At 60.0% G+C, this 54,834-nt stretch carries 55 protein-coding genes, 1 tRNA gene and 2 pseudogenes; 29 read left to right on the top strand and 29 right to left on the bottom strand.

Annotation, left to right across the window (positions count from 1 at the left end; all coding sequences use genetic code 11):
* Positions 1–252: 252 nt before the first annotated feature.
* From BLU75_RS16385 to pcaC, 4 genes are read left to right on the top strand one after another with little or no spacing between them, the layout of a single operon-like run.
* Complete coding sequence (locus BLU75_RS16385) at positions 253–1,548, top strand: MFS family transporter (RefSeq protein WP_084377034.1); 1,296 nt, start codon at positions 253–255, stop codon at positions 1,546–1,548.
* Positions 1,549–1,591: 43 nt separating this feature from the next.
* Positions 1,592–2,956 (top strand): 3-carboxy-cis,cis-muconate cycloisomerase, encoded by a 1,365-nt coding sequence (locus BLU75_RS16380; RefSeq protein WP_084377032.1) that lies wholly within the window; start codon positions 1,592–1,594, stop codon positions 2,954–2,956.
* Positions 2,957–2,966: 10 nt separating this feature from the next.
* A complete protein-coding gene (gene pcaD / locus BLU75_RS16375; RefSeq protein ID WP_084377030.1) occupies positions 2,967–3,758 on the top strand; it encodes a 3-oxoadipate enol-lactonase in 792 nt (263 codons plus the stop codon).
* 10 nt (positions 3,759–3,768) lie between these two features.
* Positions 3,769–4,167, top strand: coding sequence for a 4-carboxymuconolactone decarboxylase (pcaC, locus tag BLU75_RS16370; protein WP_084377028.1), 399 nt, complete (start codon positions 3,769–3,771; stop codon positions 4,165–4,167).
* Positions 4,168–4,181: 14 nt separating this feature from the next.
* Here pcaC and BLU75_RS16365 read toward each other — a convergent pair whose 3' ends face one another.
* From BLU75_RS16365 to BLU75_RS16350, 4 genes are all read right to left on the bottom strand, one after another.
* Positions 4,182–5,081, bottom strand: coding sequence for a polysaccharide deacetylase family protein (locus tag BLU75_RS16365; RefSeq protein ID WP_084377027.1), 900 nt, complete (start codon positions 5,079–5,081; stop codon positions 4,182–4,184).
* A 386-nt stretch (positions 5,082–5,467) separates the two neighbouring features.
* Positions 5,468–6,928 carry an AdeC/AdeK/OprM family multidrug efflux complex outer membrane factor gene (gene adeC / locus BLU75_RS16360; RefSeq protein ID WP_084377026.1) on the bottom strand — a complete coding sequence of 487 codons (1,461 nt, stop codon included), beginning with the start codon at positions 6,926–6,928 and terminating at the stop codon, positions 5,468–5,470.
* Positions 6,928–10,095: an efflux RND transporter permease subunit gene (locus BLU75_RS16355; protein WP_084377024.1), complete on the bottom strand. Its 3,168-nt coding sequence runs from the start codon at positions 10,093–10,095 to the stop codon at positions 6,928–6,930. The genes adeC and BLU75_RS16355 overlap by 1 nt, the downstream gene beginning before the upstream one ends.
* Before the next feature lie 3 nt (positions 10,096–10,098).
* The gene (locus BLU75_RS16350) at positions 10,099–11,238 is read right to left on the bottom strand and encodes an efflux RND transporter periplasmic adaptor subunit (RefSeq protein WP_084377022.1); all 1,140 of its coding nucleotides are present in this window, start codon (positions 11,236–11,238) and stop codon (positions 10,099–10,101) included.
* Positions 11,239–11,503: 265 nt separating this feature from the next.
* Between BLU75_RS16350 and emhR the strand changes: the two genes are divergently transcribed.
* Positions 11,504–12,136 carry an efflux system transcriptional repressor EmhR gene (emhR, locus tag BLU75_RS16345; RefSeq protein ID WP_084377020.1) on the top strand — a complete coding sequence of 211 codons (633 nt, stop codon included), beginning with the start codon at positions 11,504–11,506 and terminating at the stop codon, positions 12,134–12,136.
* 345 nt (positions 12,137–12,481) lie between these two features.
* On the opposite strand, the gene BLU75_RS16340 is transcribed toward emhR, so the two are convergent.
* Genes BLU75_RS16340 through BLU75_RS16330 form a run of 3 tightly spaced genes read right to left on the bottom strand, consistent with a single transcriptional unit; the run spans position 12,482 to position 15,055 of the window.
* Positions 12,482–13,537 (bottom strand): alkene reductase, encoded by a 1,056-nt coding sequence (locus BLU75_RS16340; RefSeq protein ID WP_084377018.1) that lies wholly within the window; start codon positions 13,535–13,537, stop codon positions 12,482–12,484.
* 25 nt (positions 13,538–13,562) lie between these two features.
* Positions 13,563–14,729 (bottom strand): MFS transporter, encoded by a 1,167-nt coding sequence (locus BLU75_RS16335; protein WP_084377016.1) that lies wholly within the window; start codon positions 14,727–14,729, stop codon positions 13,563–13,565.
* Positions 14,730–14,740: 11 nt separating this feature from the next.
* Complete coding sequence (locus BLU75_RS16330; RefSeq protein ID WP_090221508.1) at positions 14,741–15,055, bottom strand: ArsR/SmtB family transcription factor; 315 nt, start codon at positions 15,053–15,055, stop codon at positions 14,741–14,743.
* Positions 15,056–15,209: 154 nt separating this feature from the next.
* Between BLU75_RS16330 and BLU75_RS16325 the strand changes: the two genes are divergently transcribed.
* On the top strand, positions 15,210–15,794 hold the full coding sequence (locus BLU75_RS16325) for an acyl carrier protein phosphodiesterase (RefSeq protein WP_084377012.1): 585 nt from the start codon (positions 15,210–15,212) through the stop codon (positions 15,792–15,794).
* A gap of 49 nt (positions 15,795–15,843) precedes the next feature.
* Here the strand turns inward: BLU75_RS16325 and BLU75_RS16320 are convergent, their stop codons facing one another.
* Complete coding sequence (locus tag BLU75_RS16320) at positions 15,844–16,635, bottom strand: lysophospholipid acyltransferase family protein (RefSeq protein WP_084377010.1); 792 nt, start codon at positions 16,633–16,635, stop codon at positions 15,844–15,846.
* Positions 16,635–17,390, bottom strand: a complete 756-nt coding sequence (olsB, locus tag BLU75_RS16315) for an L-ornithine N(alpha)-acyltransferase (protein WP_084377008.1) — start codon at positions 17,388–17,390, stop codon at positions 16,635–16,637. The genes BLU75_RS16320 and olsB overlap by 1 nt, the downstream gene beginning before the upstream one ends.
* Positions 17,391–17,521: 131 nt before the next feature.
* Between olsB and BLU75_RS16310 the strand changes: the two genes are divergently transcribed.
* From BLU75_RS16310 to BLU75_RS16290, 5 genes are all read left to right on the top strand, one after another.
* Positions 17,522–18,400, top strand: coding sequence for an acyl-CoA dehydrogenase middle domain-containing protein (locus BLU75_RS16310; protein ID WP_084377006.1), 879 nt, complete (start codon positions 17,522–17,524; stop codon positions 18,398–18,400).
* Between the two features lie 67 nt (positions 18,401–18,467).
* Entirely contained in the window at positions 18,468–19,562 is a 1,095-nt protein-coding gene (locus tag BLU75_RS16305) for a serine hydrolase domain-containing protein (RefSeq protein WP_084377004.1), read from the top strand.
* Positions 19,559–19,873, top strand: coding sequence for an amidase (locus tag BLU75_RS16300; protein ID WP_084377002.1), 315 nt, complete (start codon positions 19,559–19,561; stop codon positions 19,871–19,873). Before BLU75_RS16305 ends, BLU75_RS16300 begins: the two co-directional genes overlap by 4 nt.
* A 562-nt stretch (positions 19,874–20,435) precedes the next feature.
* Entirely contained in the window at positions 20,436–21,026 is a 591-nt protein-coding gene (locus tag BLU75_RS16295; RefSeq protein WP_084377000.1) for a YceI family protein, read from the top strand.
* Between the two features lies 1 nt (position 21,027).
* Complete coding sequence (locus BLU75_RS16290) at positions 21,028–22,185, top strand: phospholipase D-like domain-containing protein (RefSeq protein WP_084376997.1); 1,158 nt, start codon at positions 21,028–21,030, stop codon at positions 22,183–22,185.
* Between the two features lie 115 nt (positions 22,186–22,300).
* On the opposite strand, the gene bglX is transcribed toward BLU75_RS16290, so the two are convergent.
* Positions 22,301–24,592, bottom strand: coding sequence for a beta-glucosidase BglX (gene bglX, locus BLU75_RS16285; protein ID WP_084376995.1), 2,292 nt, complete (start codon positions 24,590–24,592; stop codon positions 22,301–22,303).
* A gap of 245 nt (positions 24,593–24,837) precedes the next feature.
* On the opposite strand from bglX, the gene BLU75_RS16280 reads away from it, so the two are divergent.
* From BLU75_RS16280 to BLU75_RS16265, 4 genes and pseudogenes are all read left to right on the top strand, one after another.
* On the top strand, positions 24,838–25,446 hold the full coding sequence (locus BLU75_RS16280) for a LemA family protein (protein ID WP_084376993.1): 609 nt from the start codon (positions 24,838–24,840) through the stop codon (positions 25,444–25,446).
* A complete protein-coding gene (locus BLU75_RS16275) occupies positions 25,446–26,183 on the top strand; it encodes a TPM domain-containing protein (protein WP_084376991.1) in 738 nt (245 codons plus the stop codon). Before BLU75_RS16280 ends, BLU75_RS16275 begins: the two co-directional genes overlap by 1 nt.
* A gap of 28 nt (positions 26,184–26,211) precedes the next feature.
* A pseudogene (locus BLU75_RS16270) lies at positions 26,212–26,829 on the top strand (TPM domain-containing protein).
* A 221-nt stretch (positions 26,830–27,050) separates the two neighbouring features.
* The gene (locus tag BLU75_RS16265) at positions 27,051–28,271 is read left to right on the top strand and encodes a class I SAM-dependent methyltransferase (RefSeq protein WP_084376989.1); all 1,221 of its coding nucleotides are present in this window, start codon (positions 27,051–27,053) and stop codon (positions 28,269–28,271) included.
* A 111-nt stretch (positions 28,272–28,382) separates the two neighbouring features.
* Here the strand turns inward: BLU75_RS16265 and BLU75_RS27310 are convergent.
* Positions 28,383–28,544, bottom strand: a pseudogene (locus tag BLU75_RS27310) (hypothetical protein); the annotation flags it as partial.
* A gap of 204 nt (positions 28,545–28,748) precedes the next feature.
* Here BLU75_RS27310 and BLU75_RS16260 point away from each other — a divergent pair.
* Positions 28,749–29,081, top strand: a complete 333-nt coding sequence (locus tag BLU75_RS16260) for a YegP family protein (RefSeq protein WP_084376988.1) — start codon at positions 28,749–28,751, stop codon at positions 29,079–29,081.
* A gap of 213 nt (positions 29,082–29,294) precedes the next feature.
* Here BLU75_RS16260 and BLU75_RS16255 read toward each other — a convergent pair whose 3' ends face one another.
* The gene (locus BLU75_RS16255) at positions 29,295–30,311 is read right to left on the bottom strand and encodes a DUF4917 family protein (RefSeq protein ID WP_084376987.1); all 1,017 of its coding nucleotides are present in this window, start codon (positions 30,309–30,311) and stop codon (positions 29,295–29,297) included.
* Positions 30,312–30,437: 126 nt separating this feature from the next.
* On the opposite strand from BLU75_RS16255, the gene yiaY reads away from it, so the two are divergent.
* Together yiaY and BLU75_RS16245 are read left to right on the top strand one after the other, a co-directional pair.
* Positions 30,438–31,586 carry an L-threonine dehydrogenase gene (gene yiaY, locus BLU75_RS16250; RefSeq protein ID WP_084376986.1) on the top strand — a complete coding sequence of 383 codons (1,149 nt, stop codon included), beginning with the start codon at positions 30,438–30,440 and terminating at the stop codon, positions 31,584–31,586.
* 105 nt (positions 31,587–31,691) lie between these two features.
* A complete protein-coding gene (locus BLU75_RS16245) occupies positions 31,692–32,372 on the top strand; it encodes an NAD(P)H-binding protein (protein WP_090221507.1) in 681 nt (226 codons plus the stop codon).
* Positions 32,373–32,379: 7 nt separating this feature from the next.
* On the opposite strand, the gene BLU75_RS16240 is transcribed toward BLU75_RS16245, so the two are convergent.
* Positions 32,380–32,865, bottom strand: a complete 486-nt coding sequence (locus BLU75_RS16240) for a DMT family transporter (protein WP_084376984.1) — start codon at positions 32,863–32,865, stop codon at positions 32,380–32,382.
* Between the two features lie 77 nt (positions 32,866–32,942).
* On the opposite strand from BLU75_RS16240, the gene BLU75_RS16235 reads away from it, so the two are divergent.
* From BLU75_RS16235 to BLU75_RS16225, 3 genes are all read left to right on the top strand, one after another.
* Entirely contained in the window at positions 32,943–33,860 is a 918-nt protein-coding gene (locus BLU75_RS16235) for a LysR family transcriptional regulator (RefSeq protein ID WP_231982680.1), read from the top strand.
* 59 nt (positions 33,861–33,919) lie between these two features.
* Positions 33,920–34,561 carry a LysE family translocator gene (locus BLU75_RS16230; RefSeq protein ID WP_084377339.1) on the top strand — a complete coding sequence of 214 codons (642 nt, stop codon included), beginning with the start codon at positions 33,920–33,922 and terminating at the stop codon, positions 34,559–34,561.
* Positions 34,562–34,677: 116 nt separating this feature from the next.
* Positions 34,678–35,205, top strand: a complete 528-nt coding sequence (locus BLU75_RS16225; protein ID WP_084376982.1) for a DUF4142 domain-containing protein — start codon at positions 34,678–34,680, stop codon at positions 35,203–35,205.
* 54 nt (positions 35,206–35,259) lie between these two features.
* On the opposite strand, the gene BLU75_RS16220 is transcribed toward BLU75_RS16225, so the two are convergent.
* A complete protein-coding gene (locus BLU75_RS16220) occupies positions 35,260–35,682 on the bottom strand; it encodes a low affinity iron permease family protein (protein WP_084376981.1) in 423 nt (140 codons plus the stop codon).
* A gap of 192 nt (positions 35,683–35,874) precedes the next feature.
* Here BLU75_RS16220 and BLU75_RS16215 point away from each other — a divergent pair, with 192 nt between their 5' ends.
* Entirely contained in the window at positions 35,875–36,642 is a 768-nt protein-coding gene (locus BLU75_RS16215) for a GNAT family N-acetyltransferase (RefSeq protein ID WP_084376980.1), read from the top strand.
* A 4-nt stretch (positions 36,643–36,646) separates the two neighbouring features.
* Here BLU75_RS16215 and BLU75_RS16210 read toward each other — a convergent pair whose 3' ends face one another.
* From BLU75_RS16210 to BLU75_RS16185, 6 genes are all read right to left on the bottom strand, one after another.
* Positions 36,647–37,147 (bottom strand): methylated-DNA--[protein]-cysteine S-methyltransferase, encoded by a 501-nt coding sequence (locus BLU75_RS16210; protein WP_084376979.1) that lies wholly within the window; start codon positions 37,145–37,147, stop codon positions 36,647–36,649.
* A 142-nt stretch (positions 37,148–37,289) separates the two neighbouring features.
* A complete protein-coding gene (locus BLU75_RS27520) occupies positions 37,290–37,484 on the bottom strand; it encodes a hypothetical protein (protein ID WP_084376978.1) in 195 nt (64 codons plus the stop codon).
* Between the two features lie 5 nt (positions 37,485–37,489).
* Positions 37,490–37,563, bottom strand: a tRNA-Gly gene (locus tag BLU75_RS16200).
* 111 nt (positions 37,564–37,674) lie between these two features.
* Positions 37,675–38,559: an alpha/beta fold hydrolase gene (locus BLU75_RS16195; protein ID WP_084376976.1), complete on the bottom strand. Its 885-nt coding sequence runs from the start codon at positions 38,557–38,559 to the stop codon at positions 37,675–37,677.
* 292 nt (positions 38,560–38,851) lie between these two features.
* Positions 38,852–39,544 carry a 16S rRNA pseudouridine(516) synthase gene (locus tag BLU75_RS16190; RefSeq protein ID WP_084376975.1) on the bottom strand — a complete coding sequence of 231 codons (693 nt, stop codon included), beginning with the start codon at positions 39,542–39,544 and terminating at the stop codon, positions 38,852–38,854.
* Positions 39,544–39,756: a cysteine-rich CWC family protein gene (locus BLU75_RS16185; protein WP_084376974.1), complete on the bottom strand. Its 213-nt coding sequence runs from the start codon at positions 39,754–39,756 to the stop codon at positions 39,544–39,546. Before BLU75_RS16185 ends, BLU75_RS16190 begins: the two co-directional genes overlap by 1 nt.
* Before the next feature lie 215 nt (positions 39,757–39,971).
* Between BLU75_RS16185 and BLU75_RS16180 the strand changes: the two genes are divergently transcribed.
* Both BLU75_RS16180 and BLU75_RS16175 read left to right on the top strand, forming a co-directional pair.
* Positions 39,972–40,367 (top strand): hypothetical protein, encoded by a 396-nt coding sequence (locus tag BLU75_RS16180; RefSeq protein WP_084376972.1) that lies wholly within the window; start codon positions 39,972–39,974, stop codon positions 40,365–40,367.
* A 158-nt stretch (positions 40,368–40,525) separates the two neighbouring features.
* On the top strand, positions 40,526–40,963 hold the full coding sequence (locus BLU75_RS16175) for a DUF3757 domain-containing protein (protein ID WP_084376971.1): 438 nt from the start codon (positions 40,526–40,528) through the stop codon (positions 40,961–40,963).
* A gap of 8 nt (positions 40,964–40,971) precedes the next feature.
* On the opposite strand, the gene BLU75_RS16170 is transcribed toward BLU75_RS16175, so the two are convergent.
* Positions 40,972–42,084, bottom strand: coding sequence for an enoyl-CoA hydratase/isomerase family protein (locus BLU75_RS16170; RefSeq protein WP_084376970.1), 1,113 nt, complete (start codon positions 42,082–42,084; stop codon positions 40,972–40,974).
* 135 nt (positions 42,085–42,219) lie between these two features.
* Between BLU75_RS16170 and ung the strand changes: the two genes are divergently transcribed.
* Positions 42,220–42,912, top strand: coding sequence for a uracil-DNA glycosylase (gene ung, locus BLU75_RS16165; protein ID WP_084376969.1), 693 nt, complete (start codon positions 42,220–42,222; stop codon positions 42,910–42,912).
* Between the two features lie 39 nt (positions 42,913–42,951).
* Here the strand turns inward: ung and BLU75_RS16160 are convergent, their stop codons facing one another.
* Genes BLU75_RS16160 through BLU75_RS16140 form a run of 5 tightly spaced genes read right to left on the bottom strand, consistent with a single transcriptional unit; the run spans position 42,952 to position 48,337 of the window.
* The gene (locus BLU75_RS16160; RefSeq protein ID WP_084376968.1) at positions 42,952–43,989 is read right to left on the bottom strand and encodes an AbrB family transcriptional regulator; all 1,038 of its coding nucleotides are present in this window, start codon (positions 43,987–43,989) and stop codon (positions 42,952–42,954) included.
* Positions 43,982–45,496 carry a tripartite tricarboxylate transporter permease gene (locus tag BLU75_RS16155; protein WP_084376966.1) on the bottom strand — a complete coding sequence of 505 codons (1,515 nt, stop codon included), beginning with the start codon at positions 45,494–45,496 and terminating at the stop codon, positions 43,982–43,984. The genes BLU75_RS16160 and BLU75_RS16155 overlap by 8 nt, the downstream gene beginning before the upstream one ends.
* A gap of 1 nt (position 45,497) precedes the next feature.
* Entirely contained in the window at positions 45,498–45,956 is a 459-nt protein-coding gene (locus tag BLU75_RS16150) for a tripartite tricarboxylate transporter TctB family protein (protein WP_084376964.1), read from the bottom strand.
* 60 nt (positions 45,957–46,016) lie between these two features.
* Positions 46,017–47,000, bottom strand: a complete 984-nt coding sequence (locus BLU75_RS16145) for a Bug family tripartite tricarboxylate transporter substrate binding protein (protein ID WP_084376963.1) — start codon at positions 46,998–47,000, stop codon at positions 46,017–46,019.
* A gap of 44 nt (positions 47,001–47,044) precedes the next feature.
* Entirely contained in the window at positions 47,045–48,337 is a 1,293-nt protein-coding gene (locus BLU75_RS16140) for an OprD family porin (RefSeq protein WP_084376962.1), read from the bottom strand.
* A 234-nt stretch (positions 48,338–48,571) separates the two neighbouring features.
* Here BLU75_RS16140 and BLU75_RS16135 point away from each other — a divergent pair, with 234 nt between their 5' ends.
* A complete protein-coding gene (locus BLU75_RS16135; protein ID WP_084376960.1) occupies positions 48,572–49,243 on the top strand; it encodes a response regulator in 672 nt (223 codons plus the stop codon).
* The gene (locus BLU75_RS16130; protein ID WP_084376958.1) at positions 49,236–50,627 is read left to right on the top strand and encodes a sensor histidine kinase; all 1,392 of its coding nucleotides are present in this window, start codon (positions 49,236–49,238) and stop codon (positions 50,625–50,627) included. Before BLU75_RS16135 ends, BLU75_RS16130 begins: the two co-directional genes overlap by 8 nt.
* On the opposite strand, the gene BLU75_RS16125 is transcribed toward BLU75_RS16130, so the two are convergent.
* Both BLU75_RS16125 and ygfZ read right to left on the bottom strand, forming a co-directional pair.
* Positions 50,621–51,442, bottom strand: coding sequence for an HDOD domain-containing protein (locus BLU75_RS16125; RefSeq protein WP_084376957.1), 822 nt, complete (start codon positions 51,440–51,442; stop codon positions 50,621–50,623). The genes BLU75_RS16130 and BLU75_RS16125 overlap by 7 nt on opposite strands.
* A gap of 35 nt (positions 51,443–51,477) precedes the next feature.
* Positions 51,478–52,419, bottom strand: a complete 942-nt coding sequence (gene ygfZ, locus BLU75_RS16120) for a CAF17-like 4Fe-4S cluster assembly/insertion protein YgfZ (RefSeq protein ID WP_084376955.1) — start codon at positions 52,417–52,419, stop codon at positions 51,478–51,480.
* 137 nt (positions 52,420–52,556) lie between these two features.
* On the opposite strand from ygfZ, the gene BLU75_RS16115 reads away from it, so the two are divergent.
* Both BLU75_RS16115 and BLU75_RS16110 read left to right on the top strand, forming a co-directional pair.
* Positions 52,557–52,811 carry an FAD assembly factor SdhE gene (locus tag BLU75_RS16115; protein WP_084376954.1) on the top strand — a complete coding sequence of 85 codons (255 nt, stop codon included), beginning with the start codon at positions 52,557–52,559 and terminating at the stop codon, positions 52,809–52,811.
* On the top strand, positions 52,795–53,247 hold the full coding sequence (locus tag BLU75_RS16110; protein WP_084376952.1) for a protein YgfX: 453 nt from the start codon (positions 52,795–52,797) through the stop codon (positions 53,245–53,247). The genes BLU75_RS16115 and BLU75_RS16110 overlap by 17 nt, the downstream gene beginning before the upstream one ends.
* Here BLU75_RS16110 and nadB read toward each other — a convergent pair.
* The gene (gene nadB / locus BLU75_RS16105) at positions 53,216–54,832 is read right to left on the bottom strand and encodes an L-aspartate oxidase (protein WP_084376950.1); all 1,617 of its coding nucleotides are present in this window, start codon (positions 54,830–54,832) and stop codon (positions 53,216–53,218) included. The two genes, BLU75_RS16110 and nadB, sit on opposite strands and share 32 nt — an antisense overlap.
* Positions 54,833–54,834: the final 2 nt, after the last annotated feature.

Here is a 54,834-nt window from a genome sequence, read left to right as displayed (position 1 = left end):
TCGGTTTCTGAACGTTGTGTAGATATCCATGCCCAGGGAGGAGAGGGGGTTGAGCAGGGGAAATTTCAGTGTTGCATCGACCTGAACGCTTATCGGTGAATCCATAATCGGCTCGGTCATGCAGATCGCCAATTTTCTCGGCACGCTTCGGCCAGTCTCTTCTCTTCCTCACCACCCCAAAAGTCTACTTGCGGAACGAGACTGTTACAAAGTATGTCTAGGGTTAAGTCCGTTCCCTACGAGTGAAAAAATATGACAACCCATACCGGTCACTACACCGGAGAAGAACGCAGCAAAAGGATTTTTGCAATTGTCGGGGCTTCGTCCGGCAACCTGGTGGAGTGGTTTGACTTCTACGTCTACGCCTTCTGTGCGATTTATTTCGCTCCGGCGTTTTTCCCTTCCGATGACCCCACGGTTCAACTGCTGAACACCGCAGGCGTATTCGCCGCCGGCTTCCTGATGCGTCCCATCGGTGGTTGGTTGTTTGGCCGGGTGGCCGACAAGCATGGGCGCAAAAACTCGATGATGATCTCGGTGCTGATGATGTGCGCCGGCTCTCTGGTCATCGCCTTTTTGCCCACCTACAAAGACATCGGCGCCTGGGCTCCGGCCTTGCTGCTGGCGGCGCGCCTGTTCCAAGGGCTGTCGGTGGGTGGCGAATACGGCACCACGGCAACGTACATGAGCGAAGTGGCGCTCAAAGGCCAGCGCGGGTTCTTCGCCTCGTTCCAGTACGTGACCTTGATCGGCGGGCAATTGCTGGCTGTGTCGGTGGTCGTGATCCTGCAACAACTGCTGACTGAAGAAGAACTGCGCGCCTGGGGTTGGCGGATTCCGTTTGTGATCGGCGCGATTGCAGCGGTGATTTCGCTGCTACTGCGTCGCTCCCTGAAAGAGACCAGCAGCAAGGAGATGCGCGACAACAAGGACGCCGGCAGCATTGCCGCGCTGTTTCGTGATCACAAAGCGGCGTTTATCACCGTGCTCGGCTATACCGCCGGCGGCTCGCTGATTTTCTACACGTTTACCACCTACATGCAGAAGTACCTGGTGAACACCGCCGGGATGCACGCCAAGACTGCCAGCTACATCATGACTGGCGCGCTGTTTCTGTATATGTGCATGCAGCCGCTGTTTGGCATGCTATCGGACAAGATCGGCCGGCGTAATTCGATGCTCTGGTTCGGTGCCCTCGGTACGCTGTGCACCGTGCCGATCCTGCTGACCCTTAAAACCGTGAGCAGTCCGTTCCTGGCCTTTGTACTGATTACCCTGGCGTTGGCGATTGTCAGCTTCTACACCTCCATCAGCGGCCTGGTAAAAGCCGAGATGTTCCCGCCACAAGTGCGTGCACTCGGTGTGGGCCTGGCATACGCGGTGGCGAATGCACTTTTCGGTGGTTCAGCTGAGTACGTGGCCCTTGGTCTGAAGTCCATCGGGATGGAAAACACCTTCTACTGGTATGTCACCGGCATGATGGCGATCGCATTCCTGTTCAGCTTGCGCCTGCCGAAGCAGGCAGCGTACTTGCACCACGATCTGTAACCGGTTGCGCGCCCTTGAGGGCGTGTATGCCTAAGGATGGTTTATGACGACGCGCACGAGCAATCAGTTGTTCGACACCTATTTCACGGCCGCCAGCATGGCCGAGGTGTTCTGCGACCAAGGCCGGCTGCAAGGCATGCTGGACTTCGAAGCCGCGCTGGCCCGGGCCGAAGCCCAGGTTGGGGTGATTCCGCAAGCGGCGGTGGCACCGATAGCGCAGGCCTGTCTGGCGTCGCTTTACGATACGAGCGCGCTGGGCGAGGCGATTGCCACGGCGGGTAATTCGGCGATCCCGCTGATCAAGGCACTGGGTAAACAGATCGCCAGTGCCGATGCGGGCGCAGAGCGCTATGTACACTTGGGCGCCACCAGCCAGGATGTGATGGACACCGGCCTGGTGCTGCAATTACGCAGCGCCGTGACGTTGATCGAAAACGATCTGGCGCGGCTGGGAGACATCCTTGCCGCTCAGGCCCAACGCTATATTGCAACGCCGATGGCCGGACGCACCTGGCTGCAGCACGCGACGCCTGTGACGCTGGGGATGAAAATCGCCGGCTGGCTGGGCGCTGTGACGCGCAGTCGAGAGCGCCTGGCGCAGCTCAAGCCACGCTTGTTGGTGCTGCAGTTTGGCGGCGCCTCCGGAACCCTCGCGGCGCTTGGCGAACAGGCGATGCCGGTGGCCGAGGCCCTGGCGGCGCACCTGCAATTGAGTTTGCCGGAGCAACCCTGGCATACCCAGCGTGACCGGCTGGTGGAGTTTGCTGCGGTCCTCGGTCTGATCGCCGGCAACCTCGGCAAGCTCGGCCGCGATATCAGCTTGTTGATGCAGACGGAAGCGGCAGAGGTGTTCGAGCCGTCGGCGCCGGGCAAGGGCGGTTCTTCGACCATGCCCCACAAACGCAATCCAGTCGGGGCCGCGGTTTTGATCAGCTGCGCGACACGGGTTCCGGGCCTGGTGGCGACGATGTTCAGCGCGATGCCTCAGGAGCACGAACGCAGCCTGGGCCTGTGGCACGCCGAATGGGAAACCCTGCCCGAGATTTGCCGGCTGGTCTCCGGCGCCTTGCATCAAGCACTGCTGGTAAGCGAAGGACTGGAAGTCGATCCGCAACGCATGGGCCGCAACCTTGATTTGACCCAAGGCCTGGTGCTGGCCGAGGCCGTCAGCATCGTGCTGGCTCAACGCCTGGGGCGCGAAACCGCACACCATTTGCTGGAGCAGTGCTGCAAACGCGCCGTTGCCGAACAACGGCACCTGCGCGCGGTGTTGGCCGATGAACCGCAAGTGACCGCCGAGCTCTCGGCGGTCGAACTGGATCGCTTGTTGGACCCGGCGCGCTATCTGGGCCAGGCGCACACCTGGGTCAGCCGCGCGGTCGCGGGACACTTTGGATTTTCTGCCTGAGGAGGCTGCTATGGCACGTGTACAACTCGCTGATGGCGAACTGAACTATCAACTTGAAGGCCCACAAGGCGCGCCGGTATTGGTGCTCTCCAACTCATTGGGTACCGACTTGCACATGTGGGACACCCAGATGCCGGCGTTCACCGAGCATTTTCAGGTGTTGCGCCTCGACACCCGTGGCCATGGCAAGTCCCTGGTCACCGAAGGTCCTTACAGCATCGAGCAATTGGGTCGTGACGTGCTGGCGCTGCTGGATGCGCTGCACATCCAGCGCGCACATTTTTGCGGTCTGTCCATGGGCGGGTTGATCGGCCAATGGCTGGGTATTAATGCTGGCGAACGCTTGCTGCGACTTGTAGTGTGCAATACGGCGGCGAAGATCGGCACTCCCGAGATATGGAACCCGCGGATCGAAATGGTCTTGCGCGATGGCCAGGCCGCGATGGTGGCGTTGCGTGATGCGTCGATTGCGCGTTGGTTCACCGCTGATTTTTCCGAGGCCAACCCTGGCCAGGCCAAACGCATTACCGACATGCTGGCGGCCACCTCACCCCAAGGTTATGCCGCCAACTGTGCGGCGGTGCGGGATGCGGATTTTCGTCAGCAATTGTCGTCGATCACGCGGCCGACGCTGGTGATTGCCGGCACCGAAGATGCGGTCACGCCGCCGTCGGGCAGCCAGTTCATTCAGGCGCAGGTGAAGGGCGCCGAGTACGCCGAGTTCCCTGCGGCGCACTTGTCCAACGTGCAGGCCGGTGCTGCGTTCAGCGACCTGGTGCTGTCATTCCTGCTGGCCCGCTGAGGAATCTTTCGTGGACGAAAAACAACGTTATGCCGACGGCCTCAAGGTGCGTCGTGAAGTCCTGGGCGATGCGCATGTCGATCGCAGCCTGAACGCGCTGACCGAGTTCAACAGCGAGTTTCAGGAAATGATCACCCGCCACGCCTGGGGTGACATCTGGACCCGTCCGGGCTTGCCCCGGCACACCCGCAGCCTGATTACCATCGCGATGCTGATCGGCATGAACCGCAACGAGGAGCTGAAGCTGCACCTGCGCGCCGCCGCCAGCAATGGCGTGACGCGCGCCGAGATCAAGGAAGTGTTGATGCAGAGCGCGATCTACTGCGGGATTCCGGCGGCCAATGCGACCTTTCACCTGGCCGAGTCCGTCTGGGATGAGTTGGGCGTCGAATCGCGGGAGCAGAGTTGACCACGCGGGTATAGTCAGTGGGAATCATCTTCCCACAGCCAATGCCAAATCCCCGGCAGATGCACCACTTCATCGATGTCTTTCACCGTGCGCGCCAGAGCGGCGCGTTCCAGGCTGGCAGAGTCGGTGTAGAACGGTTCGGCAGCGGTTTTCAGGCCATTGGCTTGAGCGCTGTCGATCAGAATCTGCAGGTATTCCTTCATGTGCCGCGCGGTATAGCGGTTGATGTCGTGAAAGGTCACCACCACCGGGATTACGCCGTCCACTGTTGGCAGTTCGCCGAGGGCGATGCGTTCTCGCACTTGCGACAGTTGCAGCAGCAGGTTGGCTCGGCGCCTGGGGCTGGCATTGAAACCCCATATCTTGCCGTCATTGGCGCTCAAGTCCGTCAACAGGATGTGCATGCCCTGTTGCCGATACGCGGTGAAGGTGCGTTTGTCGTAATTCCAGAAGGGTGGACGAATCAGCCGGGGCGCCCTGCCGGTGATTGAAGCGATGCTCGCCGCGCCCTGGCGTAGGGTCTGCGCCAGTTCTTCGTCATCCAGCAAGCGATGGTTGGTATGCCAGCGCGTCGCGGTGTGAAAGGCCAGGATATGGCCGGCCGCGTGCTCGCGCTGCATGGTTTTACGACCACGCTCGCTGCCGCCGCCACGTGCCGACTCGGTCTGTAAAAAGAAGATTGCCTTGATGCCCGGTTGTACGGGATTGTCGGCCAGGTCGGCGATCACCGAGCGGCTGGGGTTGGCATAGCCGGAGGCGCTGGGGCTGTCATCGAAGGTCAGCAAAAAGCGCATCGGCGCCTGGGCTTCCAGGCGTTCTGCAGTCTGTGATGTCAGGACGATGGGCGCGCCAATGCAGCCGCTGAGGCTTAGCGCCAGGGCGAGTAGTACGGAGGCAATGGCGAAGGATTTCATGCTGTGCGCAGGCTCAAGTAGAGGCCGCTGTCGAGCGGAAGCGGCAGCGACGGGCGCGCACCATACAGCAAGATTGTCGCGGTTTTACAGCAGACTTATCGGCTAGCTGACGATCAACCGGTTTTGCGCAGGGACAAGTGGAGCAGGGCGGTGGGGCTTGCTTGTGGTGATGGGGCTTGCCTGTGATATCGGGCTTGTCTGTGGCGAGGGGGCTTGTCCCCCGTTGGGGCGCGAAGCGGCCCTAATAGGCATCACCGCATTCTTTCAGAAAAAACTCAGCGCCTGGTTTCAGGGCCGCTTCGCGCCCCAACGGGGGACAAGCCCCCTCGCCACAGGACAAGCCCCCCTCACTGCAAATGCAGCGAAGGAGGGCTTGAGGGTTGCGGTCAGAACAACTTCAGTTCTGGTGCTTCTTGCTTCTTCGGCGGCTGGTTCTGCGCCGTTTGCTCATTCCAGCCACCACCCAAGGCCTTGTACAAGGTCACTTCGCTGGTCAACTGTGCCAGGCGGTCGGTGATCAGCGTTTGCTGGGCACTGAACAACTGGCGCTGGGCATCGAGGAAGGTCAGGTTGCTGTCGACCCCAATGCGGTAGCGGCGCTCGGCCAGACGGTGGTAATCCTGGTTGGCCTCGACGAAATCACGCTGGGCCTGCAACTGTTGGTTGTAGGTCGCTCTTGCGGCCAGGCCGTCGGAGACTTCCTGGAATGCAGTCTGAATCGCTTTCTCGTAGTTCGCGACGTTGATCTCTTTCTGAATCTTCGAGTAATCCAGGCTTGCGCGCAGGCTACCGGCGTTGAAGATCGGAATGTTGATCTGCGGGGCAAACGACCAGGTGCCCGAACCGCCTTTGAACAGACCTCCAAGATCCGGGCTCAGCGTACCGGCATTGGCCGTTAGGCTGATGCTCGGGAAGAACGCCGCACGGGCCGCGCCGATATTGGCGTTGGCGGCCTTGAGGTTGTATTCGGCTTGCAGGATGTCCGGGCGACGTTGCAACAGGTCCGAAGGCAGGCCGGCGGGTACTTCGCTCAACAGGTCGTCGGACAGTGGCTTGCTGGCGATATTCGCCGGCAGGCTGGTGCCCAGCAACATCGTCAGGTTGTTTTCGTCTTGAGCTACCTGGCGGGTGTAGCGTGCCAGTTGGACGCGCGCGCTCTCGACCGAGGTCCGTGCCTGACTCAAGTCCAGGGCCGAGGCCACGCCGACTTCATTGCTGCGGGAGGTGAGCTTGTAGCTCTGCTCGAACGTGTCCAAGGTGTCCTGGGTCAGCTTCAGCAGCTCCTTGTCGGCCTGCCAGGTCAGGTAGGCGTTAGCCACGCTGGCAACCAGACTGATCTGTGTGCTGCGGCGAGCTTCTTCGGTCGCGAAGTACCTTTGCAGCGCTTCTTCGCTCAGGCTGCGAACACGGCCGAACAGGTCCAACTCATAGGAGTTGATCCCCAGTGTTGCCGAGTACGAGCTGGTGATGCCCGCTTCGCCGGTTTGCGAAGCACGTGCCGGAACCCGCTGGCGATTGCCGCTGCCATTGGCCGAGACGGCCGGGAACAGGTCGGCGCGCTGGATGCGGTACTGCGCCGCAAACGCGTCAATGTTCAGGGCCGCGACGCGCAGGTCGCGGTTGTTGACCAGCGCGACCTGAATCAATTGCTGCAGGGCAGGGTCGTGGAAAAACTGCTTCCAGCCTTGCTCGGCGGCAGCCTGGCTCGGCGCCTGGGCGGACGAGTAAGCCGGCCCCTGCGGGAACTGGGCGGCAACCGGCGCTTCAGGCTGCTGATAGTCAGGGATCAGCGAGCAGCCACTGAGCACAATGGCCGTGACTGCCAGGGAAAGTAGCGACTTGCGCATTAGCCAGCCTCTTTAGGAGTTTGCGGTGTGTCGGACTTGGCGGTCTTCTTGCGGCTGCCGATGGATGACACGGTGACGAAGAACAATGGCACCCAGAAGACCGCGAGGACGGTTGCGGTGATCATACCGCCAATTACGCCGGTACCGATGGCGTGTTGGCTACCTGAACCTGCGCCCGAGGAGATCGCCAGCGGCAGTACGCCGAGGATGAACGCCATCGACGTCATGATGATCGGGCGCAGACGCATGCGAGATGCCTCGATCGCCGCCTCGACGATGCCTTTGCCCTGTTCGTGGAGTTCCTTGGCGAATTCCACGATCAGAATGGCGTTCTTCGAGGCCAGGCCTACGGTCACCAACAGCCCCACCTGGAAGAACACGTCGTTGGACAGTCCCCTCAGGCTGGTAGCCATCAGGGCCCCGATGACGCCCAGCGGTACAACCAGCACCACCGCAATCGGGATCGACCAGCTTTCGTACAGCGCGGCCAGGCAGAGGAATACCACCAGCAGCGACAGGGCGTACAACGCAGGCGCCTGGGAACCGGACAGGCGTTCTTCATACGACAAACCGGTCCAGGCGTAGCCGATGCCCGCCGGCAATTGCTTGGCGATCCGCTCGACTTCCGCCATCGCGTCACCGGTACTGTAGCCCGGTGCCGGGGTGCCGAGGATTTCCATCGCCGCTACACCGTTGTACCGCGAGAGTTTCGGTGAACCGAAGATCCAGTCGCCGGAGGCGATGGCCGACAGTGGCACCATCTTTCCGTCGTCGCTGCGTACGAACCATTTCGTCAGGTCTTCAGGCGTCATCCGGCTGGCGACTTCACCCTGGATATAGACCTTCTTCACCCGACCACGGTCGATGAAGTCGTTGATGTAGCTACCACCCAGTGCGATCGCCAGGGTCTGGTTGATGCTGGCGAGGCTGACGCCCTGCGCGCTGGCTTTCTCGTCGTCAATGGTCAGCTCGTACTGCGGCTCATCGTTGACGCCATTGGGACGAACGCCTGCCAGGATCTTGCTTTGCGAGGCCATGCCCAGGAACTGGTTGCGGGCCTGCATGAGCTTGTCATGGCCGACACCGCCCTGGTCCTGCAGGAACACGTCAAAACCGGTGGCGTTACCCAGTTCCAGAACCGATGGCGGCACGATGGCGAACACCATGGCGTCCTTGAAGGTCTGGGAAAAGTAGCCTTGCGCACGCTTGGCCACTTCAAACACCGACGTCGAGGCATCGCGCTCATCCCAAGGTTTGAGCATGACGAACGCCAGGCCCGAACTCTGGCCGCGACCGGCAAAGTTGAAACCGTTCACGGTAAACACCGAGCTCACGGCCTTGCCTTCGCCCGGCTCGCCTTCCTTGTCGTTCAACAGGTAGGCACGCATGTTGTCGATGACCGTCTGGGTCCGTTCGGCCGAAGAGCCAACCGGTGTCTGCACCTGGGCGAAGATCACGCCCTGGTCTTCCTCGGGCAGGAACGCGCTCGGAATGCGGGTGAACAGCCAGATCATGCCGGCGAAGATGATCAGGTACACCAGGAACGAAGGCGCCTTGTGCTTGATCATGTTGCCCACGCCGCGTTCGTAGCTCAGTACGCCACGATCGAAGGAGCGGTTGAACCAGCCGAAGAAACCACGCTTGGGTTGGCCGTGCTTCTCGGGATCGATCGGCTTGAGCATGGTGGCGCACAAGGCCGGGGTGAAGATCAGTGCAACCAGAACCGACAGCCCCATCGCCGAAACAATGGTGATGGAGAACTGTTTATAGATGACCCCCGTGGAACCGCCGAAGAACGCCATTGGCAGCAGTACCGCCGACAGCACCAGGGCAATACCGACCAAAGCGCCCTGGATCTGGCTCATGGATTTGACTGTCGCCTCTTTCGGCGACAAGTGCTCCTCGGCCATTACCCGTTCGACGTTCTCCACCACCACGATCGCATCGTCCACCAGCAGGCCGATGGCCAGGATCATGCCGAACATGGTCAGGGTATTGATGGTGAAACCGAAGGCCGCGAGGATCCCGAAGGTACCCAGCAATACCACCGGCACCGTCATGGTGGTGATGATGGTGGCGCGGAAGTTCTGCAGGAACAGGTACATCACCAGGAACACCAGGACGATCGCCTCGATCAAGGTATGCACTACCCCGGAAATCGATTCGGTCACTACCGGGGTGGTGTCATACGGGACCACAGCTTTCATGCCCGGCGGGAAGAACGGTTCGAGGGACGCAACCGTTTCACGGATGGCCTTGGCGGTGTCCAGGGCGTTGGCGCCGGATGCCAGCTTGATCGCCATGCCGGAAGCCGGCTTGCCGTTGAACTGCGCACTGATGCTGTAGTTCTGGCCGCCCAGTTCGACACGGGCCACATCGCTCAGGCGTACCTGGGAGCCGTCGGCATTCACGCGCAGCAGAATCTTTTCAAACTGTTCGGCGGTTTGCAGGCGGGTCTTGCCGATGATGGTCGCGTTCAACTGTGTGCCGGGCAGGGCAGGCAGGCCGCCCAGTTGGCCGGTGGCCACCTGCACGTTCTGCGCCTGGACGGCGTTGCTGACATCCACCGGGGTCATCTGGAAGTTGTTCAACTTGGCCGGATCCAGCCAGATACGCATGGCGTACTGAGAACCGAAGACCTGGAAGTCGCCCACGCCGGAGGTCCGGGAAATCGGGTCCTGGATATTGGAAACGATGTAGTTGGACAGGTCATCCTTGTTCATGGAGCCGTCTTCGGACACCAGGCCAATCACCATCAGGAAGTTCTTCACCGACTTGGTCACGCGGATCCCCTGTTGCTGCACTTCTTGCGGCAGCAATGGGGTCGCCAGGTTCAGCTTGTTCTGCACCTGGACCTGGGCGATGTCCGGGTTGGTACCCTGATTGAACGTCGCGGTGATGGTCATGCTGCCGTCGGAGTTACTTTCCGAGGAGACATAACGCAAGTTGTCGATACCGTTGAGCTGTTGCTCGATAACCTGCACCACGGTGTCCTGCACGGTCTGTGCGGAAGCGCCTGGGTAGGTGGCCTGGATATCAATGGCCGTTGGCGCAATGGCCGGGTATTGGTTGATGGGTAATTTGAGGATCGATAGAGCGCCGACCAGCATGATCACCAGGGAAATTACCCAAGCGAAAATGGGGCGGTCGATAAAAAACTTCGACATGAATTACTCCCCTTTGCCAGCGGCGGCAGGAGCAGTACCGGCGGGCTTGGCGTTGGTGGCGTCCTTCACTTCAACCGCGATGCCCGGTTTGACGAACTGCAAGCCTTCAGTGATCACGCGGTCGCCAGCCTTCAAGCCTTTTTCAACCAGCCAGTAGGCGCCGACGGTACGGTTGGCAACCAGATCACGCTGTTCAACCTTGTTGTCCGCGTTGACCACCAGCGCGGTGGGGATGCCCCTGATGTCGCGGGTCACGCCCTGTTGCGGGGCCAGAATCGCCTTGCTGTTCACGCCGGCTTGCAGCTGGGCATGGACAAACATGCCCGGCAGCAGGATGTGATCAGGGTTGGGGAACACGGCGCGCAGGGTCACGGAACCGGTGGTCTGGTCGACCGAGACTTCGGAGAACTCCAACTTGCCTGGCTGCGCGTACTCGCTGCCGTCTTCCAGGGTCAGCTTGACCATGGCGGCATTGTCGCCGGATTTCTGCAGTTGACCGCTTTCCAGGTCACGACGCAGTTTCAGCATCTCGGTGGAAGACTGCGTGACGTCGATGTAGATCGGGTCCAGTTGCTGGATCACTGCCATGGCGTCGGCCTGGCCGTTGCTGACCAGGGCGCCCTGGGTGACCGCAGAGCGACCGATACGCCCGGAAATCGGCGCGAACACTTTGGTGTAGCGCACATTGATCTGCGCGGTTTGCAAATTGGCTTCTGCGGTCATGCGGTTGGAGACGGCCGTGTCGTACTCCTGACGGCTGACGGCCTGCTCGTCGACCAACTGCTTGTAGCGGTCGGCAATCGACTTGGTCTGTTGCAGGCTGGCCTGGGCGCTTTTCAAGGTGGCTTCATAGACCGACGGATCGATCTGATAGAGCTGCTGGCCTTCCTTGACGTCGCTGCCTTCCTTGAACAGACGCTTGAGAATGATGCCGTTGACCTGAGGGCGAACTTCCGCGATGCGGTACGCAGTGGTGCGTCCCGGCAACTCGGTAGTCAGGGTATAGGCTTGAGGTTGAAGGGTGACCACGCCGACCTGAGGGGTTTGAGCGGGCGGAGCCGCTTCTTCCTTTTTACATCCGCTGAGCAGCGATGCCAGGGCGACGGCAGTGACCAGAGCGGTAACAGCTGGCTTAAGTTGCATGAAGATCCTCGGGTCAGGCGCGCTGAATGCGCACAAGAAGTGTGGAAGGGTAAAAAACAGGCATTGAGTGGATAAGTAGCTTGCTACGCAATATACTTACGTTCATGGTTGTTTGTAAACTCTTGACAGGTTTCGCGGATTCCTTACAAAGCACCGCTAAAAGCTTCAATTCTATTACGTTCGGTGCCCCTGACGGCGTCGTCCCATAATTATTCAGAAGGTGGTTATCGACCACCGCCAGTGTCCTGATTGAGGTGTTACTGCCATGGTTCGTCGTACCAAAGAGGAAGCTCAGGAAACGCGTAGCCAAATACTTGAAGCCGCCGAGCAAGCCTTCTACGAACGCGGTGTGGCGCGTACTACGCTGGCGGATATCGCGGCGTTGGCGGGCGTCACGCGCGGTGCGATCTACTGGCATTTCAGCAATAAAGCCGACCTGGTTCAGGCGATGCTCGATACGTTGCACGAACCGCTGGACGAATTGGCCAGGGCCAGTGAAAGCGAAGATGAAGTCGATCCGCTGGGGTGCATGCGCAAGCTGCTGATTCATTTGTTCCATCAAGTAGCCCTGGACCCGAAGACTCGACGCATTAATGAGATTTTGTTTCATAAGTGCGAATTCACCGATGAAATGTGTGATCTGCGTCGTCAACGCCAGACCGCCAGCCTCGAATGCAGTCTGCGCATCGGGCTGACCTTGCATAATGCGGTCCTGCGCGGGCAGCTCCCGGAAAATCTCGATACGGTTCGGGCAGCGGTGACCCTGCATGCCTATATCAACGGTATTCTCGGCCAATGGTTGCTGGTGCCTGACAGCTTTGAGTTGCACCAGGAGGCTGAGCGTTGGGTCGATACCGGGCTGGACATGCTGCGCTTGAGCCCAAGTTTGCGCAATTAAGACAAAATGCACATTTCAGTCAATTTGTGTCAACAGTAAAGACCAAAGACCGTCAATCGTCCTTTCAGTTGATTAAATGGGATGAGTTTATATACGCGTGGGCGCGAGGTTGAAAGGTAGTCGGCTAAGTATTTTGTAGCGATATTGTTGCATTGCTGTGAATGAATGTTTCCCGTCCTGAACAAAAAAGCCCCGGTTCTCACGAACCGGGCTTTTGTTTTTTGTTGGCGTGAGGGAGCGCCTGGCTCTTGCTCGCGAAGAATTGAGCGCGCGGCGATAAAGCCGATGCGCGGCGTTATCGTTAACGCTCTTCGCGAGCAAGCTTGCTCCTACAGGGGAAGCAGGTCAGAGCGCGAGCGTTGGGTAGTCGATGTAGCCGACCGGGCCTTTGCCGTAGAAGGTTTCTGGGTGCGGCGCGTTGAGCGGCGCGTCTGCCTTCAGGCGTGCCAGCAAGTCCGGGTTGGCGATGAATGGGATGCCGAAGGCCACGGCGTCGGCCTTGCCTGAGGCCAGCCAAGCGTTGGCGCTGTCCTTGGTGAACCGTTCGTTGGCAATGTAGGGGCCGCCGAATGCTGCCTTCAGTTGTGGGCCGAGGCTGTCGTCAGCCTCCTTCTCGCGGGAGCAGATGAACGCGATACCGCGCTTGCCCAGTTCGCGGGCGACGTAGGTAAAGGTTTCCGCCAGGTTGTCGTCGCCCATGTCATGGGAGTCGGCGCGTGGCGCCAAATGCATACCCACGCGGCCTGGTCCCCAGACTTCAATCACCGCGTCAGTCACTTCCAGCAACAGGCGCGCACGGTTCTCAAGGGAGCCGCCGTAGTTATCGGTACGCTGGTTGGTACTGCTTTGCAGGAACTGGTCAAGCAGATAGCCGTTGGCGCCGTGGATTTCCACGCCATCGAAACCGGCGGCCTTGGCGTTTTCGGCGCCGACGCGGTAAGCGTCGACGATGTCGGCGATTTCAGCCGTTTCCAGTGCGCGCGGTGTCGGGTAGTCGGAGAGCGGGCGCACCAGACTAACGTGGCCAGCCGGTTGGATCGCGCTTGGCGCCACCGGCGTTTCGCCGTCCAGGTATGACTCATGGGAGATACGGCCCACATGCCACAATTGCAGGAAAATCTTGCCGCCCGCACCGTGCACTGCCTTGGTGATATTGGCCCAGCCACGCACCTGGTCGTTGGACCAGATGCCCGGAGTGTCCGGATAGCCGACACCCATCGGCGTCACTGAAGTGGCTTCGCTGAGGATCAGGCCAGCGGAGGCGCGCTGTACGTAGTATTCAGCCATCAATGCATTGGGTACCCGACCGGCATCCGCGCGGCAACGAGTCAGCGGCGCCATGATGATACGGTTCGCCAGCTCCAGGTCACCGAGTTTGATCGGGTCGAAAATAGTCGTCATAGCAAATACTCGTCTGTTGAGATGATCAGTTTGTGGCGGGGGCCAGGTCGGCATTACCGCCCTGACGGAAGGTAATCAGCGTGACTATCAGCGCCAGGATCGCGAGGAAAGCGGCTGCCAACGGCACACTGGTCAGGCCGAAGCCGTGGGCGATGACGCTGCCGCCGACCCAGGCACCCAAGGCGTTGCCGATGTTGAACGCACCGATGTTCAGGGTCGACACCAGGTTGGGTGCGGCCTTGCCGAAGGTCACCACGTTGATCTGCAGCGCAGGCACGGCGGCAAACGAGGCGGTGGCCCAAAGGAACAGGGTGATTTCAGTCGGGATAATCGCGATGCTGGTCCAGCTCAGTGCGGTGGAAACCACCGCCATGCTGATGAATACGCCGATCAGCGTGGCCGCCAGGCGCTTGTCCGCGAGCTTGCCGCCGATAATGTTGCCCACGGTCAGGCCCAGGCCGATCAGTAATAGGGTCCAGGTCACGCCTTTTGGCGAAATGCCGGTGACATCCCCAAGCAACGGCGCCACGTAGGTGAAGAGGGTGAACATCGACGCGGCGAACAGCGCGGTCATGCTCAACGACAACCAGATCCCGGCGCCCTTGAGCGCTGCCAGTTCGGCGCGCATGTCGAGTTTCTCTTCGTCACGCTTGGCCGGCAAAAAGCGAATCAGGCCAATCAGGGCAATTACGCCAATCACGGTCACGGCCCAGAAGGTCGAGCGCCAGCCGGCTTCCTGGCCCAGCGCGGTACCCAGCGGCACGCCGAGCACATTGGCCAGGGTCAAACCGGTGAACATCAGCGCCACGGCTGAAGCGCGCTTGTTGGCCGGCACCAGATTGGCGGCCACCACCGAACCGATCCCGAAGAATGCACCGTGGCACAGTGCAGTCACCACACGGGCAAACATCAGCACGTCGTAGTCACTGGCCAGGGCGCAGAGCAGGTTGCCAATGATGAAAATACCCATTAACGCTACCAGAGCGGCCTTGCGTGGCAATCTGGCGGTGGCCAGTGCCATGAAGGGCGCTCCAATGGCCACGCCCAGGGCGTAACCGGTCACCAGCCAGCCAGCGCCGGGAATCGACACACCGAGGTCGGCTGCCACATCAGGCAGCAAGCCCATGATGACAAACTCGGTGGTGCCGATGGCGAAGGCGCTCAAGGCCAGTATGAGTAGCGAGAGGGGCATCTTCGGGTCCTTTACAGCGCAGGGCTGAGTTCTTCGGTGATGGCTTGGATGACTGCCTGGATCACGTCTTCATTGCGTCGAAAAAAGTGCCATTGGCCGGCTTTCTGGCTGCTGATCAACCCTGCTCGTTGCAGCGTTGCCAGGTGCGCCGAAACGGTGGACTGCGACAGCCCGCAGCGCTGGTCGATCTGGCCGGCGCAGATACCGTATTCGTGGTTGTGGAGCTGTTCGGGGAACTGCACTTTCGGATCTTTCAGCCAGTTGAGGATGTCTCGCCGTACTGGGTGTGCCAGGGCTTTTATTATTTCGTCGAGGTCAATGGACATGGGCGTGCTCGGTGTCGATGTAGCGTTATATCGCGATGAGGCGAACTTTAAATCGTTGTATCCCGATATACAAATATGATTTTGGTCTTATGCTCGAATAAATCGGTATATCGGGTTATAACGATGCGTTGGTGGCAGTGTTAAACTGCGCGCCATGAATTATCTCGCACATTTGCACCTCGGCGGCCAACTTCCTGCTCAATTGCTGGGTAGCCTCTATGGCGACTTCGTCAAAGGCCGCCTGCAAGGCCAGTACGACCCGCAAATCGAGTCGGCGATTCAGTTGCATCGCTCGATCGACCGCTTTACCGACAGTCATCTGCTGGTCGGGGCGGCGCTGTCACGCTTCAGCCTGACCCGGCGGCGCTATGCGGGGATTGTCCTGGATGTGTTTTTTGACCATTGCCTGGCGCGTGATTGGGCGATGTATGCCGATCAGCCGTTGGAGCGTTTTACCTCGCAGGTCTATCGGGTGTTGGCCGCCGAACCGCAACTGCCCGGAAGGCTGGCGCAGATCGCACCTTATATGGCGGCGGATGATTGGCTGGGGTCGTACCGTGACTTTGCGGTGATGGAACAGGTGTTGCGCGGGATCTCTCGGCGTCTGACACAGCCTGGGGAGCTGGGCCATGCCATGCAGGAGTTACAGGTGTTATATGAACCGCTGAGTGAAGACTTTCGGCTGTTCTACCCCCAGTTGCAGAAGTTTGCACAAGCCCAACTGACCGTTGATATCTGAAACGGTGGGAGCGGGCTTGCTCGCTCCCACATTTTGAATCGTGCCCGCTTCAGGCTGCGAACGCCGGCCGACCAGGCATCTGTTGTGTTTCCGGCAATGGCCCAAACAACGCCTTTTGCACCGCCTGCTGCGCCTGATACGCCAGCGCCGCGCGTTCTTGACCGGCGCAGGCAATTGGCTTGAGCAGATGAATTTCAACATCGCCCTGATCATTGCCAAACAAGCGCATCAAATGCGAGAGCAAATCATCGTCGCCAATAAACGGCGCCAGTGGATCAATCTGCCCATCGCGCAAATAACGAATCGCCACCGGTTGCAACGACACCTCGGCGTCAATTGCACTGGCCAGCAGTCGACCGTGAAAGGTGCGCAAGGTGCGGCCATCGGTGGTGGTGCCTTCGGGGAACATCAGCAGCGGGTGCTGTTGTTCCAGGTGGCGGGTCATCTGCTTGCGGATCAATTGGCTGTCACCCGCGCCACGGCGGATAAACAAACTGCCCGCTTTCGCCGCCAGCCAACCGGCGACCGGCCACGTACGCACTTCAGCCTTGGACAGGAACGACATCGGCGTGATCATGCCCAGCAACGGAATATCCGTCCATGAAACGTGGTTGCTTACCCACAGCATCGGCTGTTGTGGCAGCTCGCCGTGAACGCTGACGCGAAAGGGCAGGGCGTTGGTCAACCGGGACATGAAAAAACGTGACCAGCGCTGGCGCCGGATCATCGAGTTGGCAAACCCCATGCGTTCAAACAGGCCGAATACGGTCGCCATGCTCAAGCCCAGGGCGACTACCAACAGCACGCGGGCGATTCGCCCGTAGACCCGAAGACGATTCATCACATGGCTGCCTTGAAGTGGCGGGCGTAGCGTGGGCACAGCTCGTCACGCTTGAGTAGAATGAACACGTCGGCCACCTGGAAATCTTCGTCCCAGCACGGTTCGCCGCAGATTTTTGCGCCCAAGCGCATATAGGCTTTTAGCAGCGGCGGCATTTCCGCGATGACGTTGGACGGCAAGTCCAGGCTCGGCAGCGGTTTTTTCGGTTCGGCTCGCAGGTGCTCGTTGCACAGATAGCGTTCGCGCAGGCGTTGCATGATCGCGTGGGCCTGGATGCCGCCGTCGTGCATCGGGATGCTCGCACAACCCATCAGGTAGCTGTAGCCGCCCTGGTTGAGGACTTCGGCCAATTCTCCCCACAGCACGGCGATGGTGCCGCCGTTGCGGTAGGCCGGGTCGACGCAGGTACGGCCGATTTCCAGGATGGGCCCCTGCAAATGCAGCAGACCGTGGAGGCTGAACTCTTCTTCACTGTAGAATCGGCCCAGGGTGCTGGCCGCCTGATGATCCAGCAGGCGGGTGGTGGCCACCAATCGACCGGTGTTCAAGTCCCGTACGCCAATGTGGCTGCAGTGAACATCATAGTCATCCATGTCCAAGCCTTGTTCCGCGCCTTTCAGCTTGGCATTGAACTCGCCACTGAAAACGGTGAAACGCAAGGCTTGGGCTTCCTGCAAAGCCTGGGCGCCGATCAGGCGTTCGGCTTGCAGGCGGCGTTCATTGCCGGTGTCGCTGATGCGGGCGATCTGAGTCATGGCGAGTCTCCAGGTGCCGGCCAGGGTTGCGGCCAGTCGACTTTGTTGTGCAAAGTCAGGCTATGTACCCCCGGTGTCATCTCCATGAATCTACGGTGACGCTTAGATGACAGCCCCTTGAGGAGCCCACCATGCCTTGGCACGCTTTGCTCAAACGCCCCGACCGACTGCCTGCCCATCCCGACTTGGCCGAGGGCTATGGTGCTTTGTTGCAACAATTGGGGTCGGTCACGCCCTTTGAGTTGGCGGTACAGGGCGCGCGCCTGATGCCCACCCCAGGACTGGCTTTTCTGGTGGGTTATCAGGCGGCATTACGTGCGCTCTGGCCCAGCGCGCCCCACAGCCTGGGCGCCTTGTGTGCGACTGAACAGCGCAGCCTGCGTCCGCTGGACATGCAAACGCGCCTGGACGATCTGCGCCTGACCGGTCGCAAGGACTTCGTGACGGCTGGCGACGCGGCCGCCTGGTTGCTGGTGGCCGCTCGCTGCGAAGCGCCGGATGAAAAGCCGCGCCTGAGCCTGGCGGTGGTACTGGCCGGCGATTGCGGCGTGCGCCTGGAAGCGTTGCCCGCCATACCATTGATGCCCGACATCAGCCATGGTCGTGTGCAGCTTGATCATGCCTTGTGCGAACGCTTGCCGGGGGATGGCTGGGACGATTACGTCAAACCCTTCCGCACGCTTGAAGACATCTATGTGCTCAGCGCCATGACCGCCTGGCTGCAGGGCATTGCTCAGGAATGCACCTGGCCTCGCAGCGTGCAACTGCAGCTCCTGGCGTTGCTGGCCGGTTGCGCTGAAGTCAGTCGCCAGCCAACGGCATCGGCGGCGGGGCATGTGTTGCTGGGAGGATTGTTTGCCCAGTTCGAGGCGCTGAAAGCGCAGATCAATCAAGCCATGGGTAGCGGGCCATGGGCTGTGATGTGGCAGCGTGACCAAGGTGTTCTGGACCTGGCCGCTACGGCACGGGCCAAGCGCCTGGAAAGAGCCTTGAGCCCGACACCTCACTGAATCTGTCGCCAAACCGTCATCTGTCTCGACTAGGCTCGCCGGCTTGAATGCCCACGAGTCCTCGTTCATGGTCAAAGGTCTATTGTGCGTTGCCTTGCTGCTCTTCACCGCTACGGTATTCGCCGAAGCCTGGCCGACAAAGGATTGGTCCCAGGGCCCGCAATTGTCCGGTCCCGCCGTCAAGGCACTGGAAGACTATGCTTTCGCGCCTCGAAACGAGGTTACCCGTGAAGGTATCCGCACCGACGCTCTGTTGGTGATTGGTGACGGTCAGATAATCTATGAGCGCTACGCCGCGCCGGTCACCGCCAGCACGCCGCACCTGACCTGGTCCATCAGCAAAAGCCTGATGGCCACGGTATTGGGCGTGGCTTATGGCGAGGAACGTTTCAAGTTGAGCGATCCGGTCGCTCGTTTTTATCCGCCGATGAAGCAACACCCGGACATTACCCTGGCTGACTTACTGCACTGGGCCTCTGGTCTGGACTGGCAGGAAGACTACGAATATGCCCCGCTGAAATCCTCAGTGGTGGCCATGCTCTATACTCGCGGCCGCGCCGATATGGCGGAATTTGCTGCCAACACCGAGTCCTTCAGCGCCCCCGGCCAGGTGTTTCGCTACTCCAGTGGCGACAGCAATCTAGTGTCCGCCGCGCTCAAAGGCATGCTCGGCCCCAAGGGTTATGTCGACTATCCCTGGGCGGCGTTGTTCACGCCTCTGGGCATTCGCAGCGCGACCTGGGAAAGTGATGCCAACGAAACCTTTGTCGCTTCGTCCTACGCTTACCTCAGCGCGCGCGACCTGGCACGCGTCGGCCTGCTAATGGCACGGGACGGACGTTGGGGCGAGCGGCAACTATTGCCCAAGGCGTGGGTGGACTTCAACCGCCAACCTTTTGAGCACTACCAGGCCGGCCAGGATGAAGCGGTCCCCGGCGGTCATTGGTGGCTTAACCGTGGTGCCCGAGGCGCAGCACGGGCCTGGCCAGATGCCCCGGCCGACACCTTCGCCGCCCTCGGCCATTGGGGTCAGGCGCTGTATGTCCTGCCCGACGAAGGCCTGGTGATCGTGCGCTACGCCGATGACCGCGACGGCAGCTATCGCCACAACGAATTGCTCAAGCGCGTACTGGCCGCGGTGGCTCGACAGGTACAGCCATGATCCGCCGCCGTCCGCTCAGCAGCGTCTTGCTCCTGTTGCTGCTCGTCCTGCTGGGCTGGATCTGGCATGAGCGCCTCAACCTGCACGCCTTCCCCGACATCATTGGCGCCTACACCGCCAAGGAATACTGCTCCTGCCGCTATGTACAAGGCCTACCGGCCGACTATTGCCAGGGATATGTGAAGCAATACGTGCCCACCAGCGCCTTCGCCGACAACCCGCAAAAGCGTGTAGTGACAGCCAGCGGATTGGGCCGTACCCACAGCGCGCAATGGTTGGGTGAGCGTCAGGGTTGTCGGTTGTTCCACTGAGGCTCCACAGGGTTGGGGGTTCTCGATCAAGTTCAGCATTACTGCGATGCCAACGTTCACCCTGACCAACAAAGTCCAATCATGCACCACTCGCCTGCCGCAGTAGAACCAGCCCCAACTACGATGAGACCGCTTGCGCGGATTTCAGGATTGGATGATCGGGCAGGCCGATACGTTGCGCGTCAGGGAAGACAGGCGGATACCCTCTTGTTACTTCGGTGAGAACGAACATCGAGTAATCAACCCATGACAATCAGTAAGCGTGCGGTTATCACGCTATAAACCTGAGTATGTGGTTATCAAAAGTACAGTCGGACTTTTCTGGGAGTGACTTAGGAAAAACCTGCTGAACTAACAGCACAGTGAGGCTTAACCCGTTGCGCGCTACGCCGTCCCCAGCGCCAGATTGCTTTTTTGTCGGAGCCGATTTGCTCGCGAAAACCCAAAGACGCCGCGTTGACCCAGGCAGGCCGGCTTGCCGCTAACGTTCTTCACCAGCAAGCTCGCTCCTGCAGGAGGTCTTTGCTACTGTTCGCCCAGGTTTTTCGCCCCGCGAGTTTTTATGTTCAACGCTGCTCTGTTCAAACCCCTGGTCCTCGTACTGCTGGCCGCCGTTGCCGTACCCGCGCAAGCGGCGTGGTACCTGGATAACGAGTCCTCACGCCTGTCATTCGTGACTACCAAAAACACCCACATCAGCGAAGTCCACCGCTTCCTGGTCCTGCACGGCAAGGTTGACGGCAAAGGCGCGGCGCAGTTGGAAGTCGAGCTGGAATCGGTCAACAGCGGCATTCCCTTGCGCGACGAGCGTATGCGCAATCAATTGTTCGAGATCAAGACATTTCCCGACGCCTTGATCAAAGCGCAGATCAACCTGCAACCGATCAACGACCTGGCCTCCGGCGCGCAATTGGAGTTGGTCTTGCCGTTGAGCGTGACGCTGCACGGCAAGACTAAAATCTATAACGCCGAACTGCTGGCGACCCGCCTGGACGACCGGCGTTTCCAGGTAGTGACCCTGGAACCGTTGGTACTGAACGCCGTCGACTTTGACCTGCTGCCCGGCGTCACGGCCCTGCGCAAACTGGCAGGCCTGGAAACCATCAGCTTGTCGGTGCCGGTGGGCGCGGTGCTGATTTTCACGGCTCGCTGATATGAAAGGCGCGGTGTTTCCCTGGCGCAGCGCCAATCAGTTCGAACTATTGATCGACGGAGCGAGCTTTTTCCCGCAGATGCTGGTGGGCATCGCCCGGGCCGAGCGTCAGGTAGAACTTGAGATGTATCTGGTGGAGGCGGGCGCTTGTGCCGAGGCAATGGTCCAGGCGCTGGTGCAGGCGGCCGAGCGCGGTGTGCGGGTACGGTGCCTGTTCGATGATTACGGCAGCCTGGCGTTTACCCTCAGCTTGCGGCGGCGCTTGATCGATGCCGGTGTCGAACTGCGCTTCTACAATCGCCTGCGCTGGCGCCGTGGGATGCGCAACCTCTACCGTGATCACCGCAAAGTGCTGTTGATCGATCAGAGTGTCGCTGTCGTGGGTGGCACCGGGGTTACCGATGAGTTCTGGAACCCCGGGCACGACACCTGCGACTGGCATGAAGTGATGGTGCAAATCAGCGGCCCGCTGGTGCAGGACTGGCAAGCCTTGTTCGACCGCCAATGGCTGGTCAACGATGAGCGGCGCGCTTGGAAACCGGACACCCATTTTGGTCTGCCACGCCTGCCCAAACTGCCGGCGATGGGACCAGGGCTGGGTCGGGTGGCGTATGCCGACGCGGCGCAGCATCGCGACATCCTGCAGTCATTGACTCGCGCATTGCACAGCGGTCAGCGCCGTATCTGGTTGGCTACGCCGTATTTCCTGCCGACCTGGAGCGTACGCCGGGCCCTGCGCCGTGCCGCCGGACGCGGTGTCGATGTGCGCCTGCTGCTTACCGGCCCCCGTACCGATCACCCTTCGGTGCGTTATGCCGGGCACCGCTATTACCCGCGCCTGCTCAAGTCCGGGGTGAAAGTCTTCGAGTACCAACCGTGTTTCCTGCACTTGAAAATGGTCCTGGTGGACGATTGGGTGAGCATCGGTTCGTGCAACTTCGATCACTGGAATTTGCGCTTTAACCTGGAGGCTAATCTGGAAGCCTTGGATCCCGCGTTGACGCTGGCGGTGGTGGACAGTTTCGAGCGCGATTTTGCCCAGAGCCAGTTGGTCAGCCTGGAGACGTGGAAGGCCCGGCCGCTGTGGCGCCGGGTGAAGCAGCGGATGTGGGGCTGGCTTGATCGGTTAGTGGTCAACCTGCTGAACCGACGGGGCTGATGTTGCGTAGCCGCTGTCGAGCGTCAGCGAGGCTGCGTCCGCGGTGTGTCAGATACACCGTCGACGCAGCCTCGCCGGGACTCGACAGCTGCACATTGCATCTCGCCAGTGGCGATCAGAGCAACTCGAAGCTCTGCTGCTGCACATCCTGCGAGTCCAGCCCGATCTGCACATTGAACTCGCCCGGTTCCGCGGCGAACTTGAGCTGGGTGTTGTAGAACTTCAGATCATCCTCGGTGATGGTAAAGCGTACCACCCGCGACTCGCCGGCCTTGAGCAGGATCTTCTGGAAGTTCTTCAACTCCTTGATCGGCCGGATCATCGAGCCGGTCACGTCCTGGATGTACAGCTGAACCACGCTTTCGCCCTCGACCTTGCCAGTGTTTTTCAGGGTGACGCTGGCCTCAAGCTTGCCGGTCTTGTTCAGGGTGGTGGACGACAGCGCCATGTCCGACAGGCTGAACGTGGTGTAGCTCAAGCCATAACCGAACGGATACAGCGGTCCGGTGGTGTCGTCGAAATACTGCGAGGTGTAGTTGCCCGGTTTGCCCGGCGTGAACGGCCGGCCAATGGTCAGGTGGTTGTAGTAGGTCGGAATCTGGCCCACCGAGCGCGGGAAGGTGATCGGCAGTTTGCCCGACGGGTTGTAGTCACCGAACAGCACATCGGCAATCGCGTTGCCGCCTTCGGTACCGGCAAACCAGGTTTCCAGGATCGCATCGGCTTGTTGGTTTTCTTCAAGGATCGACAGCGGACGACCGTTCATCAACACCAGCACCAGCGGTTTGCCGGTCGCCTTCAACGCCTTGATCAGGTCGCGCTGGCTTTGCGGGATGTTCAGGTCGGTACGGCTGGAGGATTCATGGGACATGCCACGAGATTCGCCCACGGCGGCCACCACCACGTCAGCCTGCCTGGCAGCCTTCACCGCTTCGTCGATCATCGCCTGGGCCGAGCGCGGATCGTCCACCACTTCCGGCGCGTCGAAGTTGAGGAAGTTCAGGTAGTTCACCACGGCCTTGTCGTCGGTGATGTTGGCGCCACGGGCGTAGATCACCTTGCCGTTCGTGCCGATGGCGTGGCTCATGCCGTCCAGCAGGGTCACCGACTGATCGGGCCGGCCGGCGGCGGCCCAGCTGCCCATCATGTCGATAGGCGCCTTGGCCAGCGGGCCCACCAGCGCGATGGTCGCGGATTTGTTCAGCGGCAGAGTGTCATTCTGGTTTTTCAGCAATACCAGGCTGCGCCGCGCAATGTCCCGCGCTTCGCTGCGGTGCAGGCGACTCTCGGCATAGGTGTCGGCCGGATCATCTGCAGCCTTGCCGATACGCAGATACGGGTCGGCGAACAGGCCCATGTCGTATTTGGCGCCCAGCACTTCGCGCACGGCGTTGTCGATGTCGCTCTGTTCGATTTCGCCGGATTTGAGCAGACCGGGCAGTTCCTTGTCGTACAGCTGGTCGTTCATGCTCATGTCGATACCGGCCTTGATCGCCAGCTTGGCCGCTTCACGCCCATCCTTGGCCACGCCGTGGTTGATCAGCTCGAAGATCGCGCCGTGATCGCTGACGGTCAGGCCTTTGAAACCCCATTCCTTGCGCAGCAGGTCGTGCATCAACCAGGTGTTGGCGGTGGCCGGGATGCCGTTGATCGAGTTCAACGCCACCATCACGCTGCCGGAACCGGCCTTGATCGCCGCGTGGTAGGGCGGCAGGTAATCCTGGTACATTTTCACCAGGCTCATGTCGACCACGTTGTAGTCGCGACCGCCTTCCACCGCGCCATACAGGGCGAAGTGCTTGACGCTGGCCATCAGGCTGTCGGCCTGGGCCGGGCTTGGGCCCTGAAAGGCCTTGACCATTACTTCGCTGATGCGCGACACCAGATAGGTGTCCTCGCCAAAGCCTTCGGAGGTGCGGCCCCAGCGCGGGTCGCGGGAGATATCGACCATTGGCGCAAAGGTAATGTCGAGGCCGTCGGCGGCGGCTTCCTTGGCGGCGATGCGCCCGGAGCGAGCGATGGCGTCCATGTCCCAGCTCGACGCCAGCGCCAGGCTGATAGGGAAAATCGTCCGATGACCGTGAATCACGTCATAGGCGAAAAACATCGGGATCTTCAACCGGCTGCGCATGGCCGCGTCCTGCATCGGACGGTTTTCCGCGCGGGTGATGGAGTTGAAGGTACCGCCAATGCGACCGGCGGCAATTTCCTTGCGGATCATCTCGCGGGGCATTTCCGGGCCGATGCTGATCAGGCGCAACTGGCCGATCTTTTCATCGAGGGTCATTTGCCTGAGCAGATCGCTGACGAAGGCGTCCTTGTCTTTAAGCGCAGTGGGCCTGGTCTCGGCGATAACGGGGTAACTGGCCAGAGTGGCAACAAGGCCCAGCAAACACAGCTTCTTCATGAATATCCTTTTTTGGGCGCCCTGTGCAGCGTTCAAGCGGAACGCTACTCGGCCAAAATGTTGGGAACGGCTATTGTTGTTCGGGTGTTATTCGGATAAATGCAGCACACTTCTGAACTCTCTATCGCGCTGGGCATCTTTTAGCTGATTGGCTCAATGCAATCCAGTGATGGCGGATTATGCCCCAGGAGCGCGATATATAGGGTCAGTCATCAAATTCCATAGGATTGGGCAGGAGAAACACCATGCAAGCAGCACATACTCTTCGATGGGGCTGGAAAGCAGCAGCTCTGTTACTGATCAGCACCGTGCTGAGCGGTTGTGGCATCAACAAGATTCCGACCCTGGACGAGCAGGTCAAGGCGGCCTGGGCCCAGGTGCAGAACCAGTATCAACGACGCGCCGACCTGATCCCCAACCTGGTGGAAGTGGTCAAGGGCTACGCTGCCCACGAGCAGGACACCCTTACTGCGGTGATCGAAGCGCGGGCCAAGGCCACCTCGATCCAGGTGGACGCCAGCACCCTCGACAACCCGGAAAAACTCAAGCAGTTCCAGCAAGCCCAGGAGGGTTTGAGCGGTGCCCTCAGCCGTCTGATGGTGGTTTCCGAGCGTTATCCGGACCTGAAGGCCAACCAGAACTTCCTGGCCCTGCAATCGCAGCTTGAAGGCACCGAAAACCGTATCAGCGTCGCGCGTCGTGACTTTATCGCTGCGGTGCAGGCGTTCAATACCGAGATTCGGACCTTTCCTGGTCGTCTGTGGCACAGCGTGATGTACAGCGATTTGCCGATCCGCGCCAACTTCGAGGCTACCAGTGCCGATGCCGATAAAGCGCCGCAAGTGAAATTCTGATGGGCCGGCGCGCTTGGTGGCTGGCGGCGTTACTGCTGTCCTGGTGCCTGACTGCCCAGGCCGCCCTGGACTTCCCGGCCTTGACCGGGCGGGTGGTCGATAACGCGCAGATGATCGAGCCGGCGGTGCGTGAGCGCCTGAGCCAGCAATTGCAGGCGCTGGAGCAAACCACCGGCGATCAGATCGTGGTGGTCACGGTGCCGGACCTGCAAGGATTGCCGATCGAGGATTTCGGTTATCAGTTGGGACGACACTGGGGCATCGGCCAAAAGGGCAAGGACAATGGCGCACTGCTGATCGTCGCCCGCGATGAGCGCAAGTTGCGCATCGAAGTCGGCTACGGCCTGGAAGGCGTACTCACCGATGCGCAGTCCTGGGTGATCATCAATCAGGTGATCACGCCGGCGTTCAAGGCGGGGAATTTCAGCAAGGGCATCAGTGATGGCGTTGCCGCCATGCTGCAGGTAGTGGGCGGTGAACCGCTCGCGGTGCCTGCCCATGTCGCTGATCCCGACTTTGCCAGCAACAACCCGGTGTTCTCCATCGGTCTGTTCATTCTGCTGCTGGTGGTGTTGTGGTTGTGCAATCGCATGGGCCTGCCGGTGGGCGCCATTTTGCTGGCCATTCTCAGCAGTAGCGGCCGTGGCGGTGGCGGTGATGGGGGCGGTGGCGGTGGCGGCGGATTCAGCGGCGGCGGCGGTGGTTTCGGCGGTGGCGGAGCTTCGGGCGGCTGGTAATGACAATAACTATCGAGCAACTACAACCATGGCATTACTGAGTGAACACGAGCAACGCCAGGTCGCCGAAGCGATCGCCAGGGTCGAGCAACAGACCGACGCGGAGCTGGTGACCGTGCTGGCGGCCCGTGCCGACGACTACGCCTACATTCCCTTGTTGTGGGCCAGTGTGGTGGCGCTGGTGGTGCCGGGAATCGTGCATTACCTGCTTGGCTGGCTGAGCATGCACACCTTGCTATTGACCTAATGGGCGACGTTCATTGTGTTGTGCCTGCTGTTCCGGCTGCCGTCGATCACCACCCGACTGATCCCGCGCAGCGTGCGGCATTGGCGGGCGTCAAACCTGGCGCGCCGGCAGTTCCTGGAGCAAAATCTGCACCACACCGTCGGCAGTACCGGCCTGCTGATTTTTGTCAGCGAAGCCGAACGGTATGTGGAAATCCTGGTGGATGACGGGATTTCCCAACGGCTGGATGACAGCCGTTGGGATGCCATTGTCAAGACGTTTACCCAGCAGGTGAAACAGGGGCAGACGTTGGCGGGATTTATCACGTGCATCGAGGCCTGTGGCGAACTGCTCAAGGAGCATGTGCCGGTGACGCATGCGCGCAATGAGTTGCCCAACCGCCTGATCGTCCTGAAATAATCCACCGGACACGGAACCCAATGTGGGAGGGGGCTTGCTCCCGATGGCGGTGGATCAGCCAATGACTCTGTTGACTGACACGCCGCCATCGGGAGCAAGCCCCCTCCCACATTTGGATCTACGGTGCTCGTCCAATCCTACCGTTGGGCAAATAACTCCGTGCCCTGGCGCACTATCCCCCCTAAAATGCCCGGCATTCCCAGCCCGAGGCGTTTTTTTTCATGTCTGTTACTGCCAAACCTGCCAGCCCCGCGCCGGATCATCATGCGCAGTTCATCGAACTGCTGAGCGCGAGCCTTGAGCAAAACGCCTTTATCAAATTGGTGCTGGCCAAGTACGTTGGCGATGAAGCAGACCTGCAGCGCCTGATCATCAAGCAACTGACGGTCAAGGAGCAGCCGTGTCTGTCCTTCGTCTATCGCTACAAAACCCGCGACATCACCAAGAACTTCGCCGTGGAAGAGGGCGTGGCGGCAATTGCCGGGCTGCTGCCGGCCTCGTTCAAGAACGCGCACCTGTTGTCGGTCACCGACGAAGCGCAGTTGGAATACAGCAAAAAGAACAAAAGCTCGCTGTTCAAAAGCAAGCCGCAACAGTTGCGTGAGGCGCCGTCGGCCGAGCACAACCGTGAGAAGAACCGTTTCCTCGACTTGAGCCGGCCGTTTCTCGCCGACCTGGGCGTGACCAATGCCAAGCACGAGTTGATCCCGGCGATGTCGCGCAAGTGGAAGCAGATCAACAAGTTCATCGAAGTGTTCAGCCATGCGTTGACCTCCTCGCCGTTGCAACTGGATCAGCCGGTGCGGGTCGCGGATTTTGGCTCGGGCAAGGGTTACCTGACCTTCGCGATCCATGATTACCTGCGCAACACCCTCAAGGCCGAGGGCCAGGTGACGGGCGTCGAGTTGCGCGAAGACATGGTGACCTTGTGCAACACCGCCGCGGCGCGGTTGGAGCATCCCGGGCTGCAGTTCAAGTGTGGTGACGTGCGCAGCGTGGCGCCGAGCGAACTGGAGGTGATGATCGCCCTGCATGCCTGCGACATTGCCACCGATTACGCGATTCACACTGGCATCCGCTCCGGCGCGTCGATCATCATGTGCTCGCCGTGCTGTCACAAGCAGATCCGCTTGCAGATCCAGAGCCCGGTGTTGCTCAAACCCATGTTGCAATACGGCCTGCACCTGGGCCAGCAGGCGGAAATGCTCACCGACAGTCTGCGGGCATTGTTCCTGGAAGCCTGTGGCTACGAGACCAAGGTCTTCGAGTTCATCTCCCTGGAACACACCAACAAGAACAAGATGATCCTTGCGGTCAAACGCCCAGAGCCGATTGACCCGACTCAGTTGTTGGACAAAATCGAGGAACTCAAGGCGTTTTACAACATCACCGAGCATTGCCTGGAAACCCTGCTGCGGGCCGATGGTTACCTGTCCATTTAGACGTTTGCGAATCCCGTCTTGACCTGCATTGCGTAGGGAACGCTCGGGCGTTACGTTTGCTTGGCGAGCTTCAAGACGGTATCGACGGGGCTGCGAATGGCAGCCCCCGGTCTAGAAAAACCGCGTCACGCTGATTTTCGCGTTGCGCCCTACGCTGTAGGCACTGTCGCCACTCAAGGCTGGCAGGTAACCGCGATTGAACAGGTTGTCGACAGTGAAGTTGACTTCGGTACCTTTCAGATACGCCTGTTGCGGCTTCCAGTTGGCGAACAGGACTCGGGCGACCACGGGTTTGGATTGAAACGAGACATGGATATCCTTCTGACAATGCGCGACAGGAAATCGCGAATAATATCGAGAATTATTGTTATTTGTCTCCGGCGAGTGCTCAAAGAGTGTTTCCGGGTGGCAAAAAAACGAGCATGGCCTTTAATCCTACAGGTCGTTGATCGCATTCTTGGTTAAAGGGAGCAGAGCATGGCTGGATGGTATGAGTTAGAAAAAAGCAACAACGGGCAATTTCGCTTTGTGCTTAAGGCAGGCAATGCGGAAACTATTTTGACCAGTGAGCTTTACACCACTCAAAGTGCCGCTGAAAACGGTATTGCCTCGGTTCAGACCAATAGTCCGCTGGCTGAGCGTTATGAGAAAAAACTCGCCAAGAGCGGCCAACCTTACTTCAACCTCAAAGCCGCCAATCACCAGGTGATCGGCAATAGCGAGCAGTACTCTTCGGAAGCCGCTCGGGACAAGGGCATCGAAAGCGTCAAGACCAACGGTCCCACGACCACCATCAAAGACAAGACCTGACAGTTCTCGTGAACGCGAAAACCCCGACACGCGAGTGCCGGGGTTTTTTCTAGGCTATTGATTCTGGCTTAACGCAGTGTCGACAAAAGCGTGCTCAATTGCGTGCGGTCTGTCTGATCCAGCGGAAACACCGGCAGCCGCCGGATGTATTGGCTGACAGAGCGCAATCGCGAGCAAACCCGCTCCCACACCGGATCCTCATTGAGGTGCAGATCAGTGTTCGACGGGTACAGCCAGCGCTGGATTGCCCAGCGCATGAGTGCGCGCTGCAAAGAACCGCAGATCTATATCCATTCCCTCGAACAACCCCGCATAACGGCGTTTTTGCTGCTGGATAAATCCCTCGCTGCGACCAAATACCGAGATAGCCAGGGACTTGACCTTCGACTGTCGGATCGCCTCCACCAAGTGTGAATCCTGCTCGCCCAGATGATGACCGAAGATGCACAACGCGCCTTCCTGCTCCAACAACTGCTCATAGCAGAACGATAAGTAATCGGAGCCGCGAATGCTCTTGAGCTTCTCGCCACTCGGGCCTTCGTTGACAAACAAGGGCACGTCGTCGAGGGTCTTGAGGGTATTGTTGATGGCGAAACTGCTGAGCAGGGTGCTGTCGGTGGACGCCAGTTTGCGCGCCGAGCCATCGAGATTGCGCACCAGGTGCAAACCACCGTGCAGGTAGAGAATGCGTGTGGTGTCGGTCGCGGTGCTGCGCAAATCAAAGTGCGCGTCGGCACCACGAAACAAGTCATCGATACCCGGCGCATGGAGGATCGACCAGTAGTTGAGCAGGTCGTAGTTGCTGGTGAACACCGTCGGGTAACGCGCCAACTCCTGCTTGATCGTGGTCAGGGTCGTTGGCTGTACTAGGCGCCACGGAATATGCACGGCGTGGATGGTATTGATCAGCGCTTCCTTGATCGCATAGTAACGATTACGCGGCGCCGCAGAGCTGACGGCCAGGGCCTTGTTGACCCGACTGGTGGTTTTCAGTGCACCCAGCACCTGCTCGAAGCTGCGGGTCTGCATTGCGTCAAACACGCTCAACTCGGAGGCGCCCAGGGGCTTTTCTTCCACGGTGCGAGCGTTTTCGAACAGCGAGTCGTAGGCAAAATCTTCCCACACTGCGCGACTGGCGCCGTTACCGATCAGGATTGCGGCGAAGGCGGTGGTGCTGCGCAGCGCGTTCCAGTCTTCAAGGGAGGCGTCGATATCCTGGAAATCCTTCATTACGGCGGGTCTACTCAAAAACGGCGGGACGCTGACTTTATCACGGGCCGACGTTGATCCTGATCAAGATCCCACAGGCGGGTGGGGTCGATGCTGTAGGCATCAACGTATTCCGAGGAAATCACCATGAGCAGCACCTTCTTCATTCCCGCCGTCAACATCATGGGCATCGACTGCCTCGACGAAGCCATGATCGCCATCCGCAACTACGGTTTTCGCAAGGCGCTGATCGTGACTGACGCCGGACTGGCCAAGGCGGGCGTGGCTGCCATGCTCGCCGACAAACTGGCCATGCAAGGCATTGATACGGTGCTCTATGACGGCGCCAAGCCCAACCCCAACGTCGAGAATGTCGAGAAAGGCCTGGCGTTGCTCCAGCACAGTGGCTGCGATTTCGTGGTGTCCCTGGGCGGTGGTTCGCCCCATGACTGCGCCAAGGGCATCGCCCTGTGCGCCACCAACGGCGGGCACATCGGCGACTATGAAGGTGTCGACCAATCGACCCAGCCGCAACTGCCGCTGGTGGCGATCAATACCACCGCCGGTACCGCCAGCGAGATGACACGTTTTTGCATCATTACCGACGAAACCCGTCACGTGAAAATGGCGATTGTCGACCGTAACGTAACGCCATTGTTGTCAGTCAACGATCCTGCGCTGATGGTCGCCATGCCCAAGGGGCTCACGGCGGCTACCGGCATGGATGCGTTGACCCATGCCATCGAAGCGTATGTCTCCACCGCCGCCAACCCGATTACCGATGCTTGTGCAATCAAGGCCATCGAACTGATCAGCGCTAACCTGCGCCTGGCCGTGCGTGACGGCAGCGACATGGCCGCCCGGGAAAACATGGCCTACGCTCAATTCCTCGCCGGCATGGCCTTCAACAACGCTTCCCTGGGCTTCGTCCACGCCATGGCCCACCAGTTGGGCGGTCTGTATGACCTGCCTCACGGCGTCTGCAATGCGGTGCTGTTGCCGCATGTTCAGCGCTTCAACGCGAGCGTCAGCGCCGCGCGCCTGAGCGACGTGGGCCGAGCCATGGGTGTCGAGACCCAGCCCTTGACCCCGGAAGAAGGTGCCCAAGCCGCGATCGCCGCGATTCGCTGCCTGTCCCAGGACGTCGACATCCCGGCCGGTCTGCACGAACTCGGCGCCAAGGTGCAAGACGTCCCGTTGCTGGCGACCAACGCCCTCAAGGACGCCTGTGGCCTGACCAATCCCCGGCCCGCCGATCAGCGGCAGATTGAGGAGATTTTCCGCAGCGCGTTCTGAGGGGAGCAGCGGCAAGTTATAAGCCTCGGGCAACAAGCTGTTAATCTGCACACTGCTCTTAACTTGAAACTTGCAGCTTGATGCTTGCCGCTGAGGTTTACCCTTATGAGAGTTTTACTGTTCGGTGCCACCGGCATGATCGGCCAAGGCGTGTTACGCGAGTGTCTGCTGGCCGCTGATGTGCAGGAAGTGGTGGCGGTGGGGCGTACCGCCTTGACTCAGGAACACGGCAAGCTGCACCAGGTGCTGCATGCCGATATGTTTGACTTCCAGCCCCTGGAACACTTGCTCCAGGGATTTGATGCCTGTTTGTTTTGCCTGGGGGTGTCCTCGGTCGGGATGGATGAAGACACCTATACCCGCCAGACCTATGACCTGACGCTGGTAGCCGCCAGCACCCTGGCGCGACTCAATCCGCAGATGACCTTTGTCTACGTCTCCGGCGCCGGCGCCGGCACCGACAGTGCCGGGCAGGGCAAGGTGATGTGGGCGCGGATCAAGGGCAAGACCGAAAACGCGTTGCTGCGCCTGCCGTTCAAGGCGGTCTATCTGTTCCGTCCGGGTGTGATTCAGCCACTGTACGGCGTGCGTTCGAAAACCGCGTTTTACCAATCGGTCTACACCCTCATCAACCCGTTGCTGTCAGTGATTCGTCGTGTGCGGCCGGCCTGGGTGGTGAGTACCGAGAGCATGGGCCGGGCAATGCTGACGGTGGTCCGACACGGTGCCGCGCAGCCGATTATCGAGCCCGCGCAGATCAACCAACTGGCTGCCGAGCGTAGCTGATCGAGCGTCAAGCAGCGGCCAAGGCCTTGGCGGGCGCCGCACTGAACTGAATCAACAGCACGCCACCCAGTAACATCAGTGCTCCGAGCATTCGGGGTGCCGTCAGTTGCCGCTCTGCCAGGCCAAACAGGCCAAAGTGATCCAGTAGCAACGAGGCGAGGATTTGTCCGGCCAGGGCCAGGGCGATAAAACCCGAGGCGCCCAGCTTGGGCATCAACACCAGCGCCAGGGAAATAAAGCACACGCCGAATGCGCCGCCTGTCCACATCCACAACGGTGCCTTGGTGATAAAGCCCAGGTCGGGCAGCGGCAGGCGCAGGGCCAGCAACACTGGCAACAACACCAGAATGCTCACCATCAACGAAGCCAGGGTTGCCCATAAAGGATGACCCAGGCCGCGTCCGAGGTTGGCGTTGATTGCACTTTGAAACGGCACCACGGCCCCGGCGATGACCGCCAGCAGCAGTAAGCCCAGCCAATGCAATGTGCTCATGAGAATGCTCCAGAAGGTTTTGCTGGACTCTAAGCTATTCGTCGCGCAGATTTAAATTCCAAGTTCTTATGCAGACCATGCATGCCATGAATGATCTTCGTCGCATTGACCTTAACTTGCTGGTGATCCTGGACGCCTTGCTCAGCGAGCAACACGTGACTCGTGCCGCCGAGCGCCTGCACCTGAGCCAGCCCGCGGTCAGCCATGCGCTGGCGCGCTTGCGGGATTTGCTGGGGGATCCGCTGCTGGTGCGCCAGGGCGGCGGCCTGGTGCCAACCGCGCGTGCGCAGGAGCTGGCCACGCCACTGGCCGACGCCTTGGCTCAGGTGCAATCGTTGCTGGCGCCGAACCGATTCGATCCAACGTCGGCCAAGCGCACGTTTCGTCTGGCCATGTCGGATTATGGCGCTGCGCTGCTGTTGCCCGGACTGGTGCGCAGGTTGCGCGAATTCGCACCGGGTATCGACCTGCAGATCATCCATGCCAGTCGCGAAGGCATGGTGGATGGCGTGCTCAGTGGAGAACTCGACCTGGCGGCCGGGGTTTTTCCCGACCTGCCAGGCGAACTGCGCAGTACGCCGCTGTTCGAGGAGCACTATGCCTGTCTGGTGGATCGTGCCAGTCTGCCTGAGGGCGGCGTACTGGACTTGCCGACCTACCTGGCGCGCCCGCATGTGTTGCTGGAAATGCGTGGCAGCGGTACCCCGGAAATCGAACGGGCGCTGACCGCCATCCGCGAACGGCGGCATGTTGCAATCAGCTTGCCGCATTGGGGCATTGCGCCACAGTTGATCGAGGGCACCGACCTGATCCTGACCGTCTCGTCACAGGGATTGCTTAACATCGACACGCAACGTCTTCTGGTGGTGCCGCCGCCGTTCCACATTGCGTCGTTCGGGTTCGTGCTGGCGTGGCATAAACGGCGTGGCGGCGATGGTGCCTTGCAGTGGCTGATCGAACAAGTCGAAGGTGTGCTGGCCAAACGAGTCGGCTAAGATTGCTGCGTTGCACAATCGATGCGCCCCCCTTATTCGTTTTTCAGAGCGTGTTCACCATGACTCCATCGTTGCTGTTTGCCGTGCTCGCCTCGGGTTTTATCTATGGCATCACCCCAGGGCCTGGTGTGCTGGCGGTGTTCGGCATCGGTGCGGCCCGTGGTCGTCGGGCGGGCGCCGGTTTTTTGTGCGGGCACTTGCTGGGCGATGTGGTGTGGTGCAGCACCGCGTTGATCGCAATCGTCGGGGCGCGGGAAATCGGCAGCGGTGCTTTTGACGTACTCGGTGTGCTCAGCGGTGTGTATCTGTTCTGGCTCGGCATGCGCGCCATTCGCACTCGCAGCCGTAGCGAGGACGCGCCTCAGGGGGCGGCGCGACGGCCCTTCTGGCATGGCGTGGTGTTTGGCCTGACCAACCCCAAGGCTTATCCGGTGGCCGTGGCGACGTTTACTGCGTTGCTGGCGAGCCGTGCCGAATTACTCACCTGGGACATGTTGCCGTGGCTGATTTTCCTGAGTTTTGTCGGTGGACTGCTGGCGTACGCGATCCTGATTGGCATTGTCGGCGCGCGGTACGTGCGCACTGCGTATCAGCGCCATGAAGTACTGATCACCAGGCTCTGCGGCGTGATGTTTATTGGTTTTGCGATCAACGCCTTGGTGCATGCGTTGCCGGGATTGCTCGGGAGTAAAACCACCTGAATCGCGACGACCGTTCGTCGCGCCAGGAAGTTTTTTTTAAACCTTTGCCGCTCGGAAAATTCAGATTCAGGGCGGGGCTCGTTTCCCGGCATGTTTTTCATCTGGAGGAATTCATCATGAGCCGTATGGCTATCCGGTTACGCACCGCCAGTCTTGCGATGCTGCTGGGCCTCGGCGCCAGTAATGTCATGGCCCAGGGGCCTGCCGAGTTTATCGAACAGGCGTCAGCCAAAGGCATGGCCGATATCGAAACCAGTCGCATGGCCCACGCCAAGACTTCATCACAGGAAATCAAGGATTACACCATCGAGGTGATCAACGAGCGCACCTTGGCCAATCAGCATCTGGCAGCCATCGCCAAGAAACTTGACCTGCCCGTTGCGCCTCGCGACCAGATCGTCGACAAGGCACAAAACCTGATGCCTGAACTCACGGACGGTGATTCTTTCGATGCTGCTTACACCGCCCAGCAGGTCAAAGCCAATGAAGAGGCCATCGCGCTGTTCAAGCAGGAAGGCGCCGCTTCTGATATCCCGGAAATAAAGGCGCTGGTGGACGAGACGTTGCCGAAGCTGGAGACCCGCCTGGAAAAAGCCCGGGCATTGGCTTCCGCCTATGGCAAGAACCGTCGCGACGAAAGCTGATCGTTGGTGTCGCATTCAATAACGGCGGCTGGAATCAATCCAGCCGCCGTTTTTTCAGGCCTGGTTCAAATCGGACTTTAGCGGCTTGGTGTCCGTTGTCACCGCGTCGTTGCTGTTGAGGTCGACGGTTTTTCGCTCACCGATGGTCTCGTATTCGCGACGCATTTTTTCCAGTGCTTTCAAATCCAGGCCATCTAGGCTCAGGACGGCGCTCCGCGCATCTTTAGTCACCCTCAACAGTTCATCGATCTTGATGTGCAGCATGTCGCTGTCGCGGTTTTGCGTGTTCTGGATAAGGAACACCATCAGGAAAGTGATGATGGTGGTGGAGGTATTGACGATCAGTTGCCAGGTATCGTTGTAGTGGAACCAGGGTCCGCTCAAGGCCCACAGGAAGATTAATACCAGCGCTGCGTAAAAGGTCCGGGCGCTGCCCGCCCACTGGGACAGGTGCTGTGAAAGTCTCGAGAACTTCATGGTCGTGCTCCGTTGATAGTGCTCATGTAAGTACTGACCATGACCTAGCTCTGAAATTTCTTTTTACATTTGTCCGTGGGTAAACCGATTGAAGGTGTTGCTCCGGTAACGGCCCGGTGGGTCTTTCGGAAAGTGCTGACAGTGTCCCTGCAAGGTCTTCGCAAGACTGGGCTTTTGTGAGCGGATCTGCCAATGCCTAACATCGTCGAGGCGCGCTACCACTGCGCCGAAGAGTACTTTTTCGCCGCGATCAGCCCATCGCACCGGCGTTTCAACGCCTGTGTAAATGTCTATCGGGATGATGAATACCGCAGTGTGTGGAATCTGCTGTTGGTGCGCGTGGGGAGCGCGCCGTTGGGTAACGCAATGCTCGAATGCGAGGCATTGATGCGTCGTACCAAGTTGCCGATCCGGCTGGTTGCTCGGCAGGAGCACGTCGAGGCACTGGGCGAAACCCTCGAGATGCTGGGTTTCATCGAGATAGAAACGAGTACCGCGATGGTTCTCGATCTGGCAGGGATTGCCGCTTCACCTCATGTGGCGGGCGACGCTGAAATCAGTTGGACGCATAACCTCAACGATTGGGCCGGCCCGATGGCCAACGCGTTCGGCATGCCTGCCGAGGGCGCTGCGCACTATCAGGCGCGACACCAGATGGCGCTCGACCGCGGCGCACGGTTCTACCACTTCACCCTGGCGGAAAAAGGCCAGCCGGTCAGCTCATTGACCCTGACCCTGTGCGATGACCTGGCTCGCCTGAATGACATAGGGACCGACGCTGCATATCGCGCGAAAGGCTATTCGACGCGCTTGATACACACCGCGTTGGCCCATGCCACGAGCCTTGGGGCGCGCTGGTGTTTTCTCGAGGCTTCCACGCAAGGCCTCTCGCTGTATCACGCGCTTGGCTTTCGAGCGTTGTTTCAGTACCGGTCCTTTGTACGCGGACCCTTGCTGTGACGTATTAGATTGCGAGCTTTGTCTGCTCGTCATCTTCCAGGGACAGCAGGTACTGCTTGGCTTCAAGCCCGCCGGCAAAACCGGTCAGCCCGCCTGATGCCCCGATCACGCGGTGGCAGGGCGCAACAATTGAAATCGGATTGCGCCCATTGGCCGCACCCACCGCCCGGACGGCTTTCGGGTGGCCGATCTGAGAGGCAATCTGGCTGTAGCTGCGGGTTTCACCGAATGGAATAGTCAACAATGCGGCCCAGACCTTGCGCTGGAATTCGGTCCCGTCAAAGTCCAGTTCGAGTTCGAAACGGTGGCGGGTACCCGCGAAATACTCCTTCAGTTGGCGCTCGGTTTCCTGCAGCACCGGGCTGTCGTCGGCTTCCTGCAAGGCGCCCAGGCGTACGCGATTGGCACGTTCGGTAGGCCACAGAATAGCGGCCAGCTTACCGTCCCGAGCCACAAGTGTGAGTTGGCCGACGGGGGAGGGCATGAGTTTATATTCACAGTGCATGAGCGAACTCCTTGGTGGGCAGGTGACTTGCCACGAACGATCGCACTTTAAAACGGCCAACTCTACGCAGAACTACGTTTCTTGCGCTTCAATTCGATACAAATTCCAGGCACAAAAAACCGGCCACCAGGGTTAATGCCGATCAGTTAAGCCTTGTAGGAGCGAGCTTGCTCGCGAAGAACTCAAAGACACCGCGTTTATCCAGAATGCACGCGTTATCGTTGACGTTTTTCGCGAGCAAGCTCACTCCTACAAAAAGGCTTAACTCGCCAGTATTAGCCACCAGGGCCGGTTTTTGCAGGTTCGCGTCGCCAGTCTTCTGGCGCGAGAGCAACATCTGAGTGGAGCGGGTAGAGGGAATCGAACCCTCAACTAAAGCTTGGGAAGCTTTCGTTTTGCCACTAAACTATACCCGCTCAGAACGGCTGACTTTGTACCAGATGCACGCGCCGATTTGAAGTTTTTCTTTGAAAAATGTGCGGCTTACGTTGAATTAACCAAGCCCTCTGCGGCAGAGGGCGTGGGTTTCACATCGACGATGCATGCTGTGTCTGGCCCTGTTGATAATGCAGCCGAGGGGCGGATTGCCCTGGTTTCAGAAAGCTCATCAGCGCCCGCCGGCTGTCATTGCACGCCGCCTTGTGTTCCATGTCCAGAAAATGCCCGGTCGCCTGGATCGTCCCGAAGCTGCTCTTTGCCACGTGCTGTTCAAACAGCCTGGCGTCCTGGGCGCTGGTGTATTCATCCCACTCACCATTGAGAAACAGTACCGGAATGTCGATCTGGCGCGCGGCCTTGAGATAGCACTGGCGGTCGCTGTTGAGTACCTGGTTGATATGAAAGTGCATTTGCCCGTACTCGTGCGCGGCCAGGTTGCTGACATGCCGGTAGTTGAAGCGTTTGAACAGCGGCGGCAGGTATTTGCCGAGGGTGCTGTTGACCAGGTGGCCGACGTTGGGGCGGTCAAGGTTGCCGAGGAAGTCGACGCCGCGCTCCAGGTAGTCGCGCATGGGGGCATTGATCACCGGCGAGAATGAACTGATCACGGCCTTTTCCACGCGACGAGGGCGGTGGGAGAGCGCGACGAGGGTGGCGACACCGCCCCACGAGAAGGACAGTACATGTTCGGCGGCGAAGTGGTCGATCAGCTCCAGAAGGATCTGGCCTTCAACCTCTTTCGTCAGCATGTGTTCATGGCGGTTATGGGTTTTGGAACGGCCAGCGTAGGGCTGATCGTACAAAACCACATTGAACTGCGGATGAAGGCTTTTCACGGTCTGGGCGAAAGACGCAGTGGTGGCCATGGAGCCATTGACCAGGATGATGGTCTTTTCTGCAGCGTCCGCGCGATAGAACTCCGTGTAAACCCGATACTGACCCTGTATATCCAGCACAGCGATTTCTGGCCTCATGTCGTAAGACTCCTGGCAAGCGGGTAGTGCGCGCAGATCAGTCTGCACGAGCTTTGTGACAGGTAGGCATACGCCTGAAAGGAGGGCCCATGTCGGTCCGGATGGCTGGCCGACGGGTATTGTTATGGTGGGCAATTTGCCTGGGAGGCCCACAGATCAAGTGGCGTGGGCAGGCAACGGGTTTCTTGGAGGTTGGGCTCGCCGGTCAAACCGGCTGGCGTCTTGATTCAAGCAGGAGGCGGGCCAGATCGCCAGTTGGGCGCAGGGGTTTCTGGCCTCATCGGCCGAACGGTCATATTTGCCGGATTTCTTCATCCGTCAGCGGCCGATAATGGCCAGGCGCAAGGCTTTCATCCAACACCAGCGGGCCCATGCGTTCGCGATGCAGGCGCGTCACTTTGTTGTCGAAATGCCCGAACATGCGCTTTACCTGGTGATAACGCCCCTCAATGATGCTCAGCCGCGCACTGTTGGGGCTGAGCACTTGCAGGTCGGCCGGCTGGGTGGTGAGAGCCTCGAAAGCAAAGTACAGGCCGGCGGCGAATGTGGCCGCGTATGCCGGGCCGATGGCTTGTTCAGTCTCGACGTAGTAGACCTTGGGCAGTTTCGTGCGTGGCTGGGTCAGGCGCCGGGACCATTGGCCATCGTTTGTGATCAGCAGCAGGCCAGTGGTGTTGAAGTCCAGGCGACCAGCGATATGCAACTCGCTTTTGTCCGGCTCATCCAGCAGGTCGAGGACGGTGCGGTGTTGCGGGTCAAGGGTGGCGCTGACGCAGCCTTGAGGTTTGTGCAGCATGAAATAACGTGCGGGCTTGCCAGCCTGGAGGACTTCGTCGTCGCATTCCACGCGGCTGAATGTCCGCACGTCGTGGCGCGGGTCACTGATCACCTGGCCATCGACCTTGATCCGCCGTTCGATCAGCAACAGGCGTACTTGTTGGCGATTGAAGCGGGGCAGGTTACTGAGGAAACGGTCGACGCGCATTACGAGGGCTCGGTCCCGCGCAACTGCGCGTCGACCTGCGCGCAGCGCGGGCACAGGCACGCTTTATCGCGCAACGCCTCGGGTAGTGCCTCAAGCACCTTAGGGTCGATGCTTACGCTGTAGCACCAGCAGGCTTGGTCGGCGGTACGCGGGTCGGCCAGGCTGCAGTCGTTGCGGGCGCCGCAGGCCGGGCAAAGGCTTGGAGTGGTCATCGGTCGATTCAGGCTGAGCAGTCAAGGTTCCGGTAAAGCCCGGTGTGGCGGGCACGATACCGCGGTGTGGCTTTGTCGCGCCACAGATGTATCAAACTATGTACAAATCGCACCAGATTCTGTTTTTGATGTCAGATATTTCGTCATCCAGTGAAAGCTGTTTGTCGCCACCCAGCGTCGCTGGTGTGTGCTCGCCCGCGGTCCAGGAGGCCGCCATGTATCGTCGACTATTACTTATCGCTGTGCTCGGTTTGACCCTTGGCGCTTGCGTGCCCTATTCCGGTGGCGGCCGCAGTTATTATCGATCCGAGGTGTATACCTCGCCCGCGCCGGTCTATTACTACGGCAACGGCCCGTCCTATCAGTATCGGCGCGGGCACTACGCGCCGCCCGTGCGCTATTACCCAGCGCCGCGCTACTACCAGCCGGCGCCTCGGTACTACCCTTCAGGACCACGGGCGGGCTATAGGCTCTACCCCAACCAACGCCGCGGTGATCATTGGGGCAACGGTGGCCGAGGTCGTGGCGGTGATCATTGGGGCAACGGTGGCCGAGGTCGTGGCGACGGTCGAGGCGGCGACCATGGACGAGGTCGGGGCGGACATCGTTAATCGGCTTTTCTTGAAACGGCGCGAAATGCGCCGTTTTTTTTGAGTGACGGTCTAGCGTACTGTCATATTTGACAGCTAGTTTATATGCCGCAGTTGTATTTCACTGAACGACAGGCGCTGTATTCAAGCCTGTTGGCGGTGAACTGACGGAACGGTATATGACAGCTCGATTACTCCTTTTGATCTTGCTTGGAATTTCCTGTTTCGCTCATGGGGATGACTGGCAGGGTTGCCCGTACCCGTCATCCATCAAATATGCCGACGGGTATTTTTACCAAGAAAGCGCCGGGCATCGATGGACAAGTCCGAAAGTGCGACTTGTAGACTTTATCGATAAATTTGTAGGCGCGGTATTCATGCCCGGTGAGGGTCAAGAGCGCAGATGGGGTTATCTGGAGAAGTGCATCTACCGCTCCGGGCGCGAACAACGTCTGGTGGTCTTGAGGTATTCCCGGGCGACTGAAGGCTTGAGCATGTCATTGTTCGATACCACGCATTGGCGGCTGGCCAAAGATTCATTTGGCCATGAAATCTATCTCTGTGATGACCGCCAGCCGGATAACTGTTCCTTCACACTCGATGAGCTTCGCTACTGAAAAGCCTGTCAGACGTCAGATATATCCGCCAACGGGTGTCGGCCTTCCCACACTTTATGAAAATGCGCCTCCACCACTGCCTCGGGAATACTGTTGATATCCGGCCAATGCCAATGAGGCTGCTGATCCTTGTCGATCAACCGTGCCCGTACCCCTTCACTGAACTCCGGATGCCGACAGCAATTGAGGCTCAAGGTGTATTCCATCTGGAAGACCTGCGCCAGGGACAAGTGTCGCGCGCGTCGGATCTGTTCCCACACCAGGCACGCGGTCAGTGGGCAACCCTCGCTCAACGTCTTGCCGGCGCGGCTGAGTAATGGGTCGGCGTGCTCGCGCAACAGACTCAATGCGCGCCACGCGCTGCGTACGTCCCCCACATCCAGCCATGCGTCGATCTGTGCCCGCCGAGGCAGCCATTGCGCGTCGGGTTGCTGGCTGGCTGCTTCCTGGGCAAGGGCCTTGAACAGGCTGTTGAGCTGCATGGCGGTCTGTTCCTGCCAGTTCAACTGCAACAGGCCTTCGAGCATTTCGTCTTGTTGCTCATCCAGCAGGAAGCGATCGGCCAAGCCCAGGTCCAGCGCGTCTCGGCCATTCATATGGGCCCCCGTCAGGCCGAGAAACAGCCCGAGTTTGCCGGGCAGGCGCGAGAGGAACCAACTGGCCCCGACGTCCGGGTATAAACCGATACTGATTTCCGGCATGGCCAGGCGGCTGCTGGGAGTGACGATGCGTATCGAGGCACTTTGCAGCAGTCCCATGCCGCCGCCCAGCACATAACCATGACCCCAGCAGATCAGCGGCTTTGGGTAAGTATGCAGGCGGTAATCAAGACGGTATTCGGCAGTAAAGAACGCTGCCGCCAACGAGGGCACTTCGCCGGGTAGTGCACGGCAAGCTTCAACCAGGCTGCGCACTTCGCCGCCAGCGCAAAAGGCTTTGGCGCCGTTGCCCCGCAGCAGCACGCAGACGATTTGCGGATCCTTGGCCCAGGCGTCCAGGCGTTCACCCAAGGCCAGGAGCATTGGCAGGGAGAGCGCATTCAGGGACTTTTCAGCATTCAGGCTGGCGATGCCGATGCGGGTGCCGTGGCTGCCGGTGAGCTCTTCGAAGTGCAGGTTCATCATGACCTCAATCGGTAAATTGAACGTTCAGTATGATCCCTTCGTGGGAAACTGCCGGTTATGCGTCAGATCAATTGACAAGCCGGGTAGGCTTTCCTAGGGTTCGCCTCATTCTCTTGACTAGATGATGTAACCATGACCGAAAGCGACCGTATCAAACTCGAACCCAGCTGGAAACAGGCCTTGCGGGATGAGTTCGAGCAGCCGTATATGGCGCAGTTGCGTGAGTTCCTGCGCCAGGAGCACGCGGCAGGCAAAGAGATCTATCCGCCAGGCCCGATGATTTTCAACGCACTCAATTCAACCCCCTTGGACAAGGTCAAGGTAGTGATCCTCGGCCAGGACCCGTACCACGGTCCGGGCCAGGCCCATGGCTTGTGCTTCTCGGTGCAACCGGGCGTGCCGGCACCGCCGTCGCTGGTCAATATCTATAAAGAGCTCAAGCGCGACCTGAACATCGACATCCCCAACCACGGCTACCTGCAAAGCTGGGCCGATCAGGGTGTGTTGATGCTCAACACCACCATGACGGTGGAGCGCGCCAACGCCAATGCTCACGCAGGCAAGGGTTGGCAGTTCTTTACCGATCGCATCATCGAGGTGGTCAGCGCGCACCAACCGCACCTGGTGTTCCTGCTGTGGGGTGCTCACGCCCAGGGTAAACAGAAATTGGTGGATGCGACCAAGCACCTGGTACTGACGTCGGTGCATCCGTCCCCGTTGTCGGCTTATCGCGGTTTCATTGGTTGCGGTCACTTCAGCCGGGCCAACAAGTTTCTCGAGCAGAATGGCGAGACGCCGATTGAGTGGCGGTTACCGCCAGTGTGAGGGGGATGATCGTTCCCAAGGCCGGGAACGATCAAGCTCCTAGGCTTGGCCGGACTGTCTGTTCCAATGCCTGAATAGCGGCTCGGCCAGGAACAATACAAACAACAGTCGCATCACCTGCATTGCCGTTACCAGCGGCACTGACAGTTGCAGGGTTTCAGCCGTCAGGCTCATCTCGGCAATGCCGCCGGGCATCATGCCCAAGGTCAGTGAGCGCACATCCAGTTGCGTCAGCGCACTCAGACCCAGCGCCGCCAGCGTGGCGATGATCATGGTCAAGAGCGTACCGACCAGGGTTCGCCCCATGAACGATGGCGCCCGGCGAAAGAACTGTCGATTGAAGTGACAACCCAGGCCACTGCCGATCAACCATTGGCCGATCTGGCTGCCGCCATCGGGCAGGCCGATGTGCAAGTCCCAGGTGACGCTGGCGATGGCACTGACCAGCAGCGGTCCGAACAACCAAGGGTTGGGTTGGCGCAAACGTTGCCAGCCCCAGGCGACCAGCGCCCCGGCCGGGAACAACAGCGCCAGCCAGGCCCAATTGACCGGAGCCGGGTGAAACTGCGGCGCACCCTCGCCGAGCAAGTACTTGAAGATCGCCGGCACGCACAGCACCACCACCAGCACCCGCAAGCTCTGGCCCGCGGCGACGCGACTGAGCACCGCGCCATTGCGCGCGCCCAGGTTGACCATTTCGCCGGAACCGCCCGGCATGCTCGAGAAAAATGCGGTGGCGCGGTCTTCGCCGCTGCGGCGCATCAGCCATACGCCGACAATGCTCGACAAGCTGGTAATCAATGCGCCAAAGAAAATCAGCCCGAAGTGGGCCATCACCTGATCAATCACCACGGGAGTGAAATGCAGACCGATGCCGATGCCGACCACCCATTGGCCGCATTTGCGACCGCCGGGTATTTCGGCCAGTTGCCACGGCGTCAGGCAACGTACCAGGATGATCGCCAGCAACGAACCGACCATGTACGGCAAAGGCCAGCCGATCAGGCTGGCCAGGTAACCGCCGGCCAGGCCGACCAGCGGTGTTGCCCACCAACGCTTGAGATTGAACTCAGGCATCGGCCACGGCACGACGCTGCAGGGAGCGCTTGCGCCAGATACGCAGCAGCGGTATCAGCAACATGATGGCCGTCAGCACCCAGCAACCGAAGGTGATCGGGCTCGACCAGAGGATTTCCAGCGCACCGTCGGAAATCGACAGCGCACGGCGCAGGTTCTGTTCCATCAGGCCGCCGAGGATAAAGCCCAGCAGCACCGGCGACAGTGGGAAGTCCAGCTTGCGCAGGATGTAGCCGAAGATACCAATACCGATCATCAGGAACAGGTCGAAGGTGGTGGCGTGAACGGCGTAGACGCCAATCGCGGTGATGATCGCGATGACCGGGACCAGCGCCCAGTTCGGCACGGCGAGGATACGGGTGAAGATGCGGATCATCGGGATATTGAGGATCACCAGCATGATGTTGGCGATAAACAACGAAGCGATCAGGCCCCAGACAATGTCCGGTTGTTGTTGAAACAGCAGCGGTCCCGGGGTGATGTTGTACAGCGACAGCGCGCCAATCATCACCGCCGTGGTGCCCGAACCCGGTACGCCGAGGGTCAGCATTGGCACCAGGGCGCCACAGGCTGCCGCGCCGATCGCGGTTTCGGGAGCGGCCAGGCCACGTTTGTCGCCCTGGCCGAACTCGCCACTGCTGCCGGCGATGCGTTTCTCGGTCATGTAGGCCACGGCGCTCGCGAGGGTGGCGCCGGCGCCCGGCAATACCCCCATGATGAAGCCCAGCACGCCACACCGGATGTTCACCAGAAACACCGCCGAGGCTTCCTTGACGTTGAACATCATGCGCCCGGTGGCTTTCACCGCTTCCTGGCCGCGGTGGGTTTTTTCCAGCAGCAACAGAATTTCGCTGATCGAGAACAGACCCAGTACCAACACCACAAATTGAATGCCGTCGGTCAGGTGGATGTTGTCACCGGTAAAGCGGTAGACGCCACTGTTGGCGTCGATGCCCACCGCCGACAGGAACAGGCCGATCAATGCCGCGATAAAGGTTTTCAACGGCTTGTCACCGGCCATGCCGCCCAGACAGACAATCGCGAACACCATCAGTACGAAATATTCGGCGGGTCCGAAGGCAATCGCCCATCTGGCCAGCAACGGGGCAAACAGCACCATGCCGCAGGTGGCGATGAACGCACCGATGAACGAACTCCAGGCCGACAGCGACAACGCCACGCCAGCCAGGCCTTTGCGGGCCATCGGGTAGCCGTCGAGGGTGGTCATGACGGTGGACGCTTCGCCGGGGATGTTCAACAGGATCGAGCTGATGCGACCCCCGTACTCGCAACCCAGGTACACCGCGGCCAACAGAATCAAGGCTGATTCCGGCGGCAGGCCCAGGGCAAAGGCGATGGGGATCAGCAACGCCACGCCGTTGATCGGACCCAGGCCCGGCAACAGGCCGACGACGGTCCCGATCAGGGTGCCGCACAGGGCGGTCACCAGGTTGTAGGGGCTCAGCGCGACACCGAAACCCTGGCCCAAATAGCTGAAAGTATCCATATCAGTTCTCCAGAACGTCGAGCAGACCGAGGGGTAGCGGCACGTCCATGACTTTATCGAACAGCACATAAAGGCCGACGCTCATCAAGGTGATGATCACTGCACCGGGCAACCAGCGGCCGCCGTACAGCCGTGCCATCGGAATACCGATCAACATGCTGCTGAGAATGAAACCCAGGGGTTCGAAGGTGCCGGCAAATACCAGCAGCAGCACCACGCAGATCCCGATCTTGTTCAGGGTCGCGCGGTCCAGCGGCGGCTCCTCTTCACTGTGTCGGATGGGCTGTGGGCGAAACAGCATGTAGATCAGGCCCAGGCTCATCAGCCCGAGTATCAGCAGCGGGTAGGCGCGTGGCCCTACAGGTTCGTAGGAAAAAGCTGCCTGATAGGGCCAGGCCATCAGCGCCAGGCCGGCACAGACCAGCAACAGCGCAGCAGCGAAAATGCGTTGTAAGAGCATGGGAAACTCCTGGGCCACGTCTTTGATAAGCAAAGACGTGGCCGCGCGAACGAGGGGCGATTACTGAATCAGGCCGAACTCTTTGGCCAGTACTTTGTAGTCAGCCACCTGTTTCTTCACGTAGGTGTCCAGTTCCGGACCGGTCATGGCGAACGGGAAGAGTTCGCGCTGATCACGCAACTTGGCGAACTCCTTGGAAGCCAGCAGCTTGTCGAACGCGTCTTTCCAAAAGGCGTAATCTTCGTCGCTGACTTTTGGCCCCAGGTAGAAACCGCGCACCACTGGCCAGACGATGTCGTAGCCTTGTTCCTTGGCGGTCGGGATGTCTTTCATTTCCGGCTCGTCCAGGCGGTTTTCGGAGAACACCGCCAGCAGGCGCATGTCACCACTCTGGATGTGCGGCATGGAGTCGGAAATGTCCGTGCTGCCTACCTGAATATGCCCGCCGAGCAAGGCCGTGGCGATTTCCCCGCCGCCTTCGAGAGCCACGTAGCGCAGCTCGCGCGGGTTGATCCCGGCGGCCTTGGCGATGAGTGCGGTTTGCATCCAGTCCTGGCTGCCGACGGTGCCGCCGGAACCGATCACCACGCTGCCTGGATCTTTTTTCAGTGCCTTGACCAGGTCGTCGAGGGTTTTGTAAGGCGAATCGGCTTTGACCGCGATGGCGCCATAGCTGGTACCCACCGCTGCCAGCCATTTCACTGCACCCTCATCGAAACGCCCGAATTTGCCTTGCGCCAGGTTCAACAGCGAACCGCTGGACCAGGCCACGAGGGTGCCGCCATCGGCTGGACGCTGGGCCACGACCGCGTTGTAAGCCACCGCGCCGACGCCGCCTGGCATGTAGGTCACGCGCATCGGTTTGCTCAGCAATTTTTCGTTGACCAGCGCGCTTTGCGCCAGTTTGCAGGTCAGGTCGAAACCGCCGCCGGGGGAGGCCGGGGCGATACATTCCGGACGTCTCGGTTCGTCGGCGGCCAGCAGTTGGCCGGCGAACAGCATGCAGCCGGCGGCCAGGGCGAACTTACGCAGTGATGAGGTCATGGGGTACTCCGTCATTGTTGTTATTGGGAATGTGGATGTCAGGGTTACCAAAGCGCGACGCTGTAGCTGACCAGCACGCGCATTTCGTCTGCGTCCCGGGCCGAGTAGTTGGAGCGAAAACTGGCGTTGCGCAGGCGCACGGCCACGTCCTTGAACGTACCGCTTTGCACCACGTACTTGATTTCGGTGTTGCGTTCCCACTCTTTGCCGGTGTCGCCGGTTTTCAGCTTGATGTTGTCACCGGACAGGTAACGCGTCATGAAGCTCAGGCCGGGAACCCCCAGTTTGCTGAAGTCATAGTCGTAGCGGGCCTGCCAGGAGCGTTCTTCGGCGCCGGCAAAGTCGTTGATCTGCACGAAGTTGACCAGGTACGGGTTGCTGCCATCCACATACGGAAACGCGTTGTCGCCGGACATGTGCTGGTAGCCGGCGCTCAGCTTATGGCCGTTGAGCGCATAGCTGAAAATACCGTTGAGGGACTTGTTATCAATGCTGCCGCCGCGCGCGCTGCCGGTGTCATCACTGATGGCCAGGCGCAGGTCGGTGGCGAAAGTGCCCGGGCCCATCGGGCGGGCGGCGACGAGGCCGAGAAAGTGCTGGCGATAGACATCGTCGAGTTGCGCGAAGTGATAGCTGCCGGTGATCTTGTCGGCAAACTTATAGTCCACGCCACCGAAGTTGAAGTGCTTGCCGGTGGCGCCGCTCAGGAAACGGCCGTTCTTGTTGTTGAGGGTGATGTCCTCATAGTTGCTGTCATTACGATCCTTGACCTGGTCCAGGCGGCCGCCGGTGAACACCAGGTTCTTGAACTCGTTGGAGGTCAGCAGGCCGCCGTTGAACGTCTGCGGCAGGATGCGCCCGTCGTTGGGCTGGAGGATCGGCAGGTCAGGAATCAACGAGCCGATTTTCAGTTCGGTGGCGGAGATCTTGACCTTGCCGGTCAGGCCCAACTTGGAGTATTCGTCGGCGGCGCGACCATCATCGTGGGTCGGCAGCAGGCCGCTGCCGGTACGGTCTGGGCTGGAGTCGAGCTTGAGCCCGAGCATGCCGAGTGCATCGACACCAAAACCCACGGTGCCGTCGGTGTAGCCAGATTGCAGGTTGAGCATAAAGCCCTGGGCCCATTCGTCGCGCTTGGACTGCTGGGCGCTGGTGCCGTCGCGAAAATCGCGGTTGAAGTACATATTGCGCGTTTCCAGGGTCGCGCTACTGTCTTCGAAGAAGGCAGCCTGGCTAAGCGGCGAAAAACCGGCAAGGGCGGCGGCAGTGGCGAGGGTGGTCTGGGTCAGGCGGGTAAAACGAACAGGCGGGAAAGCCTGGGGCTGTGTTGACAGCATCGTGGGTGCACTCCGTTATTGTTCTTATTGGCGAAAACGCTTCAAGGCGTTTTTCGGGCGCTATCGGTGAAATAGCGCGGGAGGAATTACCTTCCGTTTCGCGATGCTAATGGGCGAAGCTTTCGCTAACCTTTCAACGACCTTTCAATGTTTTCGGGCTTCACAGCGCAGGTGGCGTCTGTAAACTGCCTCGCACAGCGTGGCGTCGGCCACCCCTGAATGAGGTACAGATCCATGCGTGTCCTTTTGGTCGAAGACCATTTGCAACTAGCTGAAAGTGTCGCCCAGGCGCTCAAGGGCACGGGTTTGACAGTTGACGTGTTGCACGATGGGGTGGCGGCGGACCTGGCCTTGAGCAGCGAGGAATACGCGGTGGCGATCCTTGATGTGGGCTTGCCGCGCATGGATGGTTTCGAGGTGTTGGCACGATTGCGGGGGCGTGGAAAAAATCTTCCGGTGTTGATGCTGACGGCGCGCAGTGATGTAAAGGACCGTGTCCACGGCCTCAATCTGGGGGCTGATGACTACCTGGCCAAGCCGTTTGAATTGACTGAGTTGGAGGCCAGGGTCAAGGCGTTGTTACGCCGCAGCGTGCTGGGAGGTGAACGGCAGCAGACCTGCGGTGTGCTGGTGTATGACGTGGAAACCCGGCGGTTCACCCTGGGCGACGAGTTGCTGACGCTTACCTCCCGCGAACAGGCGGTGCTGGAAGCGCTGATTGCCCGTCCTGGCCGGGTCATGAGCAAGGAACAGCTGGCGTCCCAGGTGTTTGGACTGGATGAAGAGGCCAGTCCCGACGCGATCGAAATCTATGTCCACCGTTTGCGCAAAAAACTCGACGGCCATCCGGTGGCGATCGTCACCTTCCGTGGCTTGGGGTATTTGCTGGAAGCGCGCGATGCGTAAGCACAACAGCCTGCGCTGGCGCCTGCTGTGGAATCTGGCGGTGTTGCTGGTGGTGTTGATGCTGGCCAGTGGTTTGAGTGCCTACTGGAATGGTCGTGAGGCAGCGGATACGGCCTATGACCGGACCTTGCTTGCTTCGGCGCGGACCATCGCTGCCGGGCTGTCCCAGCGCGACGGTACCCTCAGCGCCGATGTGCCTTACGTGGCGCTGGACACGTTCGCCTATGACAGTGCCGGGCGTATTTACTATCAGGTCAATGACATTCACCAGAAGCTGATTTCCGGTTACGAAGAGTTGCCGGGCCCGCCGCCGGGAACGCCGCGCACCGATGATTATCCGGCCCTGGCGCGCTTCTACAACGCCAAGTATCAGGGGCAGAATGTACGGGTGGTGAGCCTGCTCAAGGCAGTATCGGAACCGAACATGAATGGCATGGCGGAAATCCGCGTGGCGGAAACCGATGAGGCCCGCGTCAGCATGGCCCGTAGCTTGATGGCCGACACCTTGTTGCGCCTGGGGATGCTGGCGGTCGGTGCATTGCTGCTGGTGTGGTTCGCGGTGAGTGCGGCGTTGCGTCCGTTGGAGCGTTTGCGCACGGCAGTGGAGGAACGCCAGCCGGATGATTTACGGCCCTTGCCGCTGGTAGAGGTGCAGCACGAACTGGGTCCGCTGGTGCGGGCGCTGAACCATTTTACCGAACGTCTGCGTGGGCAGTTCGAGCGTCAGGCGCAGTTCATTGCCGATGCCGCCCATGAGTTGCGCACCCCGTTGGCAGCGCTCAAGGCGCGGCTTGAGTTGGGGCTGCGTGCCGAGGATCCGGCAATCTGGCGCACGACCCTGGAAACGACGGCCCAGGGCACGGATCGCCTGACTCACTTGGCCAATCAATTGTTGTCCCTGGCGCGCATCGAAAACGGTGCTCGGGCCATTGCCGAAGGCGGTGCGCAATTATTGGATTTGAGCCAGTTGGCCCGCGAACTGGGCATGGCCATGGCACCGCTGGCTCACGCCCGTGGCGTGGCGCTGGCACTGGAGGCGGATGAGCCGGTTTGGCTGCGGGGCGAGCCGACGCTGCTGAATGAACTGCTGAGCAATCTGGTGGACAACGCTTTGGCTCACACGCCGTCGGGCGGCAATGTGATCTTGCGGGTCACGGCGCCAGCGGTGCTGGAGGTGGAAGACGATGGGCCGGGCATCCCGTTGGATGAGCGGGACCGGGTGTTCGAGCGCTTCTATCGACGCAATCAGCAGGGCGCGGGCTCAGGCCTCGGGTTGGCGATTGTCGGTGAGATTTGCCGGGCGCATCTGGCGCAGATCAGTCTGCATGACGGTGAGTCGGCAGGGCTGAAGGTGCGTGTGAGCTTTGTCGCCGGCGATCAATAAAACATCGATCGCGCTTCATCCACCTCCGCGCGCAAGGTTTCACTGTAGGGATCAATCCGCAGCTTATAAATCGACGGCAAGGTCGATACCGCCATGTCCGCCAACGGATGATCCGTGCCTTTATGGCAATACAGTACCGCTACTTGCACCAGATCGACGTAGTCCAGCTTTTGCGAGTCGCGTTCCAGATTCAGGTATTGTCCCGGTACGCACAACAACCGATCCGGAAAGTCCCAGACCCGCAGCAATTTGTCACCCAGCAACGGGTGGATGCTGTCGATCACATGGTTGAGGCTGACCGGGTCCGATAGCAGTTCGTAGTGATCTTCGGCGTAGGTCAGGATCGGTAGCACACCGATCTGGTGGACCAGCCCGCCGAGCGCTGCCTGATCGGGCTTGAGCTGGCTGTGGTTGCGACACAGCGCATAACTGACCCCCGCGACTTCCAGGCTGCGCCGCCAGACATCGCGCATTTTCTGCTCGACGACTTCGGAGCGGGCGTGAAAGATTTGCTCCATCACCAGACCGATCGCAAGATTGCTGCTGTAGTTGGTGCCCAGGCGCGTGATCGCGGTGTGCAGATCGGTCACTTCCTGGGACGCTCGCAATAACGGGCTGTTGACCACTTTGATCAGTCGTGCCGACAGGGCGGTGTCGCGGCCGATGACTTTGCTCAGGTGACTGATGCTAATGTCCGGGTCTTCGGCGGCCTGACGAATTTGCAGGGCCACCTCCGGTAATGTGGGCAGAACCAGGTCATCGTTATCGATGGCCTTAACCAACACCTGTTGGATTTTTTCCGCCAGCTTGTTCATGCATGATCTCTAGGGTATTGCAAAAGGTGCAGCGCTTAGCGCTGGATCTCGCGATCACGGTCCAGTGAGTAAGGCAGGTCGAGCAAACGCAGCCCGGGACCCTCCAGCGTACCTAAATGCACAGCGCCGCTATCGGCAGCTTCGGCTTGCAGCACTGCGAGAAGTTCGATCACTTCGTCGGCCTGCGCGGCGATGACGACTTCGCCGATAGCGCTGTTATGGCTGGGCGAAAACAGCTGGGCCCCCGGCTCGGGCGGCACAGTGCTATCGAGGCTCAGGCGATAGAGACGACGCTTGAGCTTGCCCAGGTATTGCATGCGCGCAACGATTTCCTGTCCGGTATAGCAGCCTTTCTTGAAGCTGACGCCGCCGACGGCTTGCAAGTTGAGCATCTGCGGGATGAACAGCTCGCGGGTCTGTGCCATGACCTGGCCGATGCCGGCCCGGATCTGTCCCAGTAACCAGCTGTTCAGATCGCCTTCGCGCAGTTGCGCGGCCAGTTGCTCATGCAGCGCCTGGGCGTGCGCGGCTGGCACCCACAGTTCGGCGCGGCCGGGGGAGACACGAATGGCAATCAGCTCATTGGCGCGCGCGACGCTGTCGGTCTCGGCCGGCAGTTCAAGGCCCAGGCTGGCCATTGTCTGATCGGCGTCTGTCAGGCCAAAACGTACCCAGGCCGCGCTTTCATCGGTCAGTTTGGATTTGGAAAAGACCGCGTATTTTTTCAGGTCCGCCAGTTGTGGTTCGAGCAGTTCGCTGGCCATCGCCAACAGCACGCCATCACCTTGCAATACGATCCTGAAACTCGATTGCATGCGGCCTTTTTGGGTGCAGCGGGCGCCGAGGCTGGCGTGGGTGTCACTGAGGTAATTGAGGTTGCAGGTCAATTGTCCCTGGAGGAACTTGGCCGCGTCGGCGCCGCGAACAGCCAGGACGCCTTCGTGGGACAGCGGGCAGAAAAAAGCAGAGTCAGCCATGGGTCATCGCAGTTGGAAAGTCATGGGTGCATCATAGAGAGGTGTCCGGCAAATGGGTAGTTTCATGCGCCCGACCAAAGCCGACTGTTGCGCGGGGCCGGGGCCTGTATACTTGCGCTCTATTTGAGGAGCGCTCCATGGTCGAAGATGTAGAACTCAATCGCCTCTACTGGCACAGCCGTCGTGGCATGCTTGAGCTGGATGTGTTGCTGGTGCCGTTCGTCAGGGAGGTCTATGCGACGCTCAATGACGTGGACCGCGAATGTTACCGCAAGCTGCTGGAATGCGAAGATCAGGACATGTTTGGCTGGTTCATGGAACGCTCCGAATCGGAAGATCCAGAATTGCAACGGATGGTCCGGATGATTCTGGATCGTGTCCAGCCCAAGTAATGCCTTCGAATGCCGCTGGCACGCTTCCGGGCGATTGCTGGCGGCGTATCTCCTCGCCCAGTTGCTCGCGCTGGGCGCGCTTTGCTTCCTTGCTGTTCCCCCCGGGTTGGCCCTGTCGGCGGCGGCGTTGTGCCTGGCCCATGCTGGCTGGGTCTTGCCGCGTCAAATCCTGCTGACTCACCGTTCATCGATCCGCGGCTTGCGTCGGGACGCCGATGGCTGGCAGTTATGGAGCGCGGCGCGGGGCTGGCACAGTGTGCAATTGCGTCCTGACAGCCTGGCTCTGCCGTTGATTGTGGTGCTGCGCTATCGGTTGCAGGGCGAATGGTGGGTGCGATCGATCTGCGTGCCGGCGGATTCACAGACCGCCGATGTGCATCGGCGCCTGCGCGTGCGCTTGAAGTTCAGTCGCCGTAGGTGGCTGGCACCAGAATAGTGTCGAGGGCCACCGGCAACATTTGGGGGTAGTCGAGGGTGTAATGCAGGCCTCGGCTTTCCTTGCGTTCCATGGCCGAGCGAATCATCAGTTCGGCGACTTGTGCCAGGTTGCGCAGTTCGATCAGGTCGCGGCTGACTTTATAGTTGCTGTAGAACTCGTCGATCTCGTCCAGCAACAGTCGGACCCGATGTTGCGCTCGCTGAAGACGCTTGTTGGTGCGAACGATCCCCACGTAGTCCCACATGAAGCGCCGCAGTTCGTCCCAGTTGTGGGCGATGATGACGTCTTCGTCGGAGTCGGTAACCTGGCTGGCATCCCAGCGGGGCAGGGCGGCTGGCACCGGTGTGCGCGGCAGTTGCTCGAGGATGTCGGCGGCGGCGGAGCGGGCGTAGACGAAACATTCCAGCAGTGAGTTGCTGGCCATGCGGTTGGCGCCGTGCAGGCCGGTGAAGCTGGTTTCGCCAATGGCGTACAAGCCCGGCACGTCGGTGCGACCCCGTTGGTCGACCATCACGCCGCCGCAGGTGTAATGCGCGGCCGGGACCACCGGAATCGGGCCTTTGGTGATATCGATATTAAACGCCAGGCAGCGCTCATAGACCGTCGGAAAATGGCTCTTGATGAAGTCTTCGGGTTTGTGGCTGATGTCCAGGTAGACGCAGTCGATGCCCAAGCGCTTCATTTCGTGGTCGATGGCGCGGGCTACGATGTCGCGCGGTGCAAGTTCGGCCCGTGGGTCGAAACGCTGCATGAACCGCTCGCCATTCGGCAGTTTGAGGTGTGCACCTTCTCCCCTCAGGGCTTCGGTGATCAGGAAACTCTTGGCTTGAGGGTGATACAGGCAGGTGGGGTGGAATTGGTTGAACTCCAGGTTCGCCACTCGGCAGCCTGAACGCCAGGCCATGGCGATGCCATCTCCGCAGGCTCCGTCGGGGTTGCTGGTGTACAGATAAACTTTTGCGGCGCCGCCCGAGGCCAGGAGGGTGAAACGGGCACCATAGGTGTCGACTTCACCGCTGGCCCGGTTGAGTACGTAGGCGCCCAGGCAGCGTTCACCCGGCAGACCGAGGCGCTTTTCGGTGATCAGGTCGACGGCGACCCGTTGCTCCAGCAGTTCAATATTCGGTCGTTGTCGGGCCTGGGTGAGCAGGGTCGTGAAAATCGCTGCGCCGGTGGCGTCGGCGGCATGGATGATCCGTCGATGGCTGTGACCGCCTTCGCGGGTCAGGTGGAACTCAAAGCCGCCATCGTCACTGCCGGAATGCTCGTCACGCGTAAAAGGCACGCCTTGATCGATCAGCCACTGAATGGCCTCCCTACTGTGCTCGACGGTGAAGCGCACCGCTTCTTCATTGCACAGGCCGCCCCCGGCGTTCAGCGTGTCTTCGACGTGGGATTGCACGGTGTCGGTGTCGTCCAGCACCGCGGCAACGCCGCCCTGGGCCCAGAAAGTCGAGCCATTGGCCAGGTCGCCCTTGCTCAGGACGGCTATGCGCAAATGGCTCGGCAAGGTCAGTGCAAGACTCAAGCCTGCGGCACCGCTACCAATCACTAGGACATCATGTTGAAACTGTTGGCTCATTT

The sequence above is a fragment of the Pseudomonas mucidolens genome, assembly GCF_900106045.1.
GTDB classification, from domain to species: Bacteria; Pseudomonadota; Gammaproteobacteria; order Pseudomonadales; family Pseudomonadaceae; genus Aquipseudomonas; species Aquipseudomonas mucidolens.
The sequence above is the reverse complement of the archived record's forward strand: the minus strand, read 5'-3'. Positions and strand labels throughout refer to the sequence as shown.

Excerpts from the sequence above, each read along its gene's own strand:
- BLU75_RS16210 (WP_084376979.1), bottom strand. The coding sequence starts at position 37,147 with ATGCACTGTGAATATAAACTCATGCCCTCCCCCGTCGGCCAACTCACA.
- BLU75_RS16155 (WP_084376966.1), bottom strand. The coding sequence starts at position 45,496 with ATGGATACTTTCAGCTATTTGGGCCAGGGTTTCGGTGTCGCGCTGAGC.
- BLU75_RS16305 (WP_084377004.1), top strand. The coding sequence starts at position 18,468 with ATGGTCAAAGGTCTATTGTGCGTTGCCTTGCTGCTCTTCACCGCTACG.
- BLU75_RS16335 (WP_084377016.1), bottom strand. The coding sequence starts at position 14,729 with ATGCCCCTCTCGCTACTCATACTGGCCTTGAGCGCCTTCGCCATCGGC.
- BLU75_RS16230 (WP_084377339.1), top strand. The coding sequence starts at position 33,920 with ATGACTCCATCGTTGCTGTTTGCCGTGCTCGCCTCGGGTTTTATCTAT.
- BLU75_RS16170 (WP_084376970.1), bottom strand. The coding sequence starts at position 42,084 with ATGAACCTGCACTTCGAAGAGCTCACCGGCAGCCACGGCACCCGCATC.
- adeC (WP_084377026.1), bottom strand. The coding sequence starts at position 6,928 with ATGCGCAAGTCGCTACTTTCCCTGGCAGTCACGGCCATTGTGCTCAGT.
- BLU75_RS16125 (WP_084376957.1), bottom strand. The coding sequence starts at position 51,442 with ATGAACAAGCTGGCGGAAAAAATCCAACAGGTGTTGGTTAAGGCCATC.
- BLU75_RS27520 (WP_084376978.1), bottom strand. The coding sequence starts at position 37,484 with ATGTTGCTCTCGCGCCAGAAGACTGGCGACGCGAACCTGCAAAAACCG.
- BLU75_RS16355 (WP_084377024.1), bottom strand. The coding sequence starts at position 10,095 with ATGTCGAAGTTTTTTATCGACCGCCCCATTTTCGCTTGGGTAATTTCC.
- BLU75_RS16195 (WP_084376976.1), bottom strand. The coding sequence starts at position 38,559 with ATGAGGCCAGAAATCGCTGTGCTGGATATACAGGGTCAGTATCGGGTT.
- BLU75_RS16235 (WP_231982680.1), top strand. The coding sequence starts at position 32,943 with ATGCATGCCATGAATGATCTTCGTCGCATTGACCTTAACTTGCTGGTG.
- BLU75_RS16190 (WP_084376975.1), bottom strand. The coding sequence starts at position 39,544 with ATGCGCGTCGACCGTTTCCTCAGTAACCTGCCCCGCTTCAATCGCCAA.
- BLU75_RS16160 (WP_084376968.1), bottom strand. The coding sequence starts at position 43,989 with ATGCCTGAGTTCAATCTCAAGCGTTGGTGGGCAACACCGCTGGTCGGC.
- ung (WP_084376969.1), top strand. The coding sequence starts at position 42,220 with ATGACCGAAAGCGACCGTATCAAACTCGAACCCAGCTGGAAACAGGCC.
- BLU75_RS16290 (WP_084376997.1), top strand. The coding sequence starts at position 21,028 with ATGAAAGGCGCGGTGTTTCCCTGGCGCAGCGCCAATCAGTTCGAACTA.
- emhR (WP_084377020.1), top strand. The coding sequence starts at position 11,504 with ATGGTTCGTCGTACCAAAGAGGAAGCTCAGGAAACGCGTAGCCAAATA.
- BLU75_RS16265 (WP_084376989.1), top strand. The coding sequence starts at position 27,051 with ATGTCTGTTACTGCCAAACCTGCCAGCCCCGCGCCGGATCATCATGCG.
- BLU75_RS16320 (WP_084377010.1), bottom strand. The coding sequence starts at position 16,635 with ATGAATCGTCTTCGGGTCTACGGGCGAATCGCCCGCGTGCTGTTGGTA.
- BLU75_RS16180 (WP_084376972.1), top strand. The coding sequence starts at position 39,972 with ATGTATCGTCGACTATTACTTATCGCTGTGCTCGGTTTGACCCTTGGC.
- BLU75_RS16140 (WP_084376962.1), bottom strand. The coding sequence starts at position 48,337 with ATGCTGTCAACACAGCCCCAGGCTTTCCCGCCTGTTCGTTTTACCCGC.
- BLU75_RS16310 (WP_084377006.1), top strand. The coding sequence starts at position 17,522 with ATGCCTTGGCACGCTTTGCTCAAACGCCCCGACCGACTGCCTGCCCAT.
- BLU75_RS16380 (WP_084377032.1), top strand. The coding sequence starts at position 1,592 with ATGACGACGCGCACGAGCAATCAGTTGTTCGACACCTATTTCACGGCC.
- ygfZ (WP_084376955.1), bottom strand. The coding sequence starts at position 52,419 with ATGGCTGACTCTGCTTTTTTCTGCCCGCTGTCCCACGAAGGCGTCCTG.
- BLU75_RS16260 (WP_084376988.1), top strand. The coding sequence starts at position 28,749 with ATGGCTGGATGGTATGAGTTAGAAAAAAGCAACAACGGGCAATTTCGC.
- BLU75_RS16215 (WP_084376980.1), top strand. The coding sequence starts at position 35,875 with ATGCCTAACATCGTCGAGGCGCGCTACCACTGCGCCGAAGAGTACTTT.
- BLU75_RS16325 (WP_084377012.1), top strand. The coding sequence starts at position 15,210 with ATGAATTATCTCGCACATTTGCACCTCGGCGGCCAACTTCCTGCTCAA.
- bglX (WP_084376995.1), bottom strand. The coding sequence starts at position 24,592 with ATGAAGAAGCTGTGTTTGCTGGGCCTTGTTGCCACTCTGGCCAGTTAC.
- nadB (WP_084376950.1), bottom strand. The coding sequence starts at position 54,832 with ATGAGCCAACAGTTTCAACATGATGTCCTAGTGATTGGTAGCGGTGCC.
- BLU75_RS16275 (WP_084376991.1), top strand. The coding sequence starts at position 25,446 with ATGGGCCGGCGCGCTTGGTGGCTGGCGGCGTTACTGCTGTCCTGGTGC.
- BLU75_RS16330 (WP_090221508.1), bottom strand. The coding sequence starts at position 15,055 with ATGTCCATTGACCTCGACGAAATAATAAAAGCCCTGGCACACCCAGTA.
- BLU75_RS16350 (WP_084377022.1), bottom strand. The coding sequence starts at position 11,238 with ATGCAACTTAAGCCAGCTGTTACCGCTCTGGTCACTGCCGTCGCCCTG.
- BLU75_RS16245 (WP_090221507.1), top strand. The coding sequence starts at position 31,692 with ATGAGAGTTTTACTGTTCGGTGCCACCGGCATGATCGGCCAAGGCGTG.
- olsB (WP_084377008.1), bottom strand. The coding sequence starts at position 17,390 with ATGACTCAGATCGCCCGCATCAGCGACACCGGCAATGAACGCCGCCTG.
- BLU75_RS16130 (WP_084376958.1), top strand. The coding sequence starts at position 49,236 with ATGCGTAAGCACAACAGCCTGCGCTGGCGCCTGCTGTGGAATCTGGCG.
- yiaY (WP_084376986.1), top strand. The coding sequence starts at position 30,438 with ATGAGCAGCACCTTCTTCATTCCCGCCGTCAACATCATGGGCATCGAC.
- BLU75_RS16255 (WP_084376987.1), bottom strand. The coding sequence starts at position 30,311 with ATGAAGGATTTCCAGGATATCGACGCCTCCCTTGAAGACTGGAACGCG.
- BLU75_RS16150 (WP_084376964.1), bottom strand. The coding sequence starts at position 45,956 with ATGCTCTTACAACGCATTTTCGCTGCTGCGCTGTTGCTGGTCTGTGCC.
- BLU75_RS16220 (WP_084376981.1), bottom strand. The coding sequence starts at position 35,682 with ATGAAGTTCTCGAGACTTTCACAGCACCTGTCCCAGTGGGCGGGCAGC.
- BLU75_RS16280 (WP_084376993.1), top strand. The coding sequence starts at position 24,838 with ATGCAAGCAGCACATACTCTTCGATGGGGCTGGAAAGCAGCAGCTCTG.
- BLU75_RS16365 (WP_084377027.1), bottom strand. The coding sequence starts at position 5,081 with ATGAAATCCTTCGCCATTGCCTCCGTACTACTCGCCCTGGCGCTAAGC.
- BLU75_RS16385 (WP_084377034.1), top strand. The coding sequence starts at position 253 with ATGACAACCCATACCGGTCACTACACCGGAGAAGAACGCAGCAAAAGG.
- BLU75_RS16145 (WP_084376963.1), bottom strand. The coding sequence starts at position 47,000 with ATGACCTCATCACTGCGTAAGTTCGCCCTGGCCGCCGGCTGCATGCTG.
- BLU75_RS16340 (WP_084377018.1), bottom strand. The coding sequence starts at position 13,537 with ATGACGACTATTTTCGACCCGATCAAACTCGGTGACCTGGAGCTGGCG.
- BLU75_RS16175 (WP_084376971.1), top strand. The coding sequence starts at position 40,526 with ATGACAGCTCGATTACTCCTTTTGATCTTGCTTGGAATTTCCTGTTTC.
- pcaD (WP_084377030.1), top strand. The coding sequence starts at position 2,967 with ATGGCACGTGTACAACTCGCTGATGGCGAACTGAACTATCAACTTGAA.
- BLU75_RS16115 (WP_084376954.1), top strand. The coding sequence starts at position 52,557 with ATGGTCGAAGATGTAGAACTCAATCGCCTCTACTGGCACAGCCGTCGT.
- BLU75_RS16185 (WP_084376974.1), bottom strand. The coding sequence starts at position 39,756 with ATGACCACTCCAAGCCTTTGCCCGGCCTGCGGCGCCCGCAACGACTGC.
- BLU75_RS16300 (WP_084377002.1), top strand. The coding sequence starts at position 19,559 with ATGATCCGCCGCCGTCCGCTCAGCAGCGTCTTGCTCCTGTTGCTGCTC.
- BLU75_RS16225 (WP_084376982.1), top strand. The coding sequence starts at position 34,678 with ATGAGCCGTATGGCTATCCGGTTACGCACCGCCAGTCTTGCGATGCTG.
- BLU75_RS16240 (WP_084376984.1), bottom strand. The coding sequence starts at position 32,865 with ATGAGCACATTGCATTGGCTGGGCTTACTGCTGCTGGCGGTCATCGCC.
- BLU75_RS16135 (WP_084376960.1), top strand. The coding sequence starts at position 48,572 with ATGCGTGTCCTTTTGGTCGAAGACCATTTGCAACTAGCTGAAAGTGTC.
- BLU75_RS16295 (WP_084377000.1), top strand. The coding sequence starts at position 20,436 with ATGTTCAACGCTGCTCTGTTCAAACCCCTGGTCCTCGTACTGCTGGCC.